The sequence below is a fragment of the Xanthomonas sp. NCPPB 2586 genome (assembly GCF_041475775.2).
Taxonomy (GTDB): Bacteria; Pseudomonadota; Gammaproteobacteria; order Xanthomonadales; family Xanthomonadaceae; genus Xanthomonas; species Xanthomonas campestris.
Map to the genome: position 1 here is coordinate 4,989,866 of NZ_CM192981.1, position 45,873 is coordinate 5,035,738.

The 45,873-nt window shown below is 66.3% G+C and carries 31 protein-coding genes, 2 other RNA genes and 1 pseudogene (1 of these 34 running past the window's edge); 9 read left to right on the top strand and 25 right to left on the bottom strand.

What is annotated here, in order from left to right:
- The 5 genes from ACCQ09_RS21875 to ACCQ09_RS21895 all read right to left on the bottom strand — a co-directional run.
- Positions 1-483, bottom strand: partial view of a glutathione peroxidase gene (locus tag ACCQ09_RS21875; protein ID WP_011039274.1) — the 5' portion only. 63 nt of this gene lie to the left of the window's left edge; the window shows 483 of its 546 coding nt (coding positions 1-483); it begins with the start codon at positions 481-483; its stop codon lies off the left edge, out of view.
- Positions 484-566: 83 nt separating this feature from the next.
- Positions 567-956, bottom strand: a complete 390-nt coding sequence (locus ACCQ09_RS21880; RefSeq protein ID WP_040942160.1) for a hypothetical protein — start codon at positions 954-956, stop codon at positions 567-569.
- A gap of 655 nt (positions 957-1,611) precedes the next feature.
- Entirely contained in the window at positions 1,612-3,144 is a 1,533-nt protein-coding gene (locus ACCQ09_RS21885; protein WP_029217135.1) for a DNA recombination protein RmuC, read from the bottom strand.
- A gap of 435 nt (positions 3,145-3,579) precedes the next feature.
- Entirely contained in the window at positions 3,580-3,795 is a 216-nt protein-coding gene (locus ACCQ09_RS21890; protein ID WP_040942161.1) for a hypothetical protein, read from the bottom strand.
- 29 nt (positions 3,796-3,824) lie between these two features.
- Positions 3,825-4,832 carry a zinc-binding alcohol dehydrogenase family protein gene (locus ACCQ09_RS21895; protein ID WP_040942162.1) on the bottom strand — a complete coding sequence of 336 codons (1,008 nt, stop codon included), beginning with the start codon at positions 4,830-4,832 and terminating at the stop codon, positions 3,825-3,827.
- Positions 4,833-4,927: 95 nt separating this feature from the next.
- Here ACCQ09_RS21895 and ACCQ09_RS21900 point away from each other — a divergent pair, with 95 nt between their 5' ends.
- The 4 genes from ACCQ09_RS21900 to ACCQ09_RS21915 all read left to right on the top strand — a co-directional run bounded on the left by ACCQ09_RS21900 (position 4,928) and on the right by ACCQ09_RS21915 (position 8,724).
- The gene (locus tag ACCQ09_RS21900; RefSeq protein ID WP_040942163.1) at positions 4,928-5,848 is read left to right on the top strand and encodes a LysR family transcriptional regulator; all 921 of its coding nucleotides are present in this window, start codon (positions 4,928-4,930) and stop codon (positions 5,846-5,848) included.
- Between the two features lie 103 nt (positions 5,849-5,951).
- Complete coding sequence (locus ACCQ09_RS21905) at positions 5,952-6,182, top strand: hypothetical protein (RefSeq protein ID WP_187305949.1); 231 nt, start codon at positions 5,952-5,954, stop codon at positions 6,180-6,182.
- A gap of 390 nt (positions 6,183-6,572) precedes the next feature.
- On the top strand, positions 6,573-6,953 hold the full coding sequence (locus ACCQ09_RS21910) for a hypothetical protein (RefSeq protein WP_011039280.1): 381 nt from the start codon (positions 6,573-6,575) through the stop codon (positions 6,951-6,953).
- Positions 6,954-7,308: 355 nt separating this feature from the next.
- On the top strand, positions 7,309-8,724 hold the full coding sequence (locus ACCQ09_RS21915) for an amino acid permease (RefSeq protein ID WP_040942165.1): 1,416 nt from the start codon (positions 7,309-7,311) through the stop codon (positions 8,722-8,724).
- A 480-nt stretch (positions 8,725-9,204) separates the two neighbouring features.
- On the opposite strand, the gene ACCQ09_RS21920 is transcribed toward ACCQ09_RS21915, so the two are convergent.
- The 8 genes from ACCQ09_RS21920 to ACCQ09_RS21955 all read right to left on the bottom strand — a co-directional run bounded on the left by ACCQ09_RS21920 (position 9,205) and on the right by ACCQ09_RS21955 (position 23,079).
- The gene (locus ACCQ09_RS21920) at positions 9,205-11,679 is read right to left on the bottom strand and encodes a GH92 family glycosyl hydrolase (RefSeq protein ID WP_040942166.1); all 2,475 of its coding nucleotides are present in this window, start codon (positions 11,677-11,679) and stop codon (positions 9,205-9,207) included.
- Between the two features lie 97 nt (positions 11,680-11,776).
- A complete protein-coding gene (locus ACCQ09_RS21925; protein ID WP_040942167.1) occupies positions 11,777-14,707 on the bottom strand; it encodes a TonB-dependent receptor domain-containing protein in 2,931 nt (976 codons plus the stop codon).
- Between the two features lie 481 nt (positions 14,708-15,188).
- Positions 15,189-15,578 carry a DUF2628 domain-containing protein gene (locus ACCQ09_RS21930; RefSeq protein ID WP_011039284.1) on the bottom strand — a complete coding sequence of 130 codons (390 nt, stop codon included), beginning with the start codon at positions 15,576-15,578 and terminating at the stop codon, positions 15,189-15,191.
- A gap of 105 nt (positions 15,579-15,683) precedes the next feature.
- Positions 15,684-17,480 (bottom strand): sensor domain-containing diguanylate cyclase, encoded by a 1,797-nt coding sequence (locus tag ACCQ09_RS21935; protein WP_228428163.1) that lies wholly within the window; start codon positions 17,478-17,480, stop codon positions 15,684-15,686.
- Positions 17,481-17,664: 184 nt separating this feature from the next.
- Positions 17,665-18,843, bottom strand: coding sequence for a sugar diacid recognition domain-containing protein (locus ACCQ09_RS21940; RefSeq protein WP_011039286.1), 1,179 nt, complete (start codon positions 18,841-18,843; stop codon positions 17,665-17,667).
- Between the two features lie 50 nt (positions 18,844-18,893).
- On the bottom strand, positions 18,894-20,069 hold the full coding sequence (locus ACCQ09_RS21945; RefSeq protein WP_040942170.1) for a glycerate kinase: 1,176 nt from the start codon (positions 20,067-20,069) through the stop codon (positions 18,894-18,896).
- Between the two features lie 34 nt (positions 20,070-20,103).
- Positions 20,104-21,414, bottom strand: coding sequence for an MFS transporter (locus ACCQ09_RS21950; RefSeq protein WP_029217132.1), 1,311 nt, complete (start codon positions 21,412-21,414; stop codon positions 20,104-20,106).
- 414 nt (positions 21,415-21,828) lie between these two features.
- The gene (locus ACCQ09_RS21955; protein ID WP_228428165.1) at positions 21,829-23,079 is read right to left on the bottom strand and encodes a dipeptidase; all 1,251 of its coding nucleotides are present in this window, start codon (positions 23,077-23,079) and stop codon (positions 21,829-21,831) included.
- A 308-nt stretch (positions 23,080-23,387) separates the two neighbouring features.
- On the opposite strand from ACCQ09_RS21955, the gene ACCQ09_RS21960 reads away from it, so the two are divergent.
- Positions 23,388-25,259, top strand: a complete 1,872-nt coding sequence (locus tag ACCQ09_RS21960) for an Svx/AvrXca family virulence/avirulence protein (RefSeq protein ID WP_040942172.1) — start codon at positions 23,388-23,390, stop codon at positions 25,257-25,259.
- A gap of 119 nt (positions 25,260-25,378) precedes the next feature.
- Here ACCQ09_RS21960 and ACCQ09_RS21965 read toward each other — a convergent pair.
- The 3 genes from ACCQ09_RS21965 to ACCQ09_RS21975 all read right to left on the bottom strand — a co-directional run bounded on the left by ACCQ09_RS21965 (position 25,379) and on the right by ACCQ09_RS21975 (position 27,321).
- Positions 25,379-25,453, bottom strand: a non-coding RNA gene (locus tag ACCQ09_RS21965) — sX9 sRNA.
- A gap of 172 nt (positions 25,454-25,625) precedes the next feature.
- On the bottom strand, positions 25,626-25,943 hold the full coding sequence (locus ACCQ09_RS21970; RefSeq protein ID WP_011039291.1) for a hypothetical protein: 318 nt from the start codon (positions 25,941-25,943) through the stop codon (positions 25,626-25,628).
- 208 nt (positions 25,944-26,151) lie between these two features.
- Positions 26,152-27,321, bottom strand: a complete 1,170-nt coding sequence (locus tag ACCQ09_RS21975; RefSeq protein WP_011039292.1) for a class I SAM-dependent rRNA methyltransferase — start codon at positions 27,319-27,321, stop codon at positions 26,152-26,154.
- Positions 27,322-27,584: 263 nt separating this feature from the next.
- Between ACCQ09_RS21975 and ACCQ09_RS21980 the strand changes: the two genes are divergently transcribed.
- Complete coding sequence (locus tag ACCQ09_RS21980; RefSeq protein WP_011039293.1) at positions 27,585-28,541, top strand: TerC family protein; 957 nt, start codon at positions 27,585-27,587, stop codon at positions 28,539-28,541.
- 641 nt (positions 28,542-29,182) lie between these two features.
- Complete coding sequence (locus ACCQ09_RS21985) at positions 29,183-29,971, top strand: rhomboid family intramembrane serine protease (protein ID WP_029217131.1); 789 nt, start codon at positions 29,183-29,185, stop codon at positions 29,969-29,971.
- 128 nt (positions 29,972-30,099) lie between these two features.
- Here the strand turns inward: ACCQ09_RS21985 and ACCQ09_RS21990 are convergent.
- The 4 genes and pseudogenes from ACCQ09_RS21990 to ACCQ09_RS22005 all read right to left on the bottom strand — a co-directional run.
- Positions 30,100-30,207 (bottom strand): annotated as a pseudogene (locus ACCQ09_RS21990) (glycerophosphodiester phosphodiesterase); the annotation flags it as partial.
- A 140-nt stretch (positions 30,208-30,347) separates the two neighbouring features.
- The gene (locus ACCQ09_RS21995; protein WP_029629091.1) at positions 30,348-31,448 is read right to left on the bottom strand and encodes a glycerophosphodiester phosphodiesterase; all 1,101 of its coding nucleotides are present in this window, start codon (positions 31,446-31,448) and stop codon (positions 30,348-30,350) included.
- A gap of 145 nt (positions 31,449-31,593) precedes the next feature.
- Positions 31,594-31,668: non-coding RNA, sX9 sRNA (locus ACCQ09_RS22000), on the bottom strand.
- A gap of 174 nt (positions 31,669-31,842) precedes the next feature.
- A complete protein-coding gene (locus ACCQ09_RS22005) occupies positions 31,843-34,158 on the bottom strand; it encodes a TonB-dependent receptor (RefSeq protein WP_016945038.1) in 2,316 nt (771 codons plus the stop codon).
- Between the two features lie 195 nt (positions 34,159-34,353).
- Here ACCQ09_RS22005 and ACCQ09_RS22010 point away from each other — a divergent pair, with 195 nt between their 5' ends.
- Entirely contained in the window at positions 34,354-35,196 is an 843-nt protein-coding gene (locus ACCQ09_RS22010) for an acid phosphatase (RefSeq protein ID WP_011039297.1), read from the top strand.
- An 832-nt stretch (positions 35,197-36,028) separates the two neighbouring features.
- Complete coding sequence (locus tag ACCQ09_RS22015; protein ID WP_274498754.1) at positions 36,029-39,019, top strand: TonB-dependent receptor; 2,991 nt, start codon at positions 36,029-36,031, stop codon at positions 39,017-39,019.
- Between the two features lie 91 nt (positions 39,020-39,110).
- On the opposite strand, the gene mnmE is transcribed toward ACCQ09_RS22015, so the two are convergent.
- The 5 genes from mnmE to rpmH form a co-directional block, all read right to left on the bottom strand.
- Positions 39,111-40,451 (bottom strand): tRNA uridine-5-carboxymethylaminomethyl(34) synthesis GTPase MnmE, encoded by a 1,341-nt coding sequence (gene mnmE / locus ACCQ09_RS22020; protein ID WP_012439739.1) that lies wholly within the window; start codon positions 40,449-40,451, stop codon positions 39,111-39,113.
- 22 nt (positions 40,452-40,473) lie between these two features.
- On the bottom strand, positions 40,474-43,179 hold the full coding sequence (locus ACCQ09_RS22025; protein WP_029217128.1) for a polysaccharide deacetylase family protein: 2,706 nt from the start codon (positions 43,177-43,179) through the stop codon (positions 40,474-40,476).
- 89 nt (positions 43,180-43,268) lie between these two features.
- Complete coding sequence (gene yidC / locus ACCQ09_RS22030) at positions 43,269-44,990, bottom strand: membrane protein insertase YidC (RefSeq protein ID WP_040942183.1); 1,722 nt, start codon at positions 44,988-44,990, stop codon at positions 43,269-43,271.
- 15 nt (positions 44,991-45,005) lie between these two features.
- Positions 45,006-45,452: a ribonuclease P protein component gene (gene rnpA, locus ACCQ09_RS22035; protein ID WP_011039302.1), complete on the bottom strand. Its 447-nt coding sequence runs from the start codon at positions 45,450-45,452 to the stop codon at positions 45,006-45,008.
- 38 nt (positions 45,453-45,490) lie between these two features.
- A complete protein-coding gene (gene rpmH, locus ACCQ09_RS22040) occupies positions 45,491-45,631 on the bottom strand; it encodes a 50S ribosomal protein L34 (RefSeq protein WP_002805908.1) in 141 nt (46 codons plus the stop codon).
- Positions 45,632-45,873 lie beyond the last annotated feature (242 nt).

Consider the following 45,873-nt stretch of genomic DNA (forward strand, 5'->3'; position numbering starts at 1 on the left):
TGCGAAGCGTTCGATGACCTGGCCGTCGCGGCCGATCAGGAATTTTTCGAAGTTCCACAACACGCCCGGTGCCGGGTTGGCGGCGATGCCGTAGCCGGCCAGCTTTTCGCGCATCGGGCCATCGCCGGTGGCCTGCGGCTGTGCGCTGGTCAGCGCCTGGTACAACGGATGGATCTCGGCGCCGGTGACGGCGATCTTGGAGAACAGCGGGAAGGTGACGTCATAGGTAAGCTGGCAGAACTGGGCGATCTCCGCCTCGCTGCCGGGCTCCTGCCCATTGAAGTCGTTGGCCGGGAAACCCAGCACTTCCAGGCCCTGGGCCTGCTTGTCGCGGTACAGCGCTTCCAGGCCTTCGTACTGCGGGGTCAGCCCGCACTTGGAGGCGACGTTGACCACCAGCAGCACCTTGCCGCGATGCGCGGCCAGGCTGGTGGCGCCACCGTTGATGTCGGTCACGGGAATGTCGTGGATGCTCTGGCTCATCGGTGCGTCCTGTTGGAGGAAGCTCCAGAGCATAACCGCCGGGCGAGCGCGAGCGCTGCACCCGGTGCGCCGAGGTCAGCGGATCAATCGATGCACAGCGCTGCCTGGCCCATGCCGCCGACCACTTCCTGGCGGCAGCCGAAGCGATCGCTGTCGCGCTGGCAGGTGCCGCTGGTGGCGGTGCCGGTGGGCACGATGCTGGTGGCCAGGCAATCACCGCTGCAATCCGCGTTGTCGGTGCAGGTCTTGCCGGCATCGGCGTAGGGCACCACACACCGCGGCGTCTGCATGCGGCCTACCGGACGCATCTGACCGCCTTTGGCGGTGCAGGCGGCAGCGTCTGCGGATGTTGATGTTGATGTTGATGGTGCAGGTGTCACGCCCGCCGCCTGGGACGGTTGCGTGGTGGGCGTGTTGCTGCAGGCGGCCAGCAGCAGTGCGGACAGTGTCGTGTACATCCATCGGCTCGACATGCGGGCTTCTTCTTGAACAAGGTGAGGCAAGCATCGCGGCTGGTGTGTCTGCGTGGCGTGCTCGGGTGGGCGATGTCTGCGGCTGCGGCGTTGGGGCGTAGCTGGGAGCACTGCGGCGTTACAGGGAAGGCTTCATCGCGCCCGAGGGCGCTCCTACGTGAGATCCGTTGCGAGGTGAGAGCTTGCCGATCACGTGGCTCGTGCATCGATTTGCAGCGGAGTGGATCACGACTAAACCAGCGACGGCTGTGAGATGGCGTTGGCCGTGTAGGAGCGCCCTTGGGCGCGATGGGGCGTTACCGGGAAGGCCTCATCGCGCCCGAGGGCGCTCCTACGTGAGGTCAGTTGCGATTTGAGAGCTTGCCGATTACGTGGCTTGTGCATCGATTTGCAGCGGAATGGATCACGACTAAACCAGCGACGGCTGTGAGATGGCGTTGGCCGTGTAGGAGCGCCCTTGGGCGCGATGGGGCGTTATCGGGAATGCCTCATCGCGCCCGAGGGCGCTCCTACCGAATGCGGTTCGATGCACTGGGTGCGGCTGTGAGGTGAGTGGCTTGCCCGCGCTGGTTACGGTGTAGCCGGCTCACCGTTGGTCGCGCGAACGAACCATCTGCACTGGCCCTCTTCCGCACTGGCACGCTGCACGCCGCACTCATTCCTGCTCGTCACCGGCCTCGTCATCACTGCTGCCGGTGTCGTCGTTGCCGGCGTCGTCGAGCAGCGCCTGCGATTGCTCGCCGGCCAGGGTTTCCACGCCACGCAGGCGGCGCTCGATGGTGCGGGTCTTGCGGCTGGCTTCGCCCAGGCTCTTGCCGACCGTGGTGATCTGCCGCTCGGCCTTTTCGAGAATGCCGGCGAACTTGCCGAATTCGCTCTTCACCGCGCCCAGCACCTGCCAGACCTCGCTGGAGCGCTTTTCGATCGCCAGGGTCCGGAAGCCCATCTGCAGGCTGTTGAGCAGGGCGGTAAAGGTGGTCGGCCCGGCCAGCACCACGCGATGTTCGCGCTGCAGCAGGTCGACCAGCCCGGCACGGCGGATCACTTCGGCGTACAGGCCTTCGGTGGGCAGGAACATCACCGCGAAGTCGGTGGTGTGCGGCGGGCAGACGTACTTGTCGCTGATGGATTTGGCCTGGATGCGGATGGCGCGTTCCAACTGTGCGGTCGAACTCTTGATCGCGTCGAGGTCGCCTTTTTCCTGCGCGTCGATCAGGCGTTCGTAGTCCTCGCGCGGGAACTTGGCATCGACCGGCAGCCACACCACCGTGTCATCGCCGCGCCCTGGCAGGCGGATCGCGAAATCCACCGCTTCCGCGCTGTCGGGCTTGACCCGGACGCTGCGCGCGTATTGCTCCATCGTCAGCGTCTGCTCCAGGATGTTCTCCAGCTGCACTTCGCCCCAGCCGCCGCGGTCCTTGACGTTGGTGAGCACGCGCTTGAGGTCGCCCACGCCGGTGGCCAGCTGCTGCATTTCGCCCAGGCCGCGCTGCACCTGCTCCAGCCGCTCGGACACCAGCTTGAAGGAGGCGTCCAGGCGCGTGTTGAGCGTGGTCTGCAGTTTCTCGTCGACGGTGGCGCGCATCAGTTCCAGCTTGCTGGCGTTGTCGCTCTGCAGGCTGGCCAGCTGTTGCTCGAGCGTGGCGCGCATCTCGCCGATGCGCAGTTCGTTGCGCTGGGTCAGTTCGGTCAGGCGTTGGCCCAGCGCTTCGGTGAAGCGCTGCTGCGACTCGCCCGCTTCGGCGCGGCCCTTGCGCGCGTCCTCGGCGAGCGCTTCACGCAGCGCGGCCATGTGGGTGTCGGTGCGTGCGATCAGCTCGGTGAGTTGCTGCCCGAACACGTGGATGCGGGCTTCCTGCTGCTGGCCGAAGCCATCGAGCTGGGTGCGCAATTCAGTCAGGCGCCCGGTGAGCAGCTCACCGGTGCGCAGCTGCGCCTGGGTGCTTTCTTCGCGTGCCTTGCGGGCATCTTCGCCGAGCGCGTCGCGCAACAGGTCCAGGCGCTGGTCGGTGCGGGTGGAGAGCTCGGTGAGATTGCGCGCGAAGGTTTCCAGGCGGCCATCCTGCTGCCGCGCCAGGCCTTCGAGTTGTTCGCGTAGTTCGCCGCGGCCGTCGCGTTGTTCGGCGCGCAGCGCCTGCTCCAGCCCGGTGGTGGAAGAGCGCCGCAGCAGCATGGCCAGCTGCAGCACGAAGACTGCGCACAGCAGCCCGATGAGGATGAGGGATTCGGATGACATGCGCGCAGTGTAGCGGTGCCGGTCGCAGCAGCTGCGTCAGTGGGTGGCCGGCTGCAGGGTCGGCGTAGTGGCTGCCTGATGGTCGGCGCGCGCGCGTGCTGGTTCGGGGTGAACTGCGTGGTGCGCGCTGGCGGGCACTGCGACCTGCGCCGCACTGCAACGACCGACTGCGCGGCCGTCGGCCAGGCGCAGTCGGTCCTTCGCGGGATTGATCACGACACCACGCACAGACCGATGCCGCCATCCAACATCGCGTGCCATTACTCGCGATCCAGGCCTCGTCACCGCAGCGCCGCCGCCGCCGCCGAGCTGGTGCCCGCCCTGCATCCCGCGCGAACGCGAGACGCGCTGTAGCGCCACATCCCGCAGCGGCCACCGCCATCACGATTACCGCTCGCTCAGAATCCCTCCAGCACCAGTTTGCCGCGGGTGCGATGCGATTCCAGCGCGGCGTAGGCGGCGCAGGTTATCCACGGTAGTGCGGTCGTCGTGCTCGCCCAGCGTCGTGCGCAGCACGCCGGACGCCACCAGTTCGGCGACACGGTTGAACAAGCGCTGCCGAGCGATCGTGTTACCGGTGGCGAACGGCGCGCGGATGAACATCAGCGCCCCGTGCAGCGGCCACCGCTCGCTCAGAATCCTTCCAGCACCAGCTTGCCGCGGGTGCGGTGCGATTCCAGCGCGGCGTGCGCGCGGCGCAGGTTGTCCACGGTGATGCTGCCGTAGTGCTCGCCTAGCGTGGTGCGCAGTACACCGGAATCCACCAGCGCGGCGACGCGGTTGAGCAGGTGGTGCTGGGCAATCATGTCGTCGGTGGCGAACAGCGAGCGGGTGAACATCAGTTCCCAGTGCAGCGACAGGCTCTTGCGCTTGAGCGGCAGCGCATCGAGCGTGGCCGGGTCGTCGATCAGCGCCAACTGGCCTTGCGGGGCGAGCACCTCGACCAATTGCGCGAAGTGCTGGTCGGTATGGGTGAGGCTGGCCACGTGCTGCACCTGGGCGATGCCGATGCGCTGCAGGCCGGCCGCCAGCGGCTCGGTGTGGTCGATCACATGGTGGGCGCCGAGCGCGTAGACCCAGTCCTGCGTCTGCGGGCGCGAGGCGGTGCCCACCACGGTGAGCTGGGTCAGCGCGCGCGCCAGTTGCACCAGGATCGAGCCGACCCCGCCGGCCGCGCCGACCACCAGCAGGGTCTGGCCTGCGCCGCCGCCTTCGGCAATGCCGAGCCGGTCGAACAGCAGTTCCCAGGCAGTAATGGCAGTCAGCGGTAACGCGGCGGCGGACGCGTCGTCGAGCGTGGTGGGCTTGCGGCCGACCAGGCGCTCGTCCACCAGGTGGTATTCGGCATTGGTGCCGGGGCGGGTCAACGCGCCGGCGTAGTACACCGCGTCGCCCGGCTGGAACAGGGTCACCTCGTCACCGACCGCGTCGACCACGCCGCTGGCGTCCCAGCCGAGCACGCGCGGCGTCTCCACCGGCGCGGTGGCGCGCACCTTGGTGTCGACCGGGTTGACCGAAATGGCGTGGATGCGCACGCGCAGATCGCGCGGGCCGGGCGTGGGCAGCGGCAGGTCGAGCGCGACCAGCGCGCGCGGGTCGTCGATGGGCAGGCCGTGCTGCGGGTAGGCGATGGCTTTCATGGCGGTGGCCGTGGGGCGAGGAGCTGCAGCGTGCGCCATCGCCATTTCCGGAAAAACCGGCAAACTGCGCAAGCAGTTTCACTGTTGGAGAGAAGATGGTCCGGTTCGATGATCTGGCGCTGTTCGTGCGCACCGCGGCGCTGGGCAGTTTTTCCAGTGCCGCGCGCGAGGCCGACCTGTTGCCGGGCCAGGCCAGTGCCGCGGTGGCCCGGCTGGAGCGCGCGCTGGACCTGCGCCTGTTTGCACGCTCCACCCGCAGCCTGCGGCTCACCGCCGAAGGCGAGCAGTACCTGCCGTACGCGCGCCAGGTGCTGGAGTTGCTGCGCGATGGCCGCGAGCAGGTGCGCGGCGGCGACCAGGCGCTGCACGGGCTGCTGCAGGTGACCGCGCCGTCGGACCTGGGCCGCAACGTGCTGCTGCCGTGGCTGACCGCGTTCCGCGCCGCGCATCCACGGCTGACGCTGCGCCTGCACCTGTCCGACCAGGTGGCCGACCTGTACCGCGCGCCGGTGGATGTGGCGTTCCGGCTGGGGCGCATCGACGACGCCGACCACGTGGCACTGCCGCTGGCACCGGACAATCGCCGCGTGCTGGTGGCCGCACCGGATTATCTGCACCGGCATGGGCGGCCAAGCACGCTGGAGGCACTGCGCGAGCACGCCTGTCTGCTGTACGTGCTGGCCGGGCGCCCGTACGACCGCTGGCAGTTCGAGGGTGATGGCCGCCGCCAGACCGTGCCGGTGCGTGGGGCGATGCTGTGCGACGACGCCGACGTCGTGCGGCGCTGGGCGGTGGCGGGCGAAGGCATCGCCTACAAGTCGTGGCTGGATGTCTGCGCCGATGTGCAGGCCGGGCGCCTGGAGGTGCTGTTGCCGGCCTACGGCGACCGGCTGCCATTGCAGCTGGTGTGCCCGCATCGCAAGCAATTCTCGCCCGCCATCCGCCAGCTGCATGCAGACTTCGCGCAGCGCTGCCAGGTATTGACCGCGCTGTTGCCAGGGCTGCCGGCGAGCTGAGCCACCACCGCGCGCACAGTGGCGCACGCGGCCGCGTCCGTTGAAGGCATCCTCACCGTGGCCGCCCTAGCCTGTGTGCATGGTCACGCGCCGTACTCCCTCGCTGCAGCGCTACGGCAACCGCGATGGCGACTCCGGCGTGGTGGCCTATGCGGTTACCACCGGCGCGATCGCGGTGCAATTTCGCAGTGGCGAGACTTACGTGTATACCGACGCCAGTGCCGGCGCCGAGGCGATCGCCACCATGCAACGCCTGGCCGCGGACGGACGCGGACTGAGTACCTACATCAGCCAGTATGTGCGCGAGCGTTACGCCGGCAAACTTGAGCCGTAACGCGGTTCGACGCGTGTCATGCACATTGCCATCTCGCATCGTTACGCACGTGGCAACATCGCGCGGCAACGCGACAGCAGTGTCACATCGCAACACGTACGACACCGCCGCCATCGCGATGTTTGCGGGTCCATCGCATCGGCAGTACACAACAACCTGCATCCCATTGGGATTGGCCAACGATTTCAATGACGCATCAACCGGCCACCAGCGCGATGGTGCTTGATGACGCAACCGCCTTTTTTTGGGCACATGCAGCGCCGACTGCATCGCAGTTACACAAGCGGCCCGAAGCAATGCTGCGAAGGCGCAACATGCAGGCGCACGCGCATTGACCTCAACGTGACCTGGGCGCCGGTAGGCTGACGTTCTCACCTGCGAGGCTGCCTGATGACCACCGTCAAGACCCAAACCCGTTTGCTTGCCCTGGGCCTATTCGCCTTTTTGGGGCTGTTTGGGGCGATCATCTGGTACCTGATGCGGCCGTACGGCACGGCGTATTTCTTCCCGGTGCATTTCCTGATCGGTGCGGCGCTGCCGTTCTTGATCTATGCCATCGGCGCGACGCGGCTGTGGTTCTGGCTGGGCATGATCGTCACTGCGATCGTGCTGCTGTGGTTCAATTTCTGGGGCCACGACGCCAATGGCGCGGCGCCACGCGTGCTCGACTGGAGCCACTTTGCCGCCGGCGCGATCGGCCTGGCCAGTGCCTGGGCGGTGCAGTTGCTGTATCGGCGCGCACGTCCGCCGCATCGTCCGTCGATCGATTGAGGGCGGCCGACCCTGGCCAGTGTTGGCCGGTGTCGTGCAGCGCGCGCTCAACCAAGTAACCCTGCGGCCGGCGCGGTTCACCGCGATCCTGCGCGTCAGCAAAGCGTACGGCGGGACAGCCGCCGCGAGGCGATCGGCAGACAGCGCAGCATCGCGATGACGCGCCAGCGCTGCTCACGCCGCACCGCCTCACGCGCATCTGCATCGCCGCCAGCGGCTGCGTTTCCGGCACATCGATCCACTTAGCGCCGCGCTGCCGCAGCCCGCGCACGGCGTCGCGTGACCTTGGACCGATAGCTTTGCTGCGCCGCGTTGGGCGACACTCGGGAATTCTTTTGGTTCCTGCGAGGTCCCCATGTCGTCTTGGTTCAGGCGCAAATCCATCGATCAGGTCACCGTGCACGAGGCCGGGCGGCAGCTGGTACGCAGCCTGAGTTGGCCGCATCTGATCGCACTGGGCATCGGCGCGATCGTCGGCACCGGCATCTACACACTGATCGGCGTGGGCGCGGACAAGGCCGGCCCGGCGGTGCTGTTGTCGTTCGTCGCCGCCGGCATCGTGTGCGCCTGCGCGGCGCTGGCGTATGCAGAGATGGCCACGATGATGCCGGCCGCCGGCAGCGCCTACACCTACAGCTACACCGCGCTGGGCGAGAGCATCGCCTGGGTGGTGGGCTGGAGCCTGGTGCTGGAATATTCGCTGGTGGTGAGCACGGTGGCAGTGGGCTGGTCGGGCTATTTCGTCGGGTTCCTGCAGTGGTTGGGAGTCAATCTGCCGCATGCATTGATTGCCGGGCCGCACGCCGGCGGCATCGTGAACCTGCCGGCGGTGGTGATCACCTTCCTGGTGGCCGGCATGCTGATGGCCGGCACCAAGGAGAGCGCCACGCTCAATGCGGTGCTGGTGGTGCTGAAGATCATTGCGCTGGGCGTGTTCGTGGCGATCGCACTGCCGGCGTTCAACAGCGCCAACCTGCAGCCGTTCATGCCATATGGCTTCTCCAAGGCGATGGGCCCGGATGGCGTGGAGCGCGGCGTGATGGCGGCGGCGGCGATCATCTTCTTCGCGTTCTACGGGTTCGATGCGATCTCCACTGCGGCAGAAGAGACCAAGAACCCGGGGCGCGATCTGTCGATCGGCATCGTCGGTTCGATGATCGGTTGCACGTTGATCTATGTGCTGGTGGCGTTGTCGGCGGTGGGTGCGATGAGCTTCACCGTGTTCGGCAAGAGCCCGGAGCCGTTGGCGTTGATCCTGCGCGAACTGGGCCATGGCAAGGCAGCGCTGGTGATCGGTGCGGTGGCGATCATCGCGCTGCCGACGGTGCTGCTGGCGTTCCTGTACGGGCAGAGCAGGATCTTCTTTGTGATGTCGCGCGACGGGCTGTTGCCGCGCGGCTTGTCCAAGGTCAACGCACGCACCGGCACGCCGGTGGCGATCACCTTGTTCACCGCGGTGCTGGTGGCTGCGTTGGCGGGTGTGGCGCGGCTGGACGAGATCGCCGCGCTGGCCAATGCCGGTACGTTGGCGGCGTTTACGGCGGTGGCGGCGTGTCTGCTGGTGTTGCGCGTGCGCGAACCCACGCGTGCGCGGGCGTTCCGCACGCCGCTGGCCTGGGTCGTGGGGCCAGTGGCGATCCTGGGCTGCCTGTATCTGTTCTGGAGCCTGCCGAGCACCACGCAGGGCTGGTTCCTGGTGTGGAACGCGCTGGGCGTGGTGGTCTACCTGGCCTACGGGCGGCGGAATAGTCGCTTGGGGAAGGTGGGGTAGTTAGAGCGGCTAACAAAACATAGCGAGCAGTCGTTTTGATAGCTGATCTTACTTCTCCCGCCGGGAGAAGGTCTCCGTAGGGCGGATGAGGGGCGCCTCAGATATCTTTCAGTGCCAACGATGACGAACGCGTCGCCACGCGCCTTCAAGAGTGAATCATCGATGGGAAGGTCTTGGCGGTAGCAGTGCTGTGCTGCGCGGCTGCTATGAGTACTCCGCCGCCAAATGCAGGTGAGCGGTGCCCTTCTCCCACCGGGAGAAGGTGCCCGTAGGGCGGATGAGGGTGCGCCGCAGGTATCCACCGGCGACCAACGATGAGGAACGCGTCGCCACGCGCCTTCAACCCTGCATCATCGATGGCGAAGGTTTAGCGGTGGAAGTCTGCTGCCGCGCGTGAGTCAGTGGCTTTGCCTCGTACCCTCACCCCAACCCCTCTCCCTGCGGGAGAGGGGCTTTCATCCGTCAGCCTGATGCTTGCGGTCACTGCGCGGCAGCAGGCGTGGCGCAGAACGAGGTGGGCAATGCGTCCGCTTGCGTGCCCCAGCCCTGAGTGGGCGGCTGCTTGGTCAGCGCAAACGACAGCGTGCCGCCTTGCTGCAGCTGGGCCCAGTCCAGGAATACCTGCGGCTGCGGCTTGCCGTTGACGCGGACGCCATCGACGTACTGCAGCGTGCGGCCATCGGCGCCAGGGGCGTCGATGCGCAGGCGCTTGCCGTTACCCAGGTCCAACGTGACCCGCTTGAAGCGTGGCGTATGCAACAGGAATTCGCCGCTGCCTGGCACCGCCGGATACAGGCCGAAGGCACTGAACAGGTACCACGCCGACATCGTGCCCAGGTCGTCGTTGCCGGTGACGCCGTTGGGTGCGTTGGTGAACAACTGCTGCGCGGCGCGCACCACGGTGGCGGTCTTCCACGGCTGGCCGATCAACGTGTACATCCACGGGGCGTGCAGGTCCGGTTCGTTGTTGGGGTTGTAGCGGTACTGGTTGTAGTAGCTGTACGGGCCCACCACCCAATGCATGCGTGCGCCGTTGCCGAGGTCCTTCAACAGGTCGTCGTAGGCGAAGAAGGTGTCCAGGCGTTTGCCTGCCTGTTCGCTGCCGTGCATGGCCTGCAGCATGCCGGGGATGTCCTGCTGCACCAGCCACTGGTATTGCCAGGCGGTGCCTTCGTGGAAGCCGTGCTGCGAGCGCGGGCTGTAGTGATCGTCGGAGGGTGCGTACCAGCTGCCGTCTTCCAGCCGCGGGCGCGGAAAACCGCTGAAGCCGGTGTCGGCATCGCGCACGTCCGCATCCCAGACGCGGTGCCAGTTTCCGCCGCGTTGGCGTAGCTGCGCGCTGTCCTGTGCATGGCCCAGCGCACCGGCCATCTGGGCCAGGGCGCAATCGGCCAGCGCGTATTCCAGCGTGGCCGAGCCGCCGTGGTGCGGGTCCACATCCATGCCCTTGGAGGGAAAGGCGCGGTCGTATTGCACGTAGCCGTTGGCCAGGTAACTCGCGTTGCCGGAGCGGCCGGCGTGGCGCGAATTGGTGGGCGGCTGACCGAAGGCGTTCTGGCGCAGCGCGGCGTAGGCCTGCGCCTCGTTGCCTTGCAGCGCGCCGAAGCGCCACAGGTCGACCAGGAAGGGCGTCACCGGGTCGCCGGTCATGATGTTGGTGTCGTAATTGGCGTAGCCCCAGCGCGGCAGCCAGCCGCCCTGCTGGTGGATGGCCAGCAGCGAGCGGCCGATGTCGCGCGCGCGCTGCGGCCGCAGCAGGGCCAGCAACTGGTTCTGCGAGCGGTAGGTGTCCCACAGCGAGAAATACTCGTAGTAGGTCCAGCCATCGGCGCGGTGGATCGCATCGTCGTAGCCGCGGTAGCGGCCGTCGGCATCGCTGCCGGTGAGCGGCTGCAGCAGGGCGTGGTACAGCGCGGTGTACAGCACGGTGCGGTCGTCGCGGCCGGCGCCCTCCACCTGCACGCTGGCCAGTTCGGTGCGCCAGGTCTGCTGCGCGCGTTGGCGCATCTGCTCCAGCCCCAGCAGCGTGCCGCCCTGCATGCCGTCGGCGCGCAGATTGGTGCGCGCGCCCTCGGCGTCCACGTGCGAGATGGCGCTGACCACGGTCACCGCGCGCGCGTTCTTGCCCTTGCCCAGCGGGAAGCTCAGCCAGACGCCGTTGGGCTTGAGTTCGCCGCCCATGCTGTGGCGCGCGCCGGGCACGCCGCCGTCTTCGCCCCACACCCCGAACGCGGTGAACGGGCGGTCGAATTCCAGCCGGAGCCAGGTGGTGTATTCCTGGCCGCCGCAGAAGCTCTGCGTGGTCAGCTTGCCTTCCACCACGCGGTCACCCACCAGTTGCACCTGGCTGCCGATCACCACGTGGCGGTCGTTGGCCTGGGCCACGTTGATCAGCACATGGCCGGTGTCGGCGCCGGGCGCGAAGGTGTAGCGCTCGGCGGCGGCGCGGGTGAGCGCGGTGGCTTCGGCGTCGATGCCGCCGTAATCGGTCAGGCGCACCTTGTAGTAGCCGGCCTGGCCCACTTCGCCGTCGTGGGTGTAGCGCGCGGCATAGCGCTTCTGGTCGAAGGCCTTGGCGTCGCCGGTATCGAAATCGCCGCCGGGGCCGATGCTGCCGGTTACCGGCAGGATCGACACCTGGCCGCCCTGCTCCCAGCAGCCGGCCCCGGACAGGAACGAATGCCCGAAGCCGCGGATGCTGGGGTCGTCGTAGCGCCAGCCGGCGTAGTGCGCACCGATCGGGCTGACCTGGATCAGGCCGAACGGCGCCGACGCGCCGGGGAAGGTATTGCCATCGTCCTTGCTGCCGATGAAGGTGTTGACCTGCGCCGGGTCCTGCGCGGCCAGTGGGCCGGCGAGAGTGACACCGAGCAGGCACAGGCCGGCGGCGGCGCGGCGCCACCAGGGGCAGGCAGCGGATAAGGCAGGGGTGGCGCGGGGCACGGCAGACAACATGCGGGAATCACCTCGGGGGAGAGGGCGACGCGGACGTCGCAGGTGGGAAGCGTGCCTGCCGCAGCAGGGCGCCGGCAGGCACGCGCGCAACCGCATTCTAGAAATCGAACACGTATTCTGCCGCGATCTCGCGGCCAACCGGGCTGAACAGGCGGCTGTTGTAGAACTCGTAGTCCAGCTTGTACGGGTCCTTGTGGTTGTAGCCGGTGCTGTTGAAGACGTTGTTGATGTACAGGTTGAGCTTCATCGCCGGGGTGATGCGGTAGCCGACATTGACGTTCCAGGTGATCGCCGGGCCTACGCGGCCAAAGTACTTGCGTGTGCTCTGGCCGAAGGTGGGGCTATTGGGATCGGTGTCGGTGCAGTTGGCGCGGTCGTCCGGCACCCCGCCATCGGCAAACGGCACGCAGCCGCCGGGGTTGTCCAGCCGGTCCAGGCCCCAGTGCGAGCGCACGCTGGGCACCGCGCCGACGCGGTCGCCGTAGACGGTGGCGTTCCAGTTGCCATACAGCCAGCTCACGCTGCCGCGCAGCTTGCTGCGGATGTCGCGGTCGCGGCGCTCGGGGTTGGGGTCGGTGCGGTAGGTCTGCTCGCGCATCGAGCGCAGGTTGGTGTAGTCGAGCCCCATCTGGAAATCGCCGAAACCGGTCTTGAGCTGGTAGCGCGCCGACAGGTCGATGCCGCTGACATCGCGCTGGGCCAGGTTGATCGGGCCGCGTTCGATCGCGGTGATCGCGCCGCTGCCATCGCGTTGCACGCGCGCCAGGATTGAGGCGCAGTAGTCGGCGCCGCCCGGGTTGGACCAGGCCTGCCCGGGCGTGATGGTCAGCCCGGTGCGGCAGCCGGCCTCGTCGCGCAGGATGGTGGTCTCGTCGATATCGCGGATTTCTTCGTCCAGGTGGATGCGCCAGTAGTCGGCGGTGAAGGAGAAATTCTCGAACGCATCCCAGACAAAGCCCACCGTCCACGACGCGCCCAGTTCCGATTCAAGATCCGGCGTGCCGCGGCGGTTGATCGCAAACGGATAGGTCACCGCGGTGTTGTCGCCGGTGCAGTTATTGGTCTGGTAGGCGCCGCTGGCGATGCAGCGGTATTGGTCCAGCGTGCGCACCTGCGCCGAGCTGGGCTGGCCGAGCAGGTAGTGCATGTCCGGGGCACGGAAGCTGGTGGCGTAGCTGCCGCGCAGCAGCAGGCTGTCGATTGGCCGCCATTGCAGGCCGGCGCTCCAGGTGGATTCCTTCTGCGTGCCGATATCCAGCAGGTTGGCGTCATCGTTGAACGCCTCGTAGTCGCCATAGCGGTCGTAGCGGCCAGCCAACGTGGCGGTGAGCGTGGTGGTCAGCGGCACGCTGAACTCCAGGCCGCCCGAGTAACGGGTGCGCTCGCCACCGCCGCGGTCCACGTTCTGTACTTCGTAATCGAGGTTGGCGCGCGGGTCCGGGTTGAGCCGGTAGCCCTGCTGCGCGGCTTCGACCACCGCGGCGAATTCGATCGGCCCGGCCCAGCCGTCGAACAAGGTGCCGCTCAGGCTCAGCGCGCCCTGGTTGACCCAGGACGCGGCGCGGTTCACCGAGTGCGCACCGATCTGGGCGTACTGGCCCGGGGTCAGCGGGGTCCACCAGCGCGCGCGGTCCAGTGCGTAGGCTGGCAGGCCGTCCACGGTGCCCAGCTGCGGGCCGAGGAAATAGTCATTGGCACGTTGCCAGTCCACGGTGGAGATACGTTCCTGCACGCGGTAGTACGAGCGGCCCAGCGAGGCATCCCAGTCGAAGCGGCCGTCGGCCAGGGTGCCGCGCAGGCCGGCGCTGATGTCCCAGGAGCGCTCGCGGTTGCGGTTGCGCAGGCCGGCCTGGCTGCCGACTTCGTTGGCGGTGAACTGGCGCACGCCAATCAACTGCTGGCCGCTGGTGACGTCGTGGAAGGCCGGGTAATCCAGCCCGGCCGGCAACTGCACATACGGCGGCGAGGTGCCCCACTGCGCTTCGGAATCGAACACCGCCAGGTTGGTCCAGGCCTGCACGCCGTTGCCGAATTCCCAGGTGCCGTACAGATACCCGGACAGGTCCCTGCTGCCGCTACGCAGCAGCCAGTCGCCGTAGTCGGCGCTCAGCCCGCACAGCTGGCCGGTGTTGGTGGTGGTGTCGGTATTGCGGTTGTAGAGCAGCCGATCAGCGCGGTAATAGGCGCCGCCAAACTGTTCGCACGCACCCGGTGGCGGCGCCTGGCGGGTGCCGGTGGCGTTGTCGATCAGGGCAATGCCGCTGCTGGGGCGAAACCCCACCCGGCGCTGCTCGGTGGTCCAGGCGCTGTAGGGCGCGTCGCTGGCGTCGTCCATCTGCGGGCGGTCGCGGCCGAACAGCGGGTCGCGGCTGGTGTACTGCAGCGCGTAGGTCACGCTCCAGTTGTCGCCGGTGCGCCCGCCGGCCCAGGACACATCCGCGGTATCGCGCCCGCCCTCGGTGGCGGTGCCGCCGCGCATGCGGAACTGGTCGCCGCTGTAGTTCTGCTTGAGGATCACGTTGACCACGCCGGCGATCGCGTCCGAGCCGTAGATGGCCGAGGCACCACCGGTGAGCACTTCCACCCGGTCCACCGCCGCGGCAGGGATGTTGCTGTAGTTGGAGACGTTGCTCTGCCCGTTATAGGGAAGCGGGTAATCGGCCACGCGGCGGCCGTTGACCAGCAGCAGGCTGCGGTTGGGGCCGAGGTTGCGCAGGTTGAGCGGGCTGGCGTTGGGCGTGTGCGAGCCCCAGCTGACATCCGCCTCCACCGTGCCGATCGCCTGGTTCAACGTGCCGAGCATGTCGTAGACGGTGGTGAAGCCCTGGGCGCGGATCTCCTCCGAGCCGATGATCTGCACCGGCGCCGGCCCTTCGGCCTGGACACGCTTGATGCGCGAGCCGGTCACGGTGACGGCGTCGAGTTGTTGCGGATCGGCCTGCTGCGCCAGCGCCGGCAGCGGTGACAGCATGGCGAGCAAGAGGGCCTGGGACAGCACACGCGGGCGGTGACAACGGGAATCGGTCATTCAAGCGTCTCGTCGGGGGCGGTGGTGCGACGGAAAGACTTCGTCTTTTCAAACACTTGCGGGGCACAGTGTGCTTTGGATCGATCCAAATCTGGCGCGACGTGTGTCACGGTGTGGCAAAGATTAAGCAAGGCTAAACCGTGGCGCCATACTGCGGCGCAGCAGACCGTACGGACTCAAGCGGAAGGGTGAACCCGGATCTGTAGCGAATTCAGGCAGTTGCCGTGGGCGCAGTGCGGGAGTTGACGGCGTGCAAGCGCCGCTAACGGTTTCGCCCGCTTGTGGCCCCACAAGAGCAGTCAAATGGCTTGATCGTCCGTTATTAGCGGTTTAAAGCCTGCTTGTTCCGCGTATGCGCAAGCAACCGCGTACGGATTCACCGCGCAGGCTCAGCAGGCCAGAGGCATAAAAAAGCCCGGTCGAGACCGGGCTTGGCAACGCTGCGCAGCGGCGGGAGGGGCCGGCGCGGCCATGCCATGGCTTACCAGCGCATGCCTTCGAACGGGTTGAAGCTGGTGCTGCCCTTCACCTTGTCCAGGTAGTAGGCGTAGTTGGCGCTCATGCCGGCCAGCAGGGCCAGCGGGATGCTCAAGGCGTTGCCCAGCGAGCCGGGCAGGAACGAGGCAATGATGCCCACCACCAGGCCGATGCCGATCAGGCCCAGCGCCTTGCGCCACAGGCCCAGGATAAAGAAGTAGATGAAGCCGAAGAACAGCGCGTAGAAGTTCATGCCGACCTTGAGCTTCTCGCCGAACGGCAGCGTCTTCAGCGTTTCCTTGTAGGCAGGATCCTTCGGACCGCCATGACGGTCGAAGAAGTCGAAGCGGAACTGCCACTTGGGGCTGAGCTGGGTGCGATCAAAGGTGTCCATTCCGTACCAATATGATTGAAAACGTTTACATGATAGGCGATCGCGTATTCATGAGCACGCTTTTTCGCCACTCGGGACATCACTAGGAACTTGGGCGCTACGGGGTCAGCGCTGGTCGGTGGAGCTGCTTCCGCGGCGGGAGCGCCGCAGTGCGTACAACGACTTGTCGGCACGGTCGACCACCGCCGCCAGTGCTTCGCCGTCCTGGCGCAGCGCGCTGCCCAGGGTGAAGCGGATCGGCGCATCATCCGCCGCGTCCAGATAGTCGCGCGCCAGCGCGCTCAGCTGCGCAGGTGTGGGCTGATGCAGCAGCACCAAAAACTCGTCGCCGCCCAGCCGTACCAGGCGGTCCTGGGTGCGCAGCGGCTGGTTGAGGAACCAGGCCATCTGCACCAGCACTTCGTCGCCGCGCTGGTGCCCATGGGTGTCGTTGACCAGCTTGAACTTGTCCAGGTCCACCACGATGCAGCCCCAGCGCACGCTGGGGTCGCGCTTGTCCAGCTCGTCCAGATAGCGGCGGTTGAAGCAGTTGGTCAGCGGGTCGGTGAAGGACCATTCCAGCAGCTGCTTTTCCTGCTTGTACTGGTTGGTCACGTCCTGCGCATGCGCCAGCACCACGGTGCCATCGGCTTCCACGTCGAGCACGTTGTGGTACTGCCAGTGGCGCAGGCTGCCATCGCCGGCGACCAGCTCGATCACGCCCGAGTCCTGGCCATCGAGCACCATCCGCGACAGATAACCGTGCAAGGCGGCATGCCGTTCCGGGCGCACCAATTCCACCAGCGCGCGGCCTTCCATGTCCTCGACGCTACGCCCGAGCGAGCGCGCGGCGGCCGGGTTCACGCTGATCAGGCGGCCGTGCATGTCGTGGGTGCAGATCAGCCCCAGGCTGTACTGGAACATCTTGCGGAACTTGCGCTCGCTGGTGGCCAGGGCGTCCACCGCGCGGTGGCGGTCGGTGACGTCCTGGACGGCACCGATCAGGCGCATGCGCCCGTCGGTCATGTCCATCGCACCGGTGCTCTGCACCCATAAGTGGCGGCCGGTACTGCTGATCAGCGGCAGCTCCAGGTCCCATGGCGTGCCGTCGCGCACGCAGGCTTCCACCGCCTCGGTGATCACCGCGCGCGCATCCAGCGGATAGAACGCGATCGCCTCGCCCAGGCTGGGCCGGTAGCCCGGCGGCAGATCGTGCAGGCGGCAGGTCTGGTCAGACCAGCTCAAGGTGCCGCTGGCCACATCCACCTCCCAGCCGCCCACGCCGGCCACCCGCCCGGTGCGCTCCAGGAATGCTTCGCTCTCGCGCAGGCGCTGCTGCAGCTGGGCGTTGGTCTCGGCACGCTCCAGCATCAGGCGGCGCTGCTCCAGGCCTTCGGCCGCCACACGCGCCAGGTGCCGCAGGGCCTCCAGCTGGGCCGGTTGCAGCTGTCGCGGGCGCTGGTCGATCACGCACACCGTGCCCATGCGCAGGCCATCGGAGAGCACGATCGGGGCACCGGCGTAGTAGCGGATGCCGGGTGCGTCGGTGACCAGTTCGTTGCCGCTGAAACGCGGGTCGTCCGACGCATTGGGCACTTCCATCACCGCGTCATCGAGGATGGCATGCGCGCAGAACGCCAGCTCGCGCGGGGTCTGCGACACGCCCGGCAGGCCGACGTTGGCCTTCCACCATTGGCGGTGCTCGTCCACCAGCGACACCAGTGCAATCGGCGTGCCGGCAATGGCCTGCGCGGCGGCGGCCAGGGCGTCGAAGAACGGCTCGGCTTCGCTATCGACCACCTGCAGCAACGCCAGCCGCGCCAGGCGGTCGGTCTCGTTGGCCGCAAGCGGCGCTGCTACGTGACGCTGTTTCAACGTGGTCGCTCGCCCGATGTCATCCGCGCAGTCTAGCGGAGCAGGCATAACAGCCCGCGCAGCAAATCCGTGCGCTGTCACGCAGATGTGTCGCTGGCCGAGGGGTGCAACGGCATGTGCGGCTGCATCCGGCAGCAGTGCGCGGCAACTGATGCAGCAGTGCCGCATGCGCGTGGAACCTGCACGGCGTCGCCCCGCGTCGTGGCACACGCAGTGCCTGGCCTGCGCAGACCTACTGCGCGCCCTCGGGCTCGGCCGCGGCGCTGTCCTGGCGCATCTGCAGCGCCAGATACAGGCGCATGCAATCGTCGGTGACGCCCAGGTTCACCGCACACAGGTCCTGGATGCGCTGCATGCGGTAGTCCAGCGTATTGCGGTGAATGCCCAGCGCCTTGGCGGTAGGCGTCATGCGCATGCCATTGGCGAACCAGCACGACAAGGTCTGCAGCAACTGGCTGCGGCGGTCCTGCGTCAGCAGCGCCTGCAGCGGCTTGCGTAGTTCCTCGGCCTGCCAGGCCTGGCGCAGGTCGTCCACCAGCACCGGCAGGCGGTAGTCGTCGAAGAAGAAGGCATCGGCGCCCGGCGTGCGCGCCTTGCCGATGCGCATGGTGGTGCGCGCGATCTGGTGCGACAGCGCCAGCCCGTTGGGCTGCGGAAAATACTGGCCCAGCGCCAGGCGGATGCGCAGCGGGCTGCTGGCACGCATGCGCTCGAGCAAGGTGTGTGCACGCCGGCGTTGCTCGTCCACATTCCACTGCCCGCGCCGGTCCAGCGCCGGTTTAAGCACCACCAGCTCGTTGAGCGCGGTGGCGGCGATCAGGTTGCCGCGCTCGGGCGTGGACAGCAGCGTATGCAGGCGCTGCAACTCCACCAGCATGGCGTCCAGATCCAGGGTGTCGCTTTCCACTTCGATCACCGCAGCTACGCGCGGCAGATCGAGCGCGATGCCTAGCCGTTCGGCCCAGCCGGCCAGCGCCGGGGTCGGCCCGTCGGTGCGGATCAGCCCCAGCGTGACTTCCTCGCGCAGGCGCGCGTCGCGGGCCAGCAGGCGCAGCAGCCCGGCTTGTTCGAGCATGGCCTCGGCGGCCATGCGCACCAGTTCGGCCTGTTGCCCGATGCGCGCAGGGTCGCCGGTCAGGCCCACGCAGCCGAGCACGCGGCCATCGACGATCAGCGGCAGGTTGACGCCGGGACGTACTGCGTCGAGCTGCTGCGCCAGCGCCGCGTCGATCTCCACCCGCCCCTGCCGCGACAGCACCAGCAGCGCGCCTTCATGCAGCTGGCCGATGCGCGCCGGGTCGCCGCTGGCAACGATCACGCCGGTGTGGTCCATCACGTTGACGTTGCCGTCGATGATGGTCATCGAACGGTCGACGATGGACTGCGCCAGAGTGCGGTCGAGCGTAAGCATCGCCCTATGCTAGGGGAAACCCGGCGCCGGCCGGCGTGCGCGGCGCACCATCAAGACGCGCGCGCCGGGACCGGCAACCCCGGTTGCGCCAGCGCCATGCCCACCTGCAACGCGGCGGCCACGTTCCGCGCGGCGATGCGCACATTGCTGGCCGCCTCGGCCAGGGCCTGCTCCACCGTGCAGGCGCGGTGCACCACCGCAAACATCGCTGCGATGCCGTGCGCATGCAGCAGGCCGGCGCCGTTGCCCAGGCACCCGGCAATGGCAATCACCGGCTTGCCGTGGTGCTGCGCCACCCGCGCCACCCCGACCGGGGTCTTGCCATGCAGGCTCTGGCTGTCGATGCGGCCTTCGCCGGTGAGGACCAGATCCGCCTGCGCAATGGTGGCGTCCAGGCCCAGCGCCTGCGCCACGATCTCCACGCCGGGCCGCAGCTGCGCGCCCAGAAACGCCACCAGCGCAGCGCCCAGCCCGCCGGCCGCGCCGCCACCGGGCAAGCCGTGCAGGCGCAGGCCGAGGTCGCGCTCGAGCAGGTTGGCGTAGTGCTGCAGGTTGGCATCGAGTTGCCGCACCATGGCCGGCGTTGCGCCCTTTTGCGGGCCGAACACCGCCGAGGCACCCGTCGGGCCGATCAGCGGGTTGTCCACATCGCAGGCCACTTCGATGTGGCATTCCTGCAGCCGCACATCCAGGCCGTCGGTTTCGATGCGGGCCAGCGCCGCCAGCGCACCGCCGCCCGCACCGATCGGCTCATTACGCGCATCCAGCAGGCGCGCGCCTAGCGCTTGGGCCATGCCGGCGCCGCCGTCGTTGGTGGCGCTGCCGCCAATCCCGATGATGAAGCGCCGCGCGCCGGCATCCAGCGCGGCCAGGATCAGCTCGCCCACCCCGGCCGTGCTGGCCTGCAGCGGCGCGCGTTGCGCCGGGGGCACCAGCGCCAGGCCGCTGGCGGCGGCCATCTCGATCACCGCGGTGCGGCCATCGCCAGTCAGCCCGAAGAACGCCTGCACCGGCGTGCCCAGCGGGCCGCTGACCGTGCAGTCGATCACCCGCCCGCCGGTCGCGGCGACCAGCGCCTCCACCGTGCCCTCACCGCCGTCGGCCACCGGCACCTTGGTGTAGCTCCAGTCGGGGAACACCTCGCGGAAGCCGGCCTCGATCTGGGTGGCTACCTCCAGCGCGGACAGGCTTTCCTTGTACGAATCGGGCGCGATGACGATCTTCATGACGGAATGGGCTCAACGAAAAGGGGCACGGGCATCACTGGTTCACCGCCCTGGCCGGTACCCGCAGCACCAACGCGGCGCCCAGCACCATGGCCGCGGCCAGCACGTACAGGGCCAGCTCGGTGCTGTGAGTGGTGTCCTTGATCCAGCCCACCAGATAGGGGCTGACGAAGCCGGCAACCTGCCCGGTGGAATTGATCAGCGCCAGCCCACCGGCGGCCGCGGCGGCGGTCAAAAAGCCGTTGGTCAGCGGCCAGAACAGCGGCAGCCCGCTGACCGCGCCCATCGTGGCCAGGGTCATGCCCAGCAAGGCCAGCCACAGGTGGTCGGTGAGCGCGGCGGCCAGGCACAGGCCGGCGGCGCCCATCAGCAACGGGATCACCAGATGCCAGCGCCGCTCGCGGCGGCGGTCGGCCGAACGCCCCATCAGCACCATGAACACCGCTGCGGCCAGATAGGGAATGGCACTCATCAGTCCGATCCGGGTCGGGTCGGTGACGCCGCTGCCCTGGATGATCGACGGCAGCCAGAAGTTGATCGCATACACCCCGCTCTGGATGCAGAAGTACACCGTGCCCAGCATCCACACCGCCGGGTTGCGCAGCACGGCCGCCAGCGAGGTGGACGCCCCGGCCGGCTTGCCCGCTTCATCGGCGTCCAGCGCGCGGGTCAGCGCCTGCTTCTCGCCCGGGGTCAGCCAGCGGGCCTGCTGCACGCCATCGCTGAGCAGAAACCACACGCCAACGCCCAGCAGCACGGTGGGCAGGCCCTGCAGCAGGAACATCCACTGCCAGCCGGCCAGCCCGCCCTGCCCGGCCGAAAAATGGCTCAGGATCCAGCCCGACAACGGCCCACCCAGCACCCCGGAAATGGGAATGGCCGACATGAAGATGGTCATGACCCGGCCATGCTGCGCGCGCGGGAACCAGCGCGTCAGGTACAGCACGATGCCCGGGAAAAAGCCGGCCTCGGCCGCGCCGGTGAGCAGGCGCAGGGTGTAGAACCCGGCCGGGGTGCGCACGAACATCAGGCCGGTGGAGAGCAGGCCCCAGCTGATCATCATGATCGCCACCCAGCGGCGCGCGCCCAGCCGCTGCAGGATCAGGTTGCTCGGCACCCCGCAGGCCAGGTAGCCGATGAAGAAGGTGCCTGCGCCCAACCCGTACACGGTCTCGCTCATGCCCAGATCGCCCAGCATCTGCAACTTGGCGAAGCCGACGTTGACCCGGTCCAGGTAATTGAACAGGTAGCAGACGAACAGGAACGGGATCAGCCGCAGCAGGATCTTGCGGTAGGTGGCGGCCATGCCGTCAGGCTGCGGCAGGGGCCGGGAGGCTGGGGTCATCGCACGCTCCAACTCAGGGGTCGTCCAGGCGAACCGGACGCCGCAGCGCCCGCACCGCGGAAGGGGTGAACGCATTCTAGTTGGCGCTTTTTCCTGAAATCTTCGGCAGAGCGTTGCCTGTAGTGGCGCCGGCAAATACTGGTTTTTGTGCAAACACCCAAGCGGAGCGCTTCAGCCCCATCAGCCAAGGCAGCCCACCTAGCCAAGCCAGCCGCTGGCCGCCGCGCGCCCGACCGCTGCCAGACAAGCCCAACACCAAACGCGGCGAGCGCTGCCCGCTACCTCAGCACACGGACGCAGGCCCCCCCCCCAGCCGAATCACGCCGCAGCCATCACCCCATCCACCCACAAGCCATCCAGCCCCACCGCTCTCCCTGCACAACGCCCTGCCCCCACCGCGCACGACCAACCGCTTCAACGATTCCCCACTCCCGATTCCCGATTCCCAGCCGCATAGGCCTGCGCCTGCTCCATCACCCGCAGCAGATTCCCACCCCAGATGCCGGCGATCTGCGGCTCGCTATAGCCCTTGCGCAGCAGCCAGGCGGTGATGCGCGGCAGGTCGGAGACGTCTTCCAGCCCGACCACGCCACCGCCGCCATCCCAGTCCATGCCGATTCCCACATGCGCGGGCCCGGCGACGGCGAGCACATGCTCCAGATGCGCGAAGAAATCCTCTTCGGTCGCGCGCTTGACCGGGTAGCGCGCATCCAGTGCCTTGAGCGCTTCACTCAGGGCGGTGCCGTCGGACATCTTCAAATGCTCCCAGCCGCCGTATTGGTCGGCCAGCGCCTTCTCGGCGGCCTTGCGCTCGGGGCTGGCGCCGCTATCGATGAGATAGCCGCCATACGAATTCACCTGGATCACCCCGCCGTGCGCGGCCAGCACCTTCAGGCGTGCATCGTCGATGTTGCGCGGGTGGTTGTAGACCGCCTGCGCGCCGCTGTGCGAGAGCATGATCGGCACCGGCGACAACGCGATCAACTGGTCGAACACCGTATCGGAGGCATGCGATTGATCGATCACGATGCCCAGTGCCTGCGCCTGCTGCACCAGTTGCTTGCCGACCGGGCTCAGGCCTTTCCACTCGGCCCCTTTCGGGTCGGTGGCCGAATCGGCGAACTCGTTGTTGAGAAAATGCACCGTGCTCATCAGCCGCAGGCCCTGCGCGTAATAGAAACGCAGCAGCGACGGGTCGGCCACCAGCGGGCTGGCGTTTTCCATGCTGATGTACACCACGCGCGTGCCGGCGGCCTTGATGCGCGCGGCATCGGTGGGCGTGGTGGCCAGCGCGAAGCGTTGCGGCTGCGCGGCCAACAGGTTGTGGATCTTCATCAGCCGCTGCAGGCCGGCGTCGCGGTCATCCAGATGCGCGGCCGCACTGCGATTGCCTTGCCCGGTATAGACCGCCCAGAAGCCGCCATCGAGTGCGCCTTCGAGCATGCGCGGGTAGTCCACCTGCGATAGCCGATTGCCGGCATGGCCCTGCATCACATCGAAATCGCCGCGCTCCAGATTGGCCGGCGTGTCCAGGTGCGAATCCAGCGTGACCAGGCGCTTTTGCAGTGCGCTGGCGCGGGCCAGCTCGGCGGCGGAAAATTCCATCGCCTGTGCCGAGGTGGTGGCGGCCAGCAACAACGACAGACATCGCGTGTGCAGTTTCATGCGGTCTCGCTTGCAGGGGGGTCACCGGATCATAGCCGCAGGTGTCGGCGCCGCGGGCACCCGCACTGCGTCATCGGCTGGCCGTCATCGGGCGGGCGCAGCGGCGCAATGTCCACCGGTGCCACAGCACGAACGCCGACCGCGTTGCAGAACCGAATAATCCATCTTCAAACCAATTGCAGACCCGCGCGCGCTGCGCACACTTGCGCCGCCGCCACTCCAACGGCCTGCCACCGCCCTCGCTTCGCCACACCGCCTCGGCGTGTGTGCGGTGGCGTGCGCGCCTTCACTCATGCCCGAGCGCCCTCATGCCCAACGCATCGCCTGCATTGCCCCGCCGCCTGCCCGCCCGCCGTCTGCTGGCCGCCGCCCTGATCGCCACCGGGCTGCTGGGTGCCGCCTCCACCGCCAGTGCGGCCTGCACGGCCGGTCCCTGGACTGCGCGCGCCAACGAAGCCGGCATGCCACCGGTGCGTTATGAAACCACGCACTTTGCGTTCCGCTGGAATGGCGACGGCGTGTCCAGCGCCGACGTCCGCGCGGCTGGCGAGCACCTGGAGATGGTCTGGGACACCTTCATCAATCGCCTGCAATTTCCCGAGCCGGCCTGCAACAGCACCACCAAGACCAAGGCCAGCATCCACCTGGATCCGGGCTTCGGGCTGAGCGGCGGGGTCACCGGCAGCGGCAACATGGGCATGTGGATGGCACCGGGCGGGCTGCGCGATCACTGGGGCCTGGCACACGAACTCACGCACGCACTGCAGGGGCAGACGCAAAGCCTGCGCGACTCCGACTACACCGGCTGGATCTGGGAATCGCACGCCAACTGGATGACCCACCAGCTACCGGAATTCCACGCCAGCGATGTGCATTGCTCCAGCATGCTGGTGAACTACCCGCACCTGTATCTGGGCTCCACGCGCGACCGCTACTGCAACTGGCAGTTCCTGGAGTACCTCAAGAACCGCTACGGCTACGCCATCGTCAACGACCTGTGGGCCAAGGCGCCCAAGCCGGGCGATCCGGCGCAACGCAGCGCCGACCCGTTTTCGGTACTCCGCACCAACATGAGCTGGACGCAGGCGCAGTTGAACGATGTGTTCGGCGACTGGGCGCTGCGCAACGTCAACTGGGACTACACCAACCCCGATGGCAGCGATCAGGGCGCGCTGTACCGCGCGCGCTACGGCAGCAACCTGGCGTTCGATCCGCAACGCACCCAGGACTGGGACAACCGCGACCGCGCGCTGCGCATGACCGTGCTCGACCCGGTCGCCGGCCAGGCCAACCGCTACCGCGTGCCGTTCGAATGGGCACCGCAGCGCTGGGGCTACAACCTGGTGCAGCTGATCCCCGCTGCCGGCGCCACCAGCATCGGCGTGAGCTTCGAAGGCCAGGTGCAGACTGCGCCCGCGGTCACCGCATTGCCCGGCCTGGTGACCGACCCGGCCAGTATTCCGACGCCGGATTCGGACTGGCGCTGGGGCGTGGTCAGCATCGACAGCAGCGGCCGCGCGCGCTACAGCGCCCTGCAGCGCGGCGCCAAAGCCAGCGTCACCGTGGCCCTGCGCAGCGGCGACCGCGCGGTGTACCTGATGGTGATGGGTGCGCCCACCACCATGCACAAGATCAAGTGGGACCAGTCCTATTACGCAATCTATCGCTACCCGTGGAGCGTGACCCTGAGCAACGCGGCCGCGGCCGGCAGCCAGCCCGGCGCGCCCACGCCCACGCCGGTGGGCCGCCGGCATGCCAACGGCGGCGGCTGGGTGGCCAACACCGCCAATGTCGCCTCCACCGCCTATGTGGGCCCGTTCGCGCGCGTGCTGGCCGGCAACGTGCTGGGCAATGCGCGCATCGACGGCCACGCCACGGTGATGGGCGGCACCGTGCAGGGCAACGCGGTGCTCGGCGGGCTGACCGTGTGGCACCCCGGCGCGGTGATCGGCAACACCGCGCAGGCCCAGACCGTGTTCATGGGCCCGGGCGCCTTCGGTGCGGTCACCGTGGCCGGCACCACCCAGGTGCGCGGCGACCTGGAGCTGCGCGAAGGCACCACACCTAGCCAGGGCGTGTTCTACGGCTATGCCGACACCGAGACGATGCGCAACCCCGAGTTCGGTGCAGACCTGCGCCAGGCGGTGCCGGAGATCACTGCGCGGCCGGCGGGCTGGTAATCAAGCTGTTGCGCTGAGCGTTGTCTGCCCGCAGACAGCGCGCGCTGGCCAGGGAGGCCGTGCGTGCGGTGTTGGCGCGATCACGGCCGTGGATCGCGCAGCACGCATGTCTTTAGAGCGGCTAACAAAACGTAGCGAGCAGCCGTCAGGTGGGTGCGGACGGCGCGGAGGAACCGGAGTGTACGGGGGTACATGCCGATTCCGACCACTGGCCGCGCCCGCCTGGCGGCTGCGCAGTCGTTTTGATAGCGGCTCTTAGTTTGCGCGTGCGGTGACACGCGTGAGTAGCCCAGTAACGCGCGCATCTGACACCCATCGCGTGCCGATCAACAGCCTGCGCTCATGTCGCCGCGCGCACCGGCCCGCTCAATCGTCGAGTTCGGCCAGCCGTGCACGCACGCTGTCGGCATCGATGTGGTCGCGCAGGTGCGGCCACTGCCGTGCCCACACCGACAGGAACACGATCCAGGCGCCAAACACGCCCAGGCAGGTCGAACCCAGCGCCAGGATCAGCGGATGCAGCGGCGACTGCACGCCGGTCTTGAACAGATACATGAAGGCTCCGGCGAACAGCAGCCACACACCGAACACCGGCCAATTGCTGGCCAGCAGGCTGGTGTTGGGGCGCTCGATCTGCCGCAACAACCGGCGCAGCGCCTTGCGTTCGTCGTCGTGGGTGGTCATCGCCAGGCCTCTGCTGCGGGATGTGGAGGGCGGCAACCCACTGGCTGCCAGGCGCGCGGTGATGGGCGCACGTGCAGCGCGGTCCGTGTAGCCATGTGCCCCGTGCATGGTGCCAGGGCATGGCGCGGGCATCACGCCTCGATCGTACTGCGGCCCGCGTCATCGCCCCCGCCGATACCCACGGCACCGGCAAGGAGCAAGGACGTTGTCAGTCGACCACGCGGCAGAACACCGCCTTGAGATAACGCGATTCCTGCACGTGCGCCATGAACGGATGGTCCGGGCCGGCACCGGCGACTTTCAGGATCTGGATGGTGCGCCCGGAGAAATACGAAGCGCGCCGCAGCATGTCCAGAAACTCCTGCTCAGCCACCAGGCCGGTGCACGAGAAGGTCGCAAACAGGCCACCCGGCTTGACCACGCCCAGCGCCAGCTTGTTCATGTCCAGATACTTCTTCAGCGCCGGAATCACCTGCTCGCGGTCGCGGGTCATCTTGGCCGGGTCCAGGATCACCACGTCGTATTTCTCGCCGCGGTTGGCCGCATCGCGCAGCCACGGAAAGATGTCGGCCTGCACGAACTTCGGGCGCACGTTGTTGAGCTTGGCGTTGCCCTTGGCAATGGCGATCACGTCTTCGTCGATGTCCACGCCCAGCACCTCGGTGGCGCCGCGCGCAGCCGCATACACCGCAAACCCGCCGGTGTTGCAGCACAGGTCCAGCACGGTCTTGTCCTTGACCTGCTCGCTCAGCCACTGGCGGTTCTCGCGCTGGTCGGCAAAGAAACCGGTCTTGTGCGCACCGGCCGGGTCGGCACGGAACTTGATGCCGTACTCGGTGATCACCGACGCTTCGGTGGTGGTGTTGCTGTGGAAATCGAAGCTTTCCTGCTTTTGCACATGCTCATCGGCAAAGCTGTGGAAACGGCAGCCCGGGAACTGCTCGCGCAAGGCCTCGTAGATCCACTCGCGGTGGCGGAACATGCCGGCGGCGAAGAATTCCACCACCACCAGGTCGCCATAGCGGTCCACCACCAGCCCGGACAGGCCATCGCCTTCGCTATGCACCACGCGCCAGGCATCGGACACGCCATCGAGCTGCAGCCAGTCGCGGCGCAGGCTCACCGCCGCGGCGATCTTGCGCGAGAACCAGCCCGCATCCACCGGCACCGACTGGTCGGTTTCCAGGATGCGCACGGCAATACGCGAATGGCCGTTGTAGAAGCCGCGGCCGATCCATTCCCCGTCCACGCCGACCACATCGACGATGGTGCCGGGCTTGGGCTTGGCGGCGGGCTTTTCCACCAGCTTCTGGAAGATCCACGGGTGGCTGGAGCGCCACGCATTCTTGAGTCGGACGACGGGGACAGGAGTATTCATTCACCTATTGTATCCGGCTGGATTGACGCGCCCGCCCCCGGCCCGCAGAATCGGCCGCAGAAGGGGAGTAGCTCCCAGCGTTGTCGCCGTCATTACGAGCCCTGCCTGTCAGGCGCTCCGGTGCAACGGCAACCGGCCCGGCCGGTTGCGAGCGAGACCTTCGCCGCGCAGGCGAAGGTCCGTCACCCGGAATCCACGATTTCCGTGTCACAAGGCCTCAGCCCTACCGGCTGTCCAGGTCGTTTTCACTTTTCGGGATTCTTATGCAAACCATTGGCAATGTCTGGTTATGGGGTGGCTTCGCGGTCGTGGTGATCGCGGCGCTGATGATCGATCTGGTGCTGATGCGCCACGGCGGTGCCCACAAGGTCACCTTCAAGGAAGCCACCTGGTGGAGCATCGGCTGGGTGCTGCTGGCGCTGGCCTTCAATGCCGGGCTGTGGTGGTACCTGCAAGGCAGCGTGGGCGATGCGCAGGCCGACCAGATCGGGCTGCAGTTCCTCACCGGCTACCTGGTGGAAAAATCCCTGGCAGTCGACAACATCTTCGTGTTCCTGATGGTCATGACCTACTTCGGCGTGCCCGAGGAACAGCGCCAGCGCGTGCTGATCATCGGCGTGCTCGGCGCGATCGTGCTGCGCGCGATCATGATTTTCGCCGGCTCGATGTTGCTGGCCAAGTTCCATTGGCTGCTGTACGTGTTCGGCGCATTCCTGCTGCTGACCGGCATCAAGATGTGGTTCTCCGCCGGCAAGGAGCCGGACCTGGAAGCCAACCCGGTGCTGCGCTGGATGCGTGGCCACCTGCGCCTGAGCCCGCAGTACCACGGCAACCTGCTGAGCGTGATCAAGGATGGCAAGCGCTGGTTCACCCCGCTGTTCGTGGTGTTGATCCTGATCGCGGTGATCGATGTGATCTTCGCGGTGGACAGCATCCCGGCGATCTTCGCGATCACCACCGACCCGTTCATCGTGCTGACCTCCAACGTGTTCGCGGTGCTGGGCCTGCGCGCGATGTTCTTCCTGCTGGCCGGCATGGCCGACCGCTTCCACCTGCTGCCGTACGGGCTGGCGGTGATCCTGGTGTTCATCGGCACCAAGATGATGATCATCGATCTCTACAAGATCCCGGTGCTGGTCTCGCTGGCCGTGGTGGTCGCCATCCTGGTCGCCACCATCGTGCTGAGCCTGCTGCGCCCGGCGAAGCCGGCTGGGCACTGAGGGGCTGGGATTGGGGGATTGGGGATTCGTGAAGGGCAGCGCCGCGTGTGCTGCTCGTCTCTGGCGCACCGACCATCTTGAGGGGTCCCTGCCCGCCCACCATCGCGGGCCCTGACGCGGTATGGATGCCGCGTCAGCGCTTACAGGGATGTACTTGCGGCGTGTCGCGACGGTGGGCGGGCAAGGGCGCTGCAGCCAAGCGACAGATCAACAATCAGAAGCTAGGTGAGTCGAGGGCGCGGTGCCCTCACCGCTCGCGGGACACGCCGTGAACCCGTCCCTGGGGACCGTGTGGCGGCATCCATGCCGCCACACGGTCCCGCAAGCGGCGAGGACACCACACCAGACAGTTTGTAGGTGGCTTTGTTGAAAACATGCACACCGACCAGCTCCGACTGGTCCTTGCCCGCCCACCGTCGCGGGACCTTACGCGGCAGGGATGCCGCGTAAGCGCTTTACAAGGATGTACTTGCAGCGTGTCCCGCGATGATGGGCGGGCAAGGGCCCTGCAGCCAAGCCGCAGATCGTCCAGGGTGATGCGCCAACGATCGGCGCCGGGAGTGGATTATCCCGTCGCCGGGCCTGCTTATCCCGAGCCGCATAGGCTTGTAAAAAACCCGTGCGACGCCATCCGTGAAGGCATGACCTCGCATCCTGTTGCCACCGCCGACGCCCCCACGCAAGACCGCCTGGATCGCTCCCGGGTCTTGCGTGCCTTCAACCTCAGCCTCGCTGCCGTGCTGCTGCTGGTGGCCGTGTTCACCGCCCAGGGCATGTTCGACTGGCGTGCGTGGGCGGTGGCGCCACTGCAGGCCGACGGGCTCATCGGCATCCTCACCGCGCCACTGTTGCACGGCTCACTCGCCCATCTGGGCGCCAATGCGGCCGCACTGCTGATCCTGGGCACCCTCGCCGGCAGCGTGTATCCGCGTGCCACCGCGATGGCGTTGCCGCTGCTGTGGCTGGGCTCGGGCCTGGGTGCATGGCTGCTGGGCGACCCCGGCAGCCGCCACCTGGGGGCGAGCGGTGTCACCCACGGGCTGATGTTCCTGGTGTTCGTGCTGGGCCTGCTGCGCCGCGACCGCCCGGCGATCGCCACCAGCATGATCGCGTTCCTGTTCTACGGCGGCATGCTGATGACCATCCTGCCGCACGAAGCCGGCGTGTCCTGGCAATCGCATCTGGGCGGCGCGGTGGCCGGCCTGATTGCCGCGCTGCTGCTGCGCCTTCGCGACCCGCAACAGGCCAAGCCGCGCTACAGCTGGGACGACGAGGACGAAGACGCCGCCTGGGAGGTCAGCAACCCCGAGCACGCCATGCTGGAACCGCCGCCGCCGCGTCAGGTGCCGGTGCTGTGGCAACGCCAGGACGACGGCTCGGAAAACGTGGTGCTGCATTTCCCGCCACGCGAACGCCCGCCGGGCACGTAGTGCGCGTTCTGCAGGCGACTAACCAAGTAATCAGTGCTGTGCCGCGTTTGTAGGAGCGCGCTTGCGCGCGATGAAGCGTCACCGGTAACGCCCCATCGCGCGCAAGCGCGCTCCTACGTATGCGTTGCTTACCGCGGTGTTTTTCCGCTCAATGCACGCCGCGCCAGGCCCGGGTCGTCGGCGAAAAACGCATCGATGCCGGTGTCCAGATAGCGCTTCAATTGCGCCAGTGCACCAGGCACGTAACACCATTCTTCAAACAAGCCACCGACCAATCCACGTCGCCGCCCGCCCCACGTAGGAGCGCGCTTGCGCGCGATGAAGCGTTATCGGTAACGCCCCATCGCGCGCAAGCGCGCTCCTACGCACGCGTTGTCTACCGCGGTGTTTTCCCGCTCAACGCACGCCGTGCCAGGCCCGGGTCATCGGCGAAAAACGCATCGATGCCGGTGTCTAGATAGCGCTTCAATTCCGCCAGCGCACCCGCTTCGTTACGTTCGGTCGGCGCACCGCCACTGCGGTTGTCGGCGGCGAGAAAATAGTTTTCCGGACGAAAGGTGTACGGCTGCACCTGCAATCCCGCCGCATGCGCATCGCGCACCAGGCTGGTCGGTTGACCCAGGCGCTGCTGCGCATCCAGCGGAATGATCGCGCGGATGTCCGGGCCGATCGCGTCGGCGTAGGTGGCAACCTGCGTGAGCCCCGCAGGCGTCCTCAGTTGCGCATAGGTGGCTGGCGCAGCGCCCTTGCCCGCATCGGGCAGCGCCATCTGCGCACCACTGAGCAATTGCAGCAGCCGGATGTTGCTCTGCCGCCCGATCCTGCCGCGCAGATAGCGCAGGTTGGTGGTCTCGAACGACTGGATCACCACCGGCGCCGTGCGCGTATACGCGTGCGCTTGCAGGGTGGCCAGCACCTTGTCTTCCATCGCCAGGCCCAGGCCGCTGAAATAGCTCGGGTGCTTGATCTCAGGAATCAGCCCAATCGTGCGCCCGGTGGCGGCCGACTCTGCCGCAACGAAGTCGATGATCTCGTCCAGCGTCACGATCTGAAAATGGCCATCCCACTGCGTGCCACGCAATTGCGGCAACCGCTCACGCGCGCGCAGGGTCTTCAACTCGGCCAGGGTGAAGTCTTCGGTGAACCAGCCTTCCAGCGCCTGGCCATCGATGGTCTTGCGCGTCTTGCGCGCGGCAAACTCCGGATGGCTGGCCACATCGGTGGTGCCGCCGATCTCGTTCTCATGGCGCGCTACCAGCACGCCATCCTTGGTCGACACCAGATCCGGCTCGACGAAATCAGCGCCATCGACGATAGCCTTGGCGTAGGACGCCAAGGTATGTTCCGGGCGCAATGCGCTGGCACCGCGGTGCGCGAAGATCTGCACCGTCTTGGCCAGCGGCGCTTCTGCCAGTGCAGGGCTGCTCATGACGGCCATCATCGCTCCCAAGACTAGAACACGGTGGAACTGCATCATGCCTTTCTCCAACGAAAAAGTAGCCATCAAACCAAAGCATGATCGCCAGGCGAACGCGGCCGATTGGTGGTGCGGCATGTACTACACGTACACCCCCGCTTTCTCCGCATCGTTCGTACACGCCTGATAACCACGCGCTAAGAGCGGCTAACAAAACGTAGCGAGCAGTCGTCAGGTGGGTGCGGACGGCGCGGAGGAACCGGAGTGTACGGGGGTACATGAGAATTCCGAGCACCGGCCGCGCCCGCCTGGCGGCTGCGCAGTCGTTTTGATAGCTGCTCTTACGTCTTGTCAGCCACTCTAAAACTAACAGCGTCCATCAGCATCGGAAATCCGTAAGCAGCAGCAAGACCCGCCGTTACGAATCCCCAATCCCGATTCCCCAATCCCTAACTCAGAACTTGGCATCCAACGTCAAGAACACCTGCCGCGGTGCACTGGCGTGGAATGCCAGCTGGCGGCCATTCGGATCGCTGTTGGCGAACGCGGTGAGGTTGGAGGCGTAGCGTTTGTCGGTGAGGTTGGTCACGTTGAGCGAGAGCTTCAACGACTGCAGCATGCTGACCTGACCAAACTCATAGCCGGCGCCGGCATCGAACGAGGTGTAACCGCCAAAGCCCTGATCATTGGTGTAGGTGTAGAAGCGCTCACCGGTGTACTTGCCACGCAGGTTGACATTCCAGCCAGCGTAGTTGAAGGCGATTTCGCTGGCGAGCATGCGCTTGGGCGTATCCACCGTGGTCTTGCCGGCAGTGGCAATGGTCACCCCGTTCTGCACGTAGTTGTCGTCGTAGGTGGAGCGGTTGATCGAGGCCGAGTTGTACCACTGCAGGTAGCTGGTGGGCTTCCAGATCACCGTCAGTTCGCCACCGCGGCTGCTCACCGACCCCACGTTGAAGAAGCGCGTGGTGCAGGCCGGCGTGGTGCCCTGCTGGATGCTGGCGCAGGGGTTGAGCGAGAGCAGGCGGTTGTCGAAGGTGACGTCGTAGCCGACCAGCGAGGCTTCGAAGCGGTCACGCACGAAGCGGTAGCCGGCTTCCAGGGTGCGCGACTTTTCCGGCTCCAGCGCGCCCACGCTGGCATCGAACGAGGCCTGCGTCACCAGCAATGGGCCACCGGCGCCGCCGCCCTGGAATGCGGCGATGTTTTCCGCGTACGAGGCGAACACTTCCTGCCCTTCGGCCAGGCGATATCCCAACCCGATCTGCGGCAGCACCGACTCGCTGGCCTTGATCGAGCCGGTGGCCACCGGCGCTTCCACTGCGATGCCCGGCGTCTCGCGCGCGGTCATTTCGGTGCTCGGGCTCTTGATGCCCAGATCCACGCTCAGGCGGTCGTCGAGAAACTTGAAGTTGCCCTGCACGTAGAACTGCCGCGTGGTGATGATGTAGTTCTGCGAGAACAGCCGGCGGTCGGGATCCTGCAGGAACTTGTCATCGCTGACCGGCCCATCGATCCAGTAGAAATTGCGCTCCACATCGTGGTGGTTGCGCTCGTACCACAGCCCGGCTTCCAGATGATGCGGGCCCAGATCCCAACCGAGTGAGGCGATACCGCCAGTGCGATTGATCCAGTAGTTGGTGCTGCGGATCGAGATCGGCAGTGCCTGCGGCGTACCCGGGTTGGACGCTTGACCCGGTGACCACCAATGCCCCTGGCCCTTGTTTTCATGGTGATACACCTGCGTGTGCAGGCTGATGGCATCGTTGGGCTGGAAGTCGCCGGCCACGTAGAACAGGTCGTCGTCGCGCAGCGCGCGGCTCTGGTAATACGCATCGTCCACGTTATCCACGCCACCACTGAAGCTGCAGCGCGCCGCATTGCGCGTGGCCGGCGCGCAGTACGCCGCCGCCAACGCACGGTTCCAGTCCGGTGCGTACAAATTCCAGTCCCAGCCCAGTCCACGCGCCATGCCGCTCTTGGACAGGTAGGAATAGTCGGCTTGCGAAGTGCGCGAGGTATCGGCGAAGGCCGTCAGCTTGCCGCCGTCGAACTGGTACACGCCCTTGGCATTGAACTGGCGGGTGGTGGTCGGCGACTCGGGGCGCGCCCACATGTCGGCTTCGGCATTGATGCCGGACACATACGCCGAGAACCCGTTGTAGTCGCCGGTATCAATACGCAGGAAGGTGCGGCGGTTGGCATCGGAGCCCACCGTCTGCGACACCTGGCCGCCAAACACGCTGGACGGATCGGCCGAGTAGTACTGGATGGTGCCGCCGAGGTTGCTGGTCGAGGCAGTACCGAGCGCACCGATACCCGAGGCCAGCTCCACGCCCCCGAAATTCTCGGCGATCAGCGCGCGGCTGATGTTGAGGCCGTTGTAGTTGCCGTACGCGTTATCGCCCAGCGGCAACCCATCGAGCGTGTAGCCCAGACGCGTGCCGTTGAAGCCACGCAGGCTGATCGTCTGCGATTCCTCGTTCGCGCCGAAGGCATCGTTGGACTGCACGTTGACGCCCGGCATGCGGTTGAGCAGCTTCTGGATGCTGGTGCCCGGCGGCAGCACCGGAATGTCCTGCTGGGTGATGCGCTGCACCTGACGGGTTTCGCCCTGACCGATCACCGACACCGCATCGAGTTGCTGCACGGTTCCCGTGGCGGCAGACGCGTCGGCACCTGCCTCGGCGGGCGTATCGGCGGCGCGCACGGCCGGTGACAGCACGAGCGCGGTAAGAACAGCGGCACTGAGGAGATGGGTCTTGGGCATGAGCGGCGTGGGGGAAGAGTCAAAAGATGGCGGCAAGCGTGCGACAGCTGTCTTGCGCCGATGCGACTGCCGCATGACAGTGCGGCGACAGTCGCTGCGTTGCGCGCGCCGTCACTGCGTGGCGCCGGCATGCAGCTGTCATCTGCGCGTCGTAATGTGCGCGTTCTTCCCGTTGTGTCGTTTGAGGAGTGTTCCATGCCGCAGCGCCGTGCTCGCTCGTTCCATCGGACGCTGACTGGCGCCGCAATTGCCACATTGTTGATCGGCAGCGGCCTGGCGAGTGCGCGGGAGAAGCCTGCCTCCGCAGGTTCGGTGATTGCTACCGACGCACGTGGTTATCTGCAGAAAGAGCAATTGCCCGACAGCCTGCAGCTGGTTCCGCCACCGCCGCAGGATGGCAGCGCCGCGCTCGCCAACGACGAGGCAGTGGCCAAGGCGATGCTGCAACTACGCGGCACACCACGCTGGGACCTGGCCACGCGCGACGCCGCGCTGGGCTTCCCGGCGGCGGTTGGCCACTTCAGCTGCGCATTGGGCGTGCAGATCGACCAGGCCACGACGCCACACCTGCTGCGCCTGCTCGAACGCAGCCTGCGCGATGCCAGCACCAGCACCAGTGCGGCCAAGGGGCGCTACCAACGCCCGCGCCCGTTCATGCGCAACAATCAACCGATGTGCACCCCGGCCGACGACGACAGCCTACGCAAGAACGGCTCCTACCCGTCCGGTCACACCGCCATCGGCTGGAGCTGGGGCCTGATCCTGGCCGAACTGGCACCGGCCAGGCGCGATGCCCTGCTCGCTCGCGGCCGCGCCTTCGGCGACAGCCGCCTGGTCTGCAACGTGCACTGGCAAAGCGACGTCCTGCAGGGCCGCATCATGGGCGCCGCCACCGTCGCGGCACTGCATGGCAACGCCGAGTTCCAGAACGACCTGGCCGCCGCCCGCCGCGAGATAGCCAAGGCCACGCCGGCGAACTCCACGACATGCGCGGCAGAAGCCGCCGCCCTGCAGACGGTGTTGCCGGGCGTGCTGTAGGCCACATCGCAGTGATGCGCGCCTGCGCGATGTGCAGGTCGCAGGCATGCAGCCGAACACTGCGGCTCGCAGCATTCGTCGATTGGCGCATGCAGGCATGAAGGCATGGGGATGCCTGGGCTCTGAGTCGATGGGCAGGCTATCTGGCGCATGCGTGCAGCAGTGCGTTGCCCGCTCGAACGCTGGCAATGGTGCCGTTTCCACTACCAACCTGTTGACCGCTGGCTTGGCGCATAGCCGCCGAGATGCTGGTCATGCGCGGCATCCGCGATCACAGAGCGTTGGCCTGGCATAGGCGCCGCCACCCACCCTCCGCCGAGCACAGCAGTTGGCGGCCTCTTGGCAGGTGATGCTTCCGCAAGAGATGCGAGAGACCCGCTTGGTCGACCTGCGGGCGTGTTCTCCCGGCACTGACTCGCCCAGCTGTCGCACCACCTCGCTGAGGTCGAAAGGCCAGCGCGCACTGGCATGCCTAGATGCATCATCTGGCGTTTGCCACAACTCCTGGCCCTTAGGCACTTCCGCAGCAGCGGCAAATACTTCATTCGCATACAGCATTTGCTCGAACGAATCCCGGCCCGAAAGCACCGATCTCGTTAAAAGTTCCCGGAAGATGACATCTCGGTAAATCCTGGGTTAATCTTCAGACAAGCTTCAGGAAGCTGACATCCGTTCAGGTTGTTCAGGCGATCCCTGAAGTGCAGTTCCCCTCGACTGCGATCGCAGTCGAGTCCCACGTCTGCAGTGTCCGTGACCGAATTCATCAGGAGAGAGAGGAATGACGCGTCCAGGGGTTCGTAGTGTGTTGTGCAGGAACATCAAGCGCAGTGCCTTGAGTCTTGCGTTGGGGATGTGCGTCGTCGGTGGGGTGCAAGCGCAGAGCGCAGTCGGCTCGATCTTCGGTAGTGGCCAGCCAGGAAGCACGATCGCCATCCAGAGCCCGCAGACCGGCGTCAGCCGCTCGATCACCGCGGGCGCGGACGGGCGTTTCACTTTCAGCCAATTGCCACCGGGCAAGTACGTGATCACCGCCGATGGGGTGACGCGCGAGGTGGACGTCAAGGTCGGTAGCGGCTCGCAGGTATTGCTCGGCAGCGATGCCAAGACGCTGGACCGTGTGGAGGTCGTGGGCGTACAGGCCTTCAATCCGATCGACGTGTCGTCGGTGGAATCGACCACGGTGTTCACGGCCGAGCAGATGGTCTCGCTGCCGGTGGCCAGTGATGTGTCGTCGGTGGCGCTGCTGGCGCCGGGCGCCGTTCGCGGCGACAGCGGCCTGGGCGCGGGCAATCTGGCCTCTTTCGGCGGCTCCTCGGTGGCCGAGAACGGCTACTACATCAACGGCTTCGACGTGACCAACATGCGCACGTTCCTGTCCTTCGCCAACATCCCGTTCCAGGGCATCGGCCAGCTGCAGATCAAGACCGGCGGCTACGGTGCCGAGTACGGGCGCTCGCTGGGCGGCATCGTCAGCATCGTGACCAAGTCCGGCTCCAACGACTGGCATTACGGCGCCAGCGTTGAATGGGCACCGGACTGGGGCGCTGCAGCAGGCAAGAACGTGCGCGAGCGCGATCCCGATGCGTCGGACCCGCTGTACCAATACCGTAGTGATGACCAGTTCGACAGCACCATCTATTCGGCTTACGCCAGCGGCCCGATCATCAAGGACCGCTTGTTCTTCTTTGCAATGGTGGAAGGCCGCCAGGAGACGGAAGACAACTTCTACGCGCTGACCAGCCGGCGTGTCAGTGACACGACGCCGCAGGGCCTGGTCAAACTCGACTGGTACATCAACGACAGCAACCTGGTCGAATTCACCGGCATCTACAACCAGGCCAAGACCAAGTACCGCACCTACGAATACGACACCGACGCCAACGGCGATAACCGCTACAACGTTGGCAGGCACGAAGTGCCGATCGAGCAGTACGAGATGGAAAACGGCGGCAAGGTCGGCATCCTCAAGTACACCGGCTACTTCACCGACAATTTCACCCTGTCGGCGCAATACGGCTATTTGAGCAACCTGATCGATTCCCGCTTACCTGCCAATCCCGCCGGCGGAGAGTGCCCATGGGCGTACAGCTTCGGCCTGACCACCAGCGTGATTGACCGCTATATCGGCTGCAACCCGGGCACGATCACGACCATCGCTGATCTGGATGCCGAACCCGATGAAGACGTCCGCAAAGCCTTCCGCGTGGATGGCGAATGGGTGCTGGGCGAGCACCGACTGCGCTTTGGCGTGGATCAGGAAAAATACGAATCCAGCCACCGTGGCCAGACCTACGCCGGCGGCATCAACTGGGCGTACTACACCGTGCCGGGCAATGCTGTGGCAACCGGCGCGTTTGCCGGACAGCCGGGGCGTACGGTCAACGGTCAGCTCGTGCCGCGCGGTGCGCTGTATGCACGCTCACGCGTGTATCAGACCAGCAGCTCCAGCTACGAGAACACCAATAGCGCGTTCTATCTGGAAGACAACTGGCAGGTCACCGAGAACTTCCTTGCCGTGCTCGGCTTGCGCGGCGAAAAGTTCGAAAACAAGAACGGTGATGGCATCGCCTGGATCGAGTCCGATTACAAGATGGCGCCGCGCCTTGGCTTCTCCTGGGATGTGCTCGGCGACGCCAGCCTGAAGCTATTCGGTACCGCCGGCCGCTACTACATTCCGGTGGCGACCAACTCGAGTATCCGTGCCACCGGTGCCGAATCGACCGTGTCCAACTGGTACTTCGTCAATGGCTGGAGCGAAGCCGATGGCACGCCGGTGGGTCAAGGTGCGCAGATCGGCCAGACCCAGGCCAATGGCTCGCTCACTGCGCCGAATCCGGCCTCTGTCGCATCGACCAACCTGTCGCCGATGTACCAGGACGAAGTGATCCTGGGTGGCCAATTGCAGCTGACCGAGAACTGGATGGCGGGTGTGCGCATGATCCGCCGCGAAGTGAAGTCAGGCATGGACGACACCTGCACAACCAACCCCTGGATTGACTGGGCCGCGGACAATGGCTATCCCGATTTCGATCCGGGATCCGTGCCGAGCTGCTACTTCCTCAATCCAGGAAGCGATGTCACCCTCAATGTCGATTTGAACGGCGATGGCGAAGTCGAACTGGCCACCCTGCCTGCCTCGTACCTTGGACTACCTGAGTACCGTCGCCTCCACACGGCACTGGAATTCTTCTGGGAACGGACCGGCGAGAAGTTCAACTTCCAGGGCTCCTATACGTTTGCCAGGACACGCGGCAACGTCGAGGGCTACGTCAATTCCACGCTGGAACAGGAAGATGCCGGCCTCACCCAGGACTTCGACCACCGTCTGTTCACCGATGGCACCTATGGGCCGACCCCGAACGATCGTCAGCACACGCTCAAGCTGTTCGGGGCATACAACCTCACGCCCGAATGGCAGTTCGGCGGAAATCTGGTGCTGCAGTCCGGCCGCCCGATCAACTGCCAGGGCTATATTCCGCTGGACGATATTCCGCAGCCTGACCAGGGCAACCTCAGCGGTTACAGCGGCTCGAGCTTTTATTGCTTGAACGCTGAAGGCACACGCGAGCTACGCCAACGTGGCGACGAAGGCCGCACACCGTGGACCTGGACCTTCGATCTGGCAGCGGCCTACATCCCCAATTGGGCCGACAACAAGCTGCGCATCAAGCTCGACGTCTTCAACCTGTTCAACAACGATCGCGTCACCGAGTACAACGAGTTCAGTGAGGCCTCGCGTGATGTGATCAGCCCGAACTACTTGAACGATGGCAATTACCAGACACCGCGCTCGTTCCGGCTGACGGCACGCTACGACTTCTGAGCGTGCGCATGATGAAGTGACCACAGCATCCGGCCTCGCAAGAGGCCGGATTTTTCATGGGTGGCGCATGAGCGAGGTCGCGGCCACCGCATTACTTCCCGATACAAAAACTCGAAAAGATCTTGCCGAGTAGATCGTCCGCGCTGAGCTTGCCGGTGATTTCGCCGAGGGCTTCATGCGCCAGGCGCAGTTCTTCGGCGGCCAGTTCGAGCTGCTCGTAGCGCAGCTCCAGATCTGCGGCGTCGGCATGTTGTTCGGCGCGGTGCAATGCATCGACATGCCGCGTGCGCGCTGAAAATTCGCCATCCACGCTTTCTATGCCATCGCCCAGCGCCAGTTCGCGCAGGCGGGTGTGCAGGTGCTCCAGCCCCTGCCCGGTCACCGCAGACACCGCGATCGCATCGGCGTCCATTGGCCCAGCCACAGCCAGCAGGTCGCATTTGTTGTGGATCCACAACCGGCGCGGTACCGCATCAATGGCATCGCCGAGGGCATCGCGCGCGGCCTGCGGGTCACGTGCATCCAGCACGATCAGCGCCAGGTCGGCACGCTGCAGTTCGGCGCGCGCGCGGCGCATGCCTTCGCGCTCGATTGCATCGCCGCCCTCGCGCAGGCCTGCGGTATCGACCAGGGTCAGTTCGAATCCATCGAGCTGGATCGCTTCATGCAAGGTATCGCGCGTGGTACCGGCAACATCGGTCACGATCGCCCGATCACTGCCGGCCAAGGCATTGAGCAAGGAACTCTTGCCGGCGTTGGGCGGGCCGATGAGTACTGCGTGCAAACCATCGCGCAACTTGCGTCCACGTTCGGCATCGCGCAACAGCTGCGCAAGCAATGCGCGCGTGCGGGTGAGCTCCTCGCGCACCTGCGCGCCGCCCAGTGTGTCGAGGGGCTCGTCGGCAAAGTCGATCGCCGCTTCCACATGGATGCGCAACCGCGTGAGGCTCTCACTCACCGCATCCACGCGCCGCGAGAACACACCGTCGAGCGATCTGCGCGCCGCACGCGCTGCGCGCAGATCGCCGGCGGCGATCAGGTCGGCAATCGCTTCGGCCTGTGCCAGGTCGAGTTTGCCGTTGAGGAAGGCCCGCTCGCTGAACTCACCCGCACGCGCCTGGCGTGCACCCAGCGCGATGCAGCGGGCCACCAATTGCCGTAGCAGCACCGGGCTGCCGTGGCCCTGCAGCTCCACCACCTCTTCGCCGGTGAAGCTGTGCGGCGCGGGGAACCACACCGCGATGCCGTCATCGATCACCTCGCCCTGCGCATCACGAAAGCGCGCGTAACGCGCATGCCGCGATTGCAGTCCGGCGATGCCCAGCGCGGCGGCGATCTGTACAGACTGCGGGCCGGACAGCCGCACGATACCGATACCGCCAGTTCCGGCAGCAGTGGCGATGGCAACGATGGTGGAAGGCGAAGCATTCATGCGATGAGAGAACGAAGAGAAATCACAGGGTCTGCAACTGTGCGCGTGCCTGCTCGGCACCGGCACCTTGCGGCTGCAGGGCGAGATAGGTGGTGTAGGCCTTGCGTGCCTTCTCGCGATCGCCTGCCTTGGCATAGGCATCGCCGAGGTTGAGATAGGCCACCGCGCGCGAGGGATCGATCTTCAAGGTGTTTTCCAGCCAGCGTGCGGCTTCGGCATAGCGCTCCTGGCGGTAGTACACAAACCCCAGGTTGTTGGCAGCCAATGCAAAGTCCGGCCGCAGCTTCAGGGCTTCGGCGAACTGCTCGGCGGCATCGGCGTAGCGTTTTTCCTTATACAGCTGTAGACCCCGTTCGTTGGCCAACTGTGCACGCTGACGGTCGCTGCTCTTCACCGCGGTCGGCAGCACCAACGTGGCTTCGCCGCCCTGCAAGGTCTTGACCGTCACCGGCGCCGCGTTTGCGGGTACGCCGGCACTCACCGCAGCCGGACGCACCGCATCCACGCGGCCATTGAGCGCGATCGCGGCCGCCGACAACTGCGCGGTATCGGCGGTGAGGAATTCTTCGCCACTCGGCACCTGGAACACAAACTCACCGCCCTGCGATCCCGGCAGGCTGCCGAATGCCGGCGTCTGTGCCGACACCGCAGACACGGCCGGCGCGACATACGCGGCCAGCTCGGTTCCGGTGATCAAGCCATCGCCATTGAGATCGCCCTTGCCGGCCAGCGCCTGCAACACCACCCAGGTGAACACCGAATGCCCGTTCGGGCCACTGTCGGCCACCTGTTGATCGGCGCCGCCGGCGGTGAGCATCTGGCGCGCGATACGGCGGGCGTTCTCACGCAGGTAGGCGCTGGAACTTGGGCCGCCACGGGTCAATCCCAAACCGCTGTAGCAGGCATCCATCACGAACAGCACGTGCTTGGCCTGCAGGCTTTCGGCGATGTTCTGCAGGTCGCTCATGGCGATCGCGTCATTGGCCAGATGCTCCGGGTCCGAATCCACCGGGATGATGTAGCCCAGGTCGCGCCCGGAGGCGAGCCGGCGCGTGGCGCCATGCCCGGCGAAGAACACGAACACGCGGTCGTTGGTCTGCGCGCGTCCATCGCCGAGCCGGTCGTGGAACGCGGCCAGGATGTTGTTGCGGGTGGCTTCGGCATTCTTGAGCACGATCACCTGCGACGACGGAAACCCCAACGGGCCGGTCAAGGTGTTGGCAATCGCCTGCGCATCGTTGGCGGCGTATTCGAGCTTGGGCCAGCGCGCGTAGTCGTCGATGCCGATCACGATCGCCCACGACTTGGCATAACCGGTGGTCACCGTTGCGGCCGCTGTCGCGCTGGGTGCGCGTGCCACCGAGAAATCGCGCCCGTTCCAGCCGGCAAACTGGTAGCCATCGGCAATCAGGCGATCCAGGATCTGCGGCAACGCTTTTACGGCGCGGTCGTGGATATCGTGGAACAGCACGATGCCGCGCTGTTCCTTGTTCACCTGGTCGAGCACGCGCTGCACGATCGATTCCGGCACCGGGTCGGCCCAGTCCATTGAATCGATGTTCCACATGATCGATTTCAGGCCCGCTTCGCCGAGCAATTGCAGCCCTTCGGCATTGCGTGCGCCATACGGAAACCGAAACAGCGGCGCGCGCTTGTCGTCCACCGCACGCAACAGCGTGTCGGTATCCAGCACCTGGCTGCGCAAGGCCGCACCGGTGGTCTTGGATAGCTGTGCGTGGGTGAGGCTGTGATTGCCCACCGCATAGCCTTCTTCCATCAGGCTGTGGCTGATCTTGGCCAGCGGTGCCAGGGTCGGCTTGCCTTGCGCATCCAGGTTGCCCAGATTGCGGCCCACTTCGAAGAACACGCCGGGCACGTCGTAGCGTTTGAGGATGGCCACGATCTCCTCGGTGTAAGCCTTGTGCGGGCCATCGTCGAAGGTCAGCACCACCGTCTTGGGCGGCAGGTCGCGGCCGAAGATCTCGCTCTCGCTGTCGCGCGCGGAGAACGGATACGGCTCCACCACGCCGTGGTCGCGCAGGATCTTTTCGCGCGTGTACAGCGTGCGCAGATGCGCCACGTAGTCGTCCCATTTCTCGCGCTTGGGCGTGATGGCGCGGCTGCGATCGAAGCGACTGAAGATCTGGGTCAGCTCGGTGTTGTAGGTGCGTTCGATTTCATCCAGCGCCTCCAGGTCTTCGCCAATGCGTTGGTGCAGTTTGACCGCCGGCAATGCCGAATCGCGGCCAATACGCGCGTGCAAATCGCGCAGCACTTCGCGAAAGGCCAGGCGATCGGCATCGTAGAGATCGGGCGCCGACTCGACGTCGTCCAGCACCGTGGCAAGGGTGGCAAAGCGGGTGGACGCCTTGGAGGCCAGCACGGTCTCGAACCGTGCAGCAATACGCTCGCGCTGCTCCAGGTTCTCATGAAACAACTGCTGGCCCACGCTGCTGGAGGTGGCACGGTCGCGCGGCGATTGCGCGGCCTCATCGGCCAGCAACACGATGATGCGGCGATGCCGGTCCAGCTGTTCGTGCAACTGCGCGATCAGGGTGCGCGCATCTTCGGCAGCTGGATCGTTTTGCGCGGCAGATGTGGCGGATGCGGCCGGCTTGGCAGCCTCCTGCCCATCGCGCCCGTCCTGCGGTTTGCCGCAGCCAGCCAGCAGCAACAGCCCCACATAACTGGCGCACAGCAACAGGCGGTGCAGCGGCGAAGACATCACGAACGCATCCTTGGCAATGGTCAGCACGTGCGGTGGTGCACTGCGGGGGCACATGTACAAAGCCCGCCTTGCGGCGGGCCTTGTTCCACTTACTTGGCGTTGGCCTGGATGATCTTGCTCGGCTTCTCGCCGTGCTGGCGGATCATCCACCACTGGATCAGCAGACCCAGGCCACCGTTGACCACCCAGTACAGCACCAGGCCGGCCGGCATGAAGGCCATCATGACGCCGAACACCAGCGGCATGAACTGCATCATCTTGGCCTGCATCGGGTCCATGCCCGGGGTCGGGGTCAGCTTCTGCGTTGCCCACATGATGGCGATGTTGAGCACCGGCAGGATGAAGTACGGATCGCGCGCGGTCAGGTCCTGGATCCATCCCAGCCACGGCGCCTGACGCAGTTCCACCGATTCCACCAACACCCAGTACAGCGCGAAGAAGATCGGCATCTGGATCAGCAGCGGCAGGCAGCCACCCATCGGGTTGATCTTTTCCTTCTTGAACAGCTCCATCGTCGCCTGCTGGTACTTCTGGCGGTCGTCGCCGTAGCGCTCCTTCAACTGCGCCAGGCGCGGCTGGAAGCGGCGCATCTTGGCACCGGACTTGTACTGCGCGGCCGACAGCGGATACAGCGCCAGGCGCAACAGCACCACCAGGCCAATGATCGCCCAGCCCCAGTTGTGCAGGAAGCTGTGCAGATGGCTCAGCACCCAGAACAGGCCCTGGCCGATGATGGCCATGATCGAGAAGCGGCTGTAGTCGACCACGCGGTCCAGGCCCTTCACGTCTTCCTTGGCGAGCAGGCTGACCAGCTTCGGGCCCACCCACAGGCGCGCCTCGGTGCTGGCACTCTGGCCCGGTGCCACGGTGAAGGCTGGGCCACGCAGCTCGGCCACGTCACGCGGGCCATCCTGCGCCAACACGTACAGCGAGGCCTGGTCCTTCTGCGGGATCCACGCGGTGAAGAAGTGATGCTGCAGCAGGGCCACCCAGCCGCCGGTGATCTGGCGATTCAGGCCACCGTCGTCCATGTAGTCCTTGAACGCCCGGCGCTCATACCCTTCCTGCGGGCTGTACCAGGTCGCGCCGTTGAAGCTGAAGGAATCCGGGTTGGTCATGCCGCGGCTGAGGATGGTCGGCACCCGGCTCAGCTTGCGGAACACATAGGCATTCCACGCCGCATCGCTCTTGTTGATCACCTCATCCTTGATCGAGATCGCGTAGCTGCCGCGCTGCAAGGTGAAAATGCGGCGGATCGACACGCCATTGGGGCCGTTCCACACGAACGGCACTACCAGGGTGTTCTGGCCCTTGGCCAGCTCAAACGTGGTGCCCGGCTGCTCGGCACGGAAACCGCCCACGCCCGGCACCGGCGAGCGCTCGCTGGCCCAGCCGCTGGTGGCGTTATACGGATGCGCGGCGTCTTCGGTCAGCAACTTGACCGGCTCGGTGCCGTCCTTGGTCTGCGGGAACTGCAACAGCTCGGCGTCGAGCACGCTGCGGCCGTCCAGCTTCAGGCGCAGCACGTCCGAGGTCAGGGTGATTGCCGGCGCGGCACCGGTAGTAGCCGGCGTGGCCGTGGTGGTGCTGGTCGCCGGCACCGCGGCAGGGCTGCCGGCTTGCGGAATTGCCTGTGCCGACGGCACGTTCGCCGCGGGGGCCGCGGCGTCCGGATCGCGCGCCGCCGGGACCGCCTGCGAGGCGATCGGCGTCGGCGCATTGGCGGCCGCCTTGTCCTTGCCCCACTCCATCCACAGCAGTGCCGCGACCATCAGCCAGGCAAAAATCAGGAAAACACGGGTCTGGTTCATCGGGCAGCAACTCGCTCAGTCGGAACGGGGGTCCGGCTCTGTCGGGGAAAGGGAGGATGGGCGCGGTGCCCTGGCGGGCGGCATTGTGCCGGGCGCGGCAGGCAGGGGCAATGCGCCGGCACGGCGCAGCAGACGCACGAAGGCGTCGCGGATCTGTGGATTGGTCGCTTTGGCGGCCGCCGAACGGGCCACGATGACGTAGTCACCGCCGGCAAGCTCCGGCAGCAGGTGGCGCATGGCATCGCGCAGGACCCGCTTGATTCGGTTGCGTCCCACCGCACGCGTATCGACCTTGCGCGATACCGCCATGCCCAGGCGCGGCGGCGTCTCGCCACTGCGCCAGTGCAGGCTCAGCAACGGGTCCGAGGTGCGGCGCGCGGTATCGAAGACGACCGTATATTGCGCACGCGTACGAACCCGCGCAGAGCGAGGAAATCGCCTGCACGGGTTCGATGCGTTCACTGAAGGGATTGCCTCGGCCGCAGGGAGCGGCGCGGCAATCAAGCGCTCAGGCGCTTGCGGCCCTTGGCGCGGCGGCGAGCCAGGATCTTGCGGCCGTCGGCGGTTGCCATACGTGCGCGGAAGCCATGGTCGCGTGCTCGCTTCAGGTTGCTGGGTTGGAAAGTACGCTTGGTGGCCATGGGGCCCTCTGCATGGATGGAGACGAATAGAACCGGAAATTCTATAGGAGCTGTTGGGGCCGGGTCAACTCCCTGCTGGCTTTACCGCAAGTGACGGTGTGCATGGCCTGTGGATGGACCTGTGAATAACCCTGGGAAAACCCTGCCCCGGGTGCTAGTCTGGTCCATCCTCTTTTCATGACCGGGCTGCGAGCACGGCGCTTTTCTGCGCGCCGCAGCCAGCAACAGATGATCACACTTTG

What these genes read in the sequence shown, in the direction of transcription:
- ACCQ09_RS21880 (WP_040942160.1), bottom strand. Translation starts at nt 956, where the DNA reads ATGTCGAGCCGATGGATGTACACGACACTGTCCGCACTGCTGCTGGCC.
- ACCQ09_RS21890 (WP_040942161.1), bottom strand. Translation starts at nt 3,795, where the DNA reads ATGTTCATCCGCGCGCCGTTCGCCACCGGTAACACGATCGCTCGGCAG.
- ACCQ09_RS21895 (WP_040942162.1), bottom strand. Translation starts at nt 4,832, where the DNA reads ATGAAAGCCATCGCCTACCCGCAGCACGGCCTGCCCATCGACGACCCG.
- ACCQ09_RS21900 (WP_040942163.1), top strand. Translation starts at nt 4,928, where the DNA reads ATGGTCCGGTTCGATGATCTGGCGCTGTTCGTGCGCACCGCGGCGCTG.
- ACCQ09_RS21910 (WP_011039280.1), top strand. Translation starts at nt 6,573, where the DNA reads ATGACCACCGTCAAGACCCAAACCCGTTTGCTTGCCCTGGGCCTATTC.
- ACCQ09_RS21915 (WP_040942165.1), top strand. Translation starts at nt 7,309, where the DNA reads ATGTCGTCTTGGTTCAGGCGCAAATCCATCGATCAGGTCACCGTGCAC.
- ACCQ09_RS21920 (WP_040942166.1), bottom strand. Translation starts at nt 11,679, where the DNA reads ATGTTGTCTGCCGTGCCCCGCGCCACCCCTGCCTTATCCGCTGCCTGC.
- ACCQ09_RS21925 (WP_040942167.1), bottom strand. Translation starts at nt 14,707, where the DNA reads ATGACCGATTCCCGTTGTCACCGCCCGCGTGTGCTGTCCCAGGCCCTC.
- ACCQ09_RS21930 (WP_011039284.1), bottom strand. Translation starts at nt 15,578, where the DNA reads ATGGACACCTTTGATCGCACCCAGCTCAGCCCCAAGTGGCAGTTCCGC.
- ACCQ09_RS21935 (WP_228428163.1), bottom strand. Translation starts at nt 17,480, where the DNA reads ATGCCTGCTCCGCTAGACTGCGCGGATGACATCGGGCGAGCGACCACG.
- ACCQ09_RS21940 (WP_011039286.1), bottom strand. Translation starts at nt 18,843, where the DNA reads ATGCTTACGCTCGACCGCACTCTGGCGCAGTCCATCGTCGACCGTTCG.
- ACCQ09_RS21945 (WP_040942170.1), bottom strand. Translation starts at nt 20,069, where the DNA reads ATGAAGATCGTCATCGCGCCCGATTCGTACAAGGAAAGCCTGTCCGCG.
- ACCQ09_RS21950 (WP_029217132.1), bottom strand. Translation starts at nt 21,414, where the DNA reads ATGACCCCAGCCTCCCGGCCCCTGCCGCAGCCTGACGGCATGGCCGCC.
- ACCQ09_RS21955 (WP_228428165.1), bottom strand. Translation starts at nt 23,079, where the DNA reads ATGAAACTGCACACGCGATGTCTGTCGTTGTTGCTGGCCGCCACCACC.
- ACCQ09_RS21960 (WP_040942172.1), top strand. Translation starts at nt 23,388, where the DNA reads ATGCCCAACGCATCGCCTGCATTGCCCCGCCGCCTGCCCGCCCGCCGT.
- ACCQ09_RS21970 (WP_011039291.1), bottom strand. Translation starts at nt 25,943, where the DNA reads ATGACCACCCACGACGACGAACGCAAGGCGCTGCGCCGGTTGTTGCGG.
- ACCQ09_RS21975 (WP_011039292.1), bottom strand. Translation starts at nt 27,321, where the DNA reads ATGAATACTCCTGTCCCCGTCGTCCGACTCAAGAATGCGTGGCGCTCC.
- ACCQ09_RS21980 (WP_011039293.1), top strand. Translation starts at nt 27,585, where the DNA reads ATGCAAACCATTGGCAATGTCTGGTTATGGGGTGGCTTCGCGGTCGTG.
- ACCQ09_RS21985 (WP_029217131.1), top strand. Translation starts at nt 29,183, where the DNA reads ATGACCTCGCATCCTGTTGCCACCGCCGACGCCCCCACGCAAGACCGC.
- ACCQ09_RS21995 (WP_029629091.1), bottom strand. Translation starts at nt 31,448, where the DNA reads ATGATGCAGTTCCACCGTGTTCTAGTCTTGGGAGCGATGATGGCCGTC.
- ACCQ09_RS22005 (WP_016945038.1), bottom strand. Translation starts at nt 34,158, where the DNA reads ATGCCCAAGACCCATCTCCTCAGTGCCGCTGTTCTTACCGCGCTCGTG.
- ACCQ09_RS22010 (WP_011039297.1), top strand. Translation starts at nt 34,354, where the DNA reads ATGCCGCAGCGCCGTGCTCGCTCGTTCCATCGGACGCTGACTGGCGCC.
- mnmE (WP_012439739.1), bottom strand. Translation starts at nt 40,451, where the DNA reads ATGAATGCTTCGCCTTCCACCATCGTTGCCATCGCCACTGCTGCCGGA.
- yidC (WP_040942183.1), bottom strand. Translation starts at nt 44,990, where the DNA reads ATGAACCAGACCCGTGTTTTCCTGATTTTTGCCTGGCTGATGGTCGCG.
- rpmH (WP_002805908.1), bottom strand. Translation starts at nt 45,631, where the DNA reads ATGGCCACCAAGCGTACTTTCCAACCCAGCAACCTGAAGCGAGCACGC.